The 57,671-nt window shown below is 39.1% G+C and carries 35 protein-coding genes and 1 tRNA gene (2 of these 36 cut by a window edge); 11 read left to right on the top strand and 25 right to left on the bottom strand.

Annotated features, from left to right (window positions below; all coding sequences use genetic code 11):
• The 16 genes from ACE1ET_RS08245 to ACE1ET_RS08170 form a co-directional block, all read right to left on the bottom strand.
• Positions 1–1,398: the 5' portion of an ABC transporter permease gene (locus ACE1ET_RS08245; RefSeq protein ID WP_375727907.1), read on the bottom strand. It extends 957 nt beyond the left edge of the window; 1,398 of the gene's 2,355 nt are visible here — the first part of the coding sequence; its start codon is at positions 1,396–1,398; the stop codon falls past the left edge of the window.
• A 28-nt stretch (positions 1,399–1,426) separates the two neighbouring features.
• Entirely contained in the window at positions 1,427–3,802 is a 2,376-nt protein-coding gene (locus ACE1ET_RS08240) for an ABC transporter permease (RefSeq protein WP_375727906.1), read from the bottom strand.
• Between the two features lie 134 nt (positions 3,803–3,936).
• Positions 3,937–6,261, bottom strand: coding sequence for an ABC transporter permease (locus tag ACE1ET_RS08235; protein WP_375727905.1), 2,325 nt, complete (start codon positions 6,259–6,261; stop codon positions 3,937–3,939).
• A 582-nt stretch (positions 6,262–6,843) separates the two neighbouring features.
• Positions 6,844–9,213, bottom strand: coding sequence for an ABC transporter permease (locus ACE1ET_RS08230; RefSeq protein ID WP_375727904.1), 2,370 nt, complete (start codon positions 9,211–9,213; stop codon positions 6,844–6,846).
• Positions 9,214–9,411: 198 nt separating this feature from the next.
• Complete coding sequence (locus ACE1ET_RS08225; protein WP_375727903.1) at positions 9,412–9,672, bottom strand: hypothetical protein; 261 nt, start codon at positions 9,670–9,672, stop codon at positions 9,412–9,414.
• Entirely contained in the window at positions 9,665–12,028 is a 2,364-nt protein-coding gene (locus ACE1ET_RS08220; protein WP_375727902.1) for an ABC transporter permease, read from the bottom strand. Before ACE1ET_RS08220 ends, ACE1ET_RS08225 begins: the two co-directional genes overlap by 8 nt.
• An 18-nt stretch (positions 12,029–12,046) precedes the next feature.
• Positions 12,047–14,512, bottom strand: coding sequence for an ABC transporter permease (locus ACE1ET_RS08215; protein WP_375727901.1), 2,466 nt, complete (start codon positions 14,510–14,512; stop codon positions 12,047–12,049).
• 132 nt (positions 14,513–14,644) lie between these two features.
• On the bottom strand, positions 14,645–17,044 hold the full coding sequence (locus ACE1ET_RS08210) for an ABC transporter permease (protein ID WP_375727900.1): 2,400 nt from the start codon (positions 17,042–17,044) through the stop codon (positions 14,645–14,647).
• 27 nt (positions 17,045–17,071) lie between these two features.
• The gene (locus tag ACE1ET_RS08205) at positions 17,072–18,616 is read right to left on the bottom strand and encodes a DUF4933 domain-containing protein (RefSeq protein WP_375727899.1); all 1,545 of its coding nucleotides are present in this window, start codon (positions 18,614–18,616) and stop codon (positions 17,072–17,074) included.
• A gap of 7 nt (positions 18,617–18,623) precedes the next feature.
• A complete protein-coding gene (locus ACE1ET_RS08200) occupies positions 18,624–20,195 on the bottom strand; it encodes a DUF4933 domain-containing protein (RefSeq protein ID WP_375720042.1) in 1,572 nt (523 codons plus the stop codon).
• 28 nt (positions 20,196–20,223) lie between these two features.
• A complete protein-coding gene (locus ACE1ET_RS08195; protein ID WP_375727898.1) occupies positions 20,224–22,575 on the bottom strand; it encodes an FtsX-like permease family protein in 2,352 nt (783 codons plus the stop codon).
• A gap of 32 nt (positions 22,576–22,607) precedes the next feature.
• Positions 22,608–24,959: an ABC transporter permease gene (locus ACE1ET_RS08190; RefSeq protein WP_375727897.1), complete on the bottom strand. Its 2,352-nt coding sequence runs from the start codon at positions 24,957–24,959 to the stop codon at positions 22,608–22,610.
• 20 nt (positions 24,960–24,979) lie between these two features.
• Entirely contained in the window at positions 24,980–27,304 is a 2,325-nt protein-coding gene (locus ACE1ET_RS08185; protein ID WP_375727896.1) for an ABC transporter permease, read from the bottom strand.
• Positions 27,305–27,321: 17 nt separating this feature from the next.
• Positions 27,322–29,628, bottom strand: coding sequence for an ABC transporter permease (locus tag ACE1ET_RS08180; protein ID WP_375727895.1), 2,307 nt, complete (start codon positions 29,626–29,628; stop codon positions 27,322–27,324).
• Between the two features lie 95 nt (positions 29,629–29,723).
• Positions 29,724–30,407 (bottom strand): ABC transporter ATP-binding protein, encoded by a 684-nt coding sequence (locus ACE1ET_RS08175; RefSeq protein WP_375727894.1) that lies wholly within the window; start codon positions 30,405–30,407, stop codon positions 29,724–29,726.
• A gap of 101 nt (positions 30,408–30,508) precedes the next feature.
• Positions 30,509–31,207 carry an ABC transporter ATP-binding protein gene (locus tag ACE1ET_RS08170; protein WP_375727893.1) on the bottom strand — a complete coding sequence of 233 codons (699 nt, stop codon included), beginning with the start codon at positions 31,205–31,207 and terminating at the stop codon, positions 30,509–30,511.
• A 421-nt stretch (positions 31,208–31,628) separates the two neighbouring features.
• Here ACE1ET_RS08170 and ACE1ET_RS08165 point away from each other — a divergent pair, with 421 nt between their 5' ends.
• The 8 genes from ACE1ET_RS08165 to ACE1ET_RS08130 all read left to right on the top strand — a co-directional run bounded on the left by ACE1ET_RS08165 (position 31,629) and on the right by ACE1ET_RS08130 (position 41,513).
• Positions 31,629–33,002, top strand: coding sequence for a sigma-54-dependent transcriptional regulator (locus tag ACE1ET_RS08165; RefSeq protein WP_375727892.1), 1,374 nt, complete (start codon positions 31,629–31,631; stop codon positions 33,000–33,002).
• Positions 32,992–34,347: a sensor histidine kinase gene (locus tag ACE1ET_RS08160; RefSeq protein WP_375727891.1), complete on the top strand. Its 1,356-nt coding sequence runs from the start codon at positions 32,992–32,994 to the stop codon at positions 34,345–34,347. Before ACE1ET_RS08165 ends, ACE1ET_RS08160 begins: the two co-directional genes overlap by 11 nt.
• Before the next feature lie 67 nt (positions 34,348–34,414).
• Complete coding sequence (locus ACE1ET_RS08155; RefSeq protein WP_375727890.1) at positions 34,415–35,182, top strand: hypothetical protein; 768 nt, start codon at positions 34,415–34,417, stop codon at positions 35,180–35,182.
• Positions 35,183–35,285: 103 nt separating this feature from the next.
• Positions 35,286–35,825: an RNA polymerase sigma factor gene (locus ACE1ET_RS08150; protein ID WP_375727889.1), complete on the top strand. Its 540-nt coding sequence runs from the start codon at positions 35,286–35,288 to the stop codon at positions 35,823–35,825.
• Positions 35,818–36,558, top strand: a complete 741-nt coding sequence (locus tag ACE1ET_RS08145) for a tetratricopeptide repeat protein (protein WP_375727888.1) — start codon at positions 35,818–35,820, stop codon at positions 36,556–36,558. Before ACE1ET_RS08150 ends, ACE1ET_RS08145 begins: the two co-directional genes overlap by 8 nt.
• Positions 36,555–39,734 (top strand): CHAT domain-containing protein, encoded by a 3,180-nt coding sequence (locus tag ACE1ET_RS08140; protein WP_375727887.1) that lies wholly within the window; start codon positions 36,555–36,557, stop codon positions 39,732–39,734. The genes ACE1ET_RS08145 and ACE1ET_RS08140 overlap by 4 nt, the downstream gene beginning before the upstream one ends.
• A 78-nt stretch (positions 39,735–39,812) precedes the next feature.
• Positions 39,813–40,253 (top strand): hypothetical protein, encoded by a 441-nt coding sequence (locus tag ACE1ET_RS08135; RefSeq protein WP_375727886.1) that lies wholly within the window; start codon positions 39,813–39,815, stop codon positions 40,251–40,253.
• 33 nt (positions 40,254–40,286) lie between these two features.
• Entirely contained in the window at positions 40,287–41,513 is a 1,227-nt protein-coding gene (locus ACE1ET_RS08130; RefSeq protein WP_375727885.1) for a PorV/PorQ family protein, read from the top strand.
• On the opposite strand, the gene dxs is transcribed toward ACE1ET_RS08130, so the two are convergent.
• The 3 genes from dxs to rseP all read right to left on the bottom strand — a co-directional run bounded on the left by dxs (position 41,485) and on the right by rseP (position 45,039).
• Positions 41,485–43,395, bottom strand: a complete 1,911-nt coding sequence (gene dxs, locus ACE1ET_RS08125) for a 1-deoxy-D-xylulose-5-phosphate synthase (RefSeq protein ID WP_375727884.1) — start codon at positions 43,393–43,395, stop codon at positions 41,485–41,487. The genes ACE1ET_RS08130 and dxs overlap by 29 nt on opposite strands.
• A gap of 72 nt (positions 43,396–43,467) precedes the next feature.
• Positions 43,468–43,680, bottom strand: coding sequence for a Sec-independent protein translocase subunit TatA/TatB (locus ACE1ET_RS08120; protein ID WP_375727883.1), 213 nt, complete (start codon positions 43,678–43,680; stop codon positions 43,468–43,470).
• 36 nt (positions 43,681–43,716) lie between these two features.
• A complete protein-coding gene (gene rseP, locus ACE1ET_RS08115) occupies positions 43,717–45,039 on the bottom strand; it encodes an RIP metalloprotease RseP (RefSeq protein ID WP_375727882.1) in 1,323 nt (440 codons plus the stop codon).
• Between the two features lie 327 nt (positions 45,040–45,366).
• Between rseP and ACE1ET_RS08110 the strand changes: the two genes are divergently transcribed.
• The 3 genes from ACE1ET_RS08110 to ACE1ET_RS08100 all read left to right on the top strand — a co-directional run bounded on the left by ACE1ET_RS08110 (position 45,367) and on the right by ACE1ET_RS08100 (position 47,576).
• Positions 45,367–46,737 (top strand): sodium-dependent transporter, encoded by a 1,371-nt coding sequence (locus ACE1ET_RS08110; RefSeq protein ID WP_375727881.1) that lies wholly within the window; start codon positions 45,367–45,369, stop codon positions 46,735–46,737.
• Positions 46,734–47,429, top strand: coding sequence for a queuosine precursor transporter (locus ACE1ET_RS08105; protein WP_375727880.1), 696 nt, complete (start codon positions 46,734–46,736; stop codon positions 47,427–47,429). Before ACE1ET_RS08110 ends, ACE1ET_RS08105 begins: the two co-directional genes overlap by 4 nt.
• Before the next feature lie 73 nt (positions 47,430–47,502).
• Positions 47,503–47,576 (top strand) — tRNA-Met (locus ACE1ET_RS08100).
• A gap of 95 nt (positions 47,577–47,671) precedes the next feature.
• On the opposite strand, the gene ACE1ET_RS08095 is transcribed toward ACE1ET_RS08100, so the two are convergent.
• The 6 genes from ACE1ET_RS08095 to ACE1ET_RS08070 form a co-directional block, all read right to left on the bottom strand.
• Positions 47,672–48,802 carry a hypothetical protein gene (locus tag ACE1ET_RS08095; RefSeq protein ID WP_375727879.1) on the bottom strand — a complete coding sequence of 377 codons (1,131 nt, stop codon included), beginning with the start codon at positions 48,800–48,802 and terminating at the stop codon, positions 47,672–47,674.
• 406 nt (positions 48,803–49,208) lie between these two features.
• Positions 49,209–49,916, bottom strand: a complete 708-nt coding sequence (locus ACE1ET_RS08090) for a M48 family metallopeptidase (protein ID WP_375727878.1) — start codon at positions 49,914–49,916, stop codon at positions 49,209–49,211.
• A gap of 1 nt (position 49,917) precedes the next feature.
• Entirely contained in the window at positions 49,918–53,181 is a 3,264-nt protein-coding gene (locus ACE1ET_RS08085; protein WP_375727877.1) for a type I restriction endonuclease subunit R, read from the bottom strand.
• A 377-nt stretch (positions 53,182–53,558) separates the two neighbouring features.
• The gene (locus ACE1ET_RS08080; RefSeq protein ID WP_375727876.1) at positions 53,559–55,301 is read right to left on the bottom strand and encodes an ATP-binding protein; all 1,743 of its coding nucleotides are present in this window, start codon (positions 55,299–55,301) and stop codon (positions 53,559–53,561) included.
• 6 nt (positions 55,302–55,307) lie between these two features.
• Complete coding sequence (locus tag ACE1ET_RS08075) at positions 55,308–56,597, bottom strand: restriction endonuclease subunit S (protein ID WP_375727875.1); 1,290 nt, start codon at positions 56,595–56,597, stop codon at positions 55,308–55,310.
• A 33-nt stretch (positions 56,598–56,630) separates the two neighbouring features.
• On the bottom strand, positions 56,631–57,671 hold the 3' portion of the coding sequence (locus ACE1ET_RS08070; RefSeq protein WP_375727874.1) for a Fic family protein. 372 nt of this gene lie beyond the right edge of the window; 1,041 of the gene's 1,413 nt are visible here — the last part of the coding sequence; its start codon lies beyond the right edge, outside the window — the gene reads right to left on this strand; it ends in the stop codon at positions 56,631–56,633.

The following is a 57,671-nucleotide window of genomic DNA, read 5'->3' as shown; positions in this document are numbered from 1 at the left end:
GCCTCCTGTTTTCAGCGGCAGGTAAACAATTTTTTGTTTGTCGAATCCGAGGTTAACATTCTGGATAAAATTTAATTGTTTTGAACTGATAATGGTTGCAGCTATTAAAATAATAGATATTGAGAACTGGGCAACGACCAATCCATTTCGTAAAAAACTACTACGAAAGAGCAAAACATTCTTTTTGAGGACATTTACAGGCGTGAAAGAAGCAAGATAAAATGCGGGATAAATGCCTGAAAGAATGGTTGTGAGAATTATAATTGAACCCAAAACAGCAATGTGAGCAAGATTTAGAAAATCAAACGAAAGGCTCTTTCCTGAGAAACTATTGATGGCCGGAAGAATAAGATACAGAACCAGTAACGCAATGACCGTCGCGAGAGAAGTAACAACTAAAGATTTTTTTATAATGGTAAAAATCAGTCCCGATTTTTCTGCTCCTAATATTTTTTTGAGGCCATAAATCTTTAAATCATTTTCCGAAACGGCAGTTGAAAGATTTATAAAGTTGATACAAGCCAGCAGTAAAATAAATAAGCCGATAAAAGTGAATATATACACGTAACGTTTATCGCCAAGCCTTGTATAATCTTCGTCGGCAATGTTTTTCTGAAAATGGATTTCTCTCAGTGGCTGAATTAGTAACCGGTACTGGCTCTCTTTGTCAATGTTGTCGGGGATAAAGGTGTGTATCTTTGAAGCAAGCTGGTCGGGGTTTACATTTTTTGCAACCTCAATATAAGTATACAAACACTGGTTATTCCAGTTTCCCTTTTGCCTATGAAATATATCGTTCCCAAGTTCTTCGGGAATCGCAAGGTCGAAACTGATATGAGAATTATAATCGATGTCTTTTATTACAGCTACTATTTTTACCGCGTGCCTGTTTATCTCAATGTATTTTTCAAGCGGGTCCTCTTCTCCAAAATATTTTTTTGCAGCTTTTTCAGAGACTATCGCAACTTCTTTCTTCGATTTGAAACTCCGGGGGGAACCTTCGATAAACGGAAAAGAAAACATGTCAAAAAAGTCGCTGCTAACCATAGCCATTCCCTCTTCATTCAAATAATTATCTCCGGCTTTAACAACTACGCGCCAGTCCATTTCAAAGTTTGCTGCTTTTTCTACTTCGGGGAGTTTGTTTTTTAAAGCCTCGGCAAGCGGGGGCATTGTGGTTGCCGAATTAGAAAAACCATCCATGTGCGATTCTTCGGCAAGTATCCTGTATATTTGGTCTGCATTTTTGTTAAACGTATCAAATGACAATTCATCTTGTACCCAAAGCATGGCGACCAACACACTCAAAATTCCCAAAGACAATCCGAGGATATTTATGATATTATAGTTTTTATTATTAAGAAAACTACGCCAAAGTTTATAAATATTATTTTTCATGATAGTGGGTTTTCAATAAAAACAAATTTCATTCGTACCTCAATGCCTCCACCGGATTCCTGGTTGCTGCTTTCCAGCTTTGCCAGCTCACAGTCAGCAAAGCAATTCCCAATGCCAAAATTCCGGCGAGTGCAAAGATCCACCAACTCAATGTGGTTTTATAGGCGAAATTTTCGAGCCATTTGTTCATGGCGTAGTATGCAACCGGTGTGGCGATAACAAAAGCAATGATTACCCACTTTACAAAGTCTTTGTTGAGCATAGTCAATATCTCGGAGATTTTGGCGCCGTTAATTTTGCGGATACCGATTTCTTTGATTTTATTTTCAATTGAAATTGCAGCTTGTCCGAAAAGTCCTAAACAGGCGATAAACACGGCCAGCATCGTAAAGAAATTCAGAATTCCGGCAATCTGATTATCCTTTTTGTATAATACTTCATAGTCTTGATTAAGAAAATGATACTCAAATGGTATCCCGGGATTGTTTTCGATCCAGATGTTTTTAACATATTCAATTGTTGTCGGAATATTACTGCTAATTTTGAAAAACAGTGCGCTGAAATAATATTCTGATGCATCATTGTTAAACAAATGAAAGACCTGAGGATTTACTTTTTGATGAAGCGACTTAAAATAAGTATCCTTAATCACACCTACAATTATTCCTGCATTTCCGTAAAGTGAAAATTCAGCGCCTATAGGATTTTCCAATCCCATTAACCGAACAGCCTCTTCGTTTACTATATAATTTTGTTTGTCACTGGAGATTTCTTCTGAAAAATTACGCCCGGCAGCAAATTTAATATCCATCATCTCCATATAGTTGTCATCAATTTGGGTTGTTTCCATGCCCACCGGATGCGGGGTATTTTGGTTTTGCCATTCTCCGTTTTGTTTCCATGAAATACCAACAGTTCCGTTCACCTGCTCGAAAGGAGGACAATCTTTTAAACTGATTTCGGAAATATTTGGATTCTCAGCCAACAACTGTTTGAACACCGGAATCTTTTCATTTATTTTACCCCTTAAATAAGTGTATGCAATTTGGTCGGTTTCGAATCCCAGTTTTTTATGGTTGATATACTGCATCTGTTTGTTTACAACAATGGCTGCTATAATTAGCAAAACAGCGATAACATTCTGGAATACCACCATACTTTTCAAAATACCGGATTTTTGCTTATTGTAACGGTTCATCAATTCGACCGCTTTTACGCCTGAAAACAGAACTGCAGGATAAACGGTGCAAAGTATCAGTGTAAAAAGCAGAATGATCGCTATAGTTCCTTCTAATTCAGCATTAAATATATGTTCTCCAAAAGTCTTTCCAATCATTGCCTGAAAGGGCTGGCGAATGAATTTCAAAACTGCTAATGCTAATATAAACGAAACAATTATCAGCACGGCATTTTCAAAAATATGACTTAGAAAAACTGTTTTACGACTCGCGCCACAGATTTTTGCAACCGAAGTATCTTTCTGTCTTTTTGCATATAATGAAACGGTAAGATTCACGAAGTTTATGCAGGCAAGTACCAAGATTAGTAAAGCAACTGAACCAAAAATATATAAATAGCGATAGTCTCCTGTTTCTCCCAAACGGTTATTAACTGTATAGTCGAGATAGATACTTCCTAATGGTCGAAGTTTAGCAGAAATTTCACCCGATTGCAGTTGAGGCATTCCATTTGACTTTGCGACACTTGTAATTTCTTGTTCAGCAATTGCCGGATCGCTACCCTGAGTTAACAAAATATAAGTACGAAAGTTAGGATCTCCCCATCCTAATCCGCAGAAACGTTCCTGCTCCACCAGCTTTTGTGATAGTACAAAATCGAATTGAATATGAGACTGTGCCGGTAAGTCTTTAATAACTGCCTTTACGGTTACAAACTTTTTTCCTTCAACCTGAATCTCTTTTTCCAATGGGTCCTCATCTCCAAAATAGCGCCTGGCAAACGACTCGGTTATAACGATTCCATTGATCTGATCCAATGCTTTAACGGCGTCGCCATATAATGTCTGGAAGCTAAACATTTGAAATAGCTGAGGATCTGCAGTAATCCCTTTACCCTCGAAATACATATTTTCTTTGTACTTGAACGCAAATTCAGGTGAGTTCCTTAGCCGGGTAGCCAGTTTAATGTTTGAAATCTTGTCTTCAATTACCGGCGCAAGTGGATTGGGTGTTCCTGCCATCGACATCTCACCTTCCTGATTTTTGAAATTAATCTGGTAGATATCGGCATAGTTTGTATTAAACTTGTCGTAGCCTGTTTCGTTGAATATCCAGATAAGTATAATAAAAACAGACACTAAGCCAATTGTTAGCCCTAAGAGATTGAGTATTGTATATAATCTCTGTCTTAATAAACGTCGGATGATAATTTTTAAGTTTTGCATTTTCAGTTAGTTTATCTATTCATATCGAAGTGCTTCGATAGGATTTCTCGTAGCTGCTTTCCAAATCTGCACCCCTACCCCGAAGCTTCGGGGCCCCTAAAGGGGACTTTAACGTCAATTTTTTATTGTTGCTTTTATTCATATCTCAGACTTTCTACGGGATTTTTAGTTGCAGCCTTCCAGGATTGAAACGAAACTGTCAGTAACGCTATGCCCAATGCCAGAAAACCGGATAGGGCAAATATCCACCAACTTAGGTTTGTTTTATAGGCAAAGTTTTCAAGCCATTTGTGGATAAAATACCACGCTATTGGACTTGCAATAACAAATGCCAGTGTTACCCATAGCAATAGGTCTTTGTTCAGGAGGATCATTATTTCAGAAATTTTGGCACCGTTTACTTTTCTCACCCCGATTTCTTTGGTCCGGTTCAGGCTAATAAGGAAAATCTGGCCCAGAATTCCCATACAGGTTAGGATAATGGCCACCAGAGAAAAAAACGTTACAGATTGGGCCAGTTTATCATCTTTTTTATACATCGCTTCAAACTGTAGATCGTAAAATGAAAATTCTATTGGAACGTCCTTTAAAAGCGTTTTCCAAACTTGCTTAATCTGTGCCATTTGCTGGCCTGTATTTCCCGGGGTCAGTCTTAACGAGAGCGAACCGAATCTGTAATCCGGGTCGTAAATTAACATTAGGGGTTGAACTGCAGCGTAAAGCGATGCCACATTAAAATTATCAACAACACCGACGACATCATACCCATCGCTATGGTTGAATTTTTTATTCTCAATTCTTTCCCAACCATAAGCTTTTATGGCGGCTTCGTTCATTATACAGGCTTTCTGTTTGTCACCAGTGAGGAAGTTTCTGCCTTCCTTTAAATGGATATCCATCGTTTGAAGAAAGTCGTCGGAAACGTGGACGCAATTCATTATAAATGGTTTTTGGTCATCCCCACTTCCCATTCTGAGTTTTATCCAGCCCGGATGCCCGTCACTCAGGGTGGCATCGGTAACAAACGGGAGCTTTATCATTGATTCCCGAATCAAATCCTGATGTTCGTATTGGTAGGGTAATTCAAGCCTGACGAGGTGTTTTTCATTGAATCCCAGGTCGTAATTTTTTACATAATTTAGCTGCTTAAAGATCATTATCACGCCTGTTATCAATGCTATTGATACAGCTAACTGAAAGGTCAGCATAACCTGTTTTCCAAACATTTTTCCGGTTTTTTTGCGTGATCCGGATAAGAACTCGGTTATACTGAAACGGGAAATGACGTAAATGGGGGCAAGACTGTTTATGACCACAATACCTGTCAGTAAGCCCAGAAAAACAGGAATTATCTGTGAGAAGTTGATATCTGAAGGAAGTATTTCCCTGCCAAAAAATACTTTTGTATAAGGCATTAAAAGAATGGTAAACAATAAGGCCAATGCCAATGAAATAATTATTCCCATAGAAACTTCAATCAGAGAGTCCAGCAAAAGTTCTTTCCGGCCTGCTCCGCTTGTTTTATTAATTCCAATCTCCCTGAACTTAGCATACTGAACCGAGATGGTATAATTCAGATAATTAATGCTTGACAGGATCAGGATCAGTATAGCAATGGAAAGAAATACGATCAGCATCCTGGAATTTCCTTTGCTGTGTGCATCTTTAGCGCTCAGAGGAGACAAATAGATGTCTGATAAATTCTGAAGAGTCAGGCTATCCGTATTGGCATTATAGTCATCGATAGTAGTATTTAAGGTTTGAGTAAATTCATCCGCATCAGCTGTTGGATTTAACTTAACAATCAGGTTGGTAGGATAGATACATTTTCCATCAGCACATTCCTGTGAAATTTGAAAAGCCTTATTTTCACAGTTCAGAAGTAGTTCGGCCTTAAAACTTGAATTCTCAGGTAAATCTTTTATAACAGCAGAAATCACACCGGTGAACCTTTCATGTTTTATGGTTCTTCCGAGTGGGTTCTGGTCTCCATACATTCTTTTAGCCACAGATTCTGAGATTGCCAACGAATTGATTGTATTAAAGGGCAGATCGGATGAGCGCTGCAATATATCGATGGAGAATATACTGAAAAAGCTGTTCGAAGTACTAATTATTTGATCCACACGTGTATATGCATTGCTTTCAGCATCCTGAATGGTAATAGGAAAGCCGGATGAATATTCCATTGGACATACGGCCTCCACCTGGGAATAATGTTGTGCCAGAGTAGGGTAAAGCTTATAGTCCAGATTAAACCTATTACGATTTACGTCGTATACGCGGTAGATGTTTTTATAGCCTGGAAAATTTGCGTTCACATTGTGTTCTGCATTGTAGTATAAACCGATCAGGATACAGGCGGTAAATCCAATGGAAAACCCACCAATGATCAATATGGAGTATAATTTGTTTTTCAGGAGATTTCTGAAGGCCAGTTTTATTTTAAAGCGTAACATAAGCTCTTCTTTTAAAATGTTGTTTTTTAAAACTCAAACAACGTGCCTTTTGCTTAAGTGGCATTATACCAGGTGTATACAAATTTAATAATAATCCGGAATGTCAAAATTATTAACAAAAGGTGTATGATTATTTGTCAAGTCAGGGTCTCCCTTTAAGAGAGGCCCTGACTATTTTTCCAATTTCTAAACTTTTGTCAGTTTTCGACCCCTACCCCTAAGCTTGGTGGCCCTGAAGGGGATTTATCTTATCTATGGTTCGCTTACTGCCTATTTGTAATTAAAAATCACTGTTGTCCTGTTAAAGCTTCAGAGATTCCTCGCTACACTCGGAATGACAGGCATTTGCTGGCTGTTGGGCTGGAGGATGGGTTGATTTGCGACAGATTCTCAAATCAACCCATCCTCCAGCCCCATGTGAGCCTAAAAGACTGTCATTCTGAGCGTAGTAAAATGAAGCGAAGAATCTTTAAGTTATAATGATTTTTAGCCTGACAACAATGATTAACAATCACGTTCTTCACAAATCCTGTTCAATACTCAATGCCATAAGCCCCTTTAGGGGTTTGGGGTAAAATCTCACTATTCGTATCGCAACGCCTCAACAGGATTTTTTGTTGCTGCCCGCATTGCCAGCCAGCCAATGGTAATGAGTGCAACCGTAAAAACGATGGCTCCCGAAAATATAAAAGGCCATATCCCGGGCGAAATGCGGTATGCAAAATTCTGTAACCATTGCTTCATGGCATAATATGCCAGTGGCCATGCAATGATATTAGCCACAAGAATCCATTTTAAATAGTTTCTGGAAAAAACTAAAATGATATTTGACATGGTGGCTCCCAAAACTTTATGGACACCTATTTCTTTAAAGTGCTGTTCAATGGAGAAGGCCGTAAGTCCATACAATCCAAGGCAGGCAATGAATATGGCCAGAAAGGAGAAGTATTTAAAGAGCGAACCCATACGAAATTCACTGATATAGCTGGAGTTTAGGTCCTGATCAAAGAAATAATACTCCATGGGTTCATTGGGATAAAATCTCCTCCAGGTCTCTTTTACAAATGTCATGCTTTGAGGCAATGAATTAGGTTTCAGTCTTATGGAAACAGATCTGAAATATATGCCTGCTTCTTTGCCTGAAGGAATGCGCATTACGGTTGGTTCAATGGCATGGTGCAATGAATTAAAGTTAAAATCATGTGTGATTCCAATAATTTTTCCCTTACGACCCCAGAATGTTATTTCAGTTCCCAAGGGATTTTCCAATCCCATTTGATGTACTGCAGTTTCATTTAATACATAAGCAGCTGTTTCATCCGACGGATGCTGGTCAGAAAAAAAGCGACCGGCTGCCATGTCAATCTTGTAGGTCGACTGAAAATCATTATCTACGTTCAGAACCCAAACACTGAATTTTCCCTCCTTCCCAGGCCAGTCTATTCCTTCTGTTTTTCCTAATGCGGCTGCATTGAGTGGTTCGGATCTGCATATGCTTTGAATTTTGGTATTCTGAAGCAACGTGTTTTTAAAAGCCTCATAGTTCTTCTGGATATCACCCTTAATTTTTATACACGCTATATTTTCTTTATCGAAACCAAGTTTTGCATTTTGTATAAATTTTAACTGGCTTAGCACAGTAATAGTGCTGATAATAATGATGATGGATAAAGTGAACTGAAAAATGATCAAAGCTTTTCGCAAACTCAGACTTTTGGTTCCTCCATCAAACTTGCCCTTTAATATTTTTACCGGCTGAAAAGAAGACATGAACACCGCAGGGTACAAACCAGAGATGATACCGGTAATTAAAACAGCAGAGACTATTGTGAGCAAAAAACCGGAGTTGGTTACACTTATGATCAGTGATTTGGCTGCAACACTGTTGAGTGTCGGCAACATCAGTTTTACCAGAATCAAAGCGATGCCCAATGCAACGAATGTAAGAATCAGTGTTTCTCCAAAGTATTGAATTACCAGGCGTTTGCGTCCGGCGCCTGCTACTTTCTTTATCCCGATCTCTTTCGCCCGCTTTAAGGAAAGTGCATTGGAAAGGTTGATATAATTCATGCAGGCCATTAATAAAATGATCGCTGCTATGATACTGAAAATGTACACGTATTTTATATCGCCTGTAGAATTAAAGAAACTAACATGTGAGGCGTGGAGGTGAATTTTCTTTAACGGAAGCAGAGAATAGCTCACTCCATCCTCCTTGTAATTCGCCTGCTTGTATGCAGTAATTTTGGAGGCCAGTTCGGTCTCACCTATCTTTCCCTGTACCTGAATATACGTTTCAGGAGACTGGTTTTTCCAGTTATCCCAATTTACGCCATACATTTTTATAAAATCGATTGGTATAAAGAATTCTCTCTTAAAATTGGTGTTTGCAGGAATATTCTTTAAAATCCCGCTTACACGCATCAAGCTCTTCTGACCCAAAAACGTTAATTCAATGCTTTTCCCCAATGGGTCCTGATCTCCAAAATATTTCTGACACATTCGTTGAGTCAGAATAATTGAATTCGGATCATCAAAAACATGTTCCGGGTCACCTTCGATAAACGGGAATGAGAAAATTTTAAAAAACTCAGGATCGATTAACGCAATGTGCTCCGAATATCCATTATTCTGATACTTTAACAAGGGTTTTAACGACTCAGGAAGAGGAGAATAAGAAGTAGCATTGATCACTTCCGGAAACTCACTTTTTGTGCCGGTAGCCAAGCGCTGTGATGTGGCGCCACTCAGGCCTTTATTATCTTTCCGGAATACAATATAAATCTGATCCGCATTTTTGTGAAATGTGTCGAAAGAAAGTTCATCCTGCACCCACATGCTGATGATCAGAAAGCAGGCCAGGCCAATAGCAAGCCCCAGAATATTGATCAGGGAATAACGCTTGTATTTCCATAAACTGCGTATCGTAATGATGAATTCATTTTTAAACATCTGATCAGGGTTTTATTATTGGTTAGTATTGATATGTTTTGTAAACCAAAAAGAATGCCCTTTATGTAATTGTCATAATTATAGGATGTTAGTCTGTTTTGTTTTTTTAAAACCGTCAAGTAATTTGACGTGGATTGTCCAAATATTTGTCAGTGATCCATGAAAAGGAAGTGACACATTACCACAATTATTATGACCTTATTCAGGTTCAAAAGTTATTGTCAGATTTCTGAAATTTCCATCCGATCCGTTTCCAACCCAAAAACCAACCCATCCTGTTTCCCTGTCGGATATTTGATTTACTACAAGCGAAGGTTCGTTAGCATTGTTAACAAAAACCTTTACCAGGGGAAAACGGATAAGAATTGTTGCATGGAACCAGGCATCCGGTTCAGGAACCGGAGAAAGGTTGTTTTCATATAAGTTTTTATTTGATGGGTTTCTGTTGCTTTTATTCATATCTCAGGCTATCTACAGGATTTTTGGTAGCAGCTCTCCACGACTGAAACGACACAGTCAGTATTGCAATCCCCAGCGCCAGTAAACCTGGGAGTGCAAAGATCCACCAGCTTAATATGGTTTTGTAAGCAAAGTTTTCAAGCCAATGGTTAAGTAAATACCAGGCCAGCGGAGCAGCAATTACAAAAGCTACTCCAACCCAAACTGTAAAATTCCTGTTTAGCATAATTACTATTTCAGAAATGGTTGCACCATTTACTTTTCGAACACCAATCTCCTTGTTTTTTTGAGCAGTTGTTATCAGAATCATCCCCAATAACCCCATAATTGATAAAAGAATTGCTAATAAGGAAAAGGCTCCAAGTAATTTGGTTTGATTATTTTCGGTATCGTAGAAGTGGTTTATTTGATCTGTTAAATAATAACTGGTAACCATATTGTCAGGAGCAATTCGTTTTAAAATTGCTTTCATTTTAGCACTGATTGTCGCATCATTTTTCCCATCAGTTTTAATAGCCATCAATCGCATACGCCCATTCTGTTGTTGCAAAATAACCATTGGCTCAATGAGTGAATGCAACGAATGGGCATTGAAATCTTTGACAATTCCCTTCACTAAAAACCCGTTAAATAATTCGCCTGACTTGAGATTATACTGTTTGGCAGCCGATTCGTTGAAAATCATTTCTCTTGGATTTGTTCTAAACTCTCCAAATGGTTCACCTTCTGTAACCTGCATGCCCAGTAAATCAATCATTCCCTGCCCCATGATTAAGCCGTCGAACCGAACAGCTTCTCCATTACTTTTTAGCCGAACGGGCAGGAAGTTGTTGAATGGTGGCACAAAAGATGACCCCGCTGTTTTTATAACACCAGGAACCTTTTCAATTTCATTTTTTATTACGTCGAATTGTGCCATTAAGGATTCAGAATTCAATTCATAAACTACCACATTATCAGGGTTAATAGACTGGAAGTTATTTAATGCATATGTAACCTGTTTTTTGAGGCCTGTCACTCCAATCATAAGAAGCATGAAGATGGCGAAATGTACTGTAAGAAAAGAATTGCTCCATCGATGTTTCGTGTATTTATTGGAAGATTTACCTTTTAACAGTAAATCGGCTGAAATTTTGGATATACTGTTACCAATAAATGCTCCTGAAACAATAGCGGTGAAACTAACCAGTGTAGTAATTATTAGCCAGGTTTTAACTTGCGAAAAGACAGAAACATCAAGTGTTCGGTTTAAAGTGGAGTTGATGAATGGGATTCCGCCCGAAGCAACAAGTGCTGCGGGAATAAGGCTAAGTAAAACAATAATGAACGATTCAGTAATAATTTGGGCACGAACCCCATAACGCGTAGCACCCAAAACCTTTTTCGATCCTATTTCTTTTAATCTTGTAGCAATGCGCGCCCTGGTAAGTAGCATGTAGTTCAAAAGGGCAATTAGCAAAATGAGAGAGGCAATACCAATGTAGTATTTTAACTCTTCTGAATTACCTAAACGAGTGTAATAATTACTTGCAATATCGGCTGATTTCAGATAAATATCAGTAACAGGTTGAAGATCATAAACTGCATCTTTCTTCTTTTCACTGGTGATATATTTCTTGTATTTCTGAAGTGAAGCGACTGTCTGGTCTTTACTAACGTTAGAACTTAAAACGAGGTATGTGAAATAGTTAAACCTGTCCCAACTTTGAAACTGATCAGGTCCATTTTGGTATTCACCAAGCAACCGATTATTCTGTCCCAATAAATCTTCTGTCAAATCGATATTTGCCAAGTAATTGGGCGCAATTGTCGATGTTTTTGGAAATGTTTTGTAAACGCCACATACCGTAAGTGGCACAAACATGTTGTTAATTTTAAACAGCATATGTGCACCAATTGGCGATTGAGATGAAAAATGTTTATTGGCCATTTCTTCCGATATAGCTACTTCGCTTCTGTTAGACGCCGGAAGGCCATACCTCATCTTAATTCCAAGGCATTTAAAAATGGACGGATCGGCATACGAAAAATATTGTTGCAATGAAATGTTGTTTTTATCATCCTTAAATTCAATCTCATAGGATTGATAATACCTGAAGAAATCCTTGATCCCTGGAATATCAGTTTTGGCAACTTCTCCAAGTGGATATGAAACAGCACAATCATTTCCCAAAAGTACACGATATACGTTTTGTTTTTCAGGAATGAACTGGTCGAATGAATATTCGTGAATAGCTAAAACACTCAGTAATATAATACTTCCCAATCCAATTCCTAATCCAGCCACGCTAATGATTGTTTGGATTTTGTTTTTGAGAATGGTTCGAAATGCAATTTTCAGATTAGTTGAGTTCATGACTTTTAATGTTTTAGATTATTCGTACCGAAGCGCTTCTACAGGATTTTTCGTAGCAGCTCTCCACGACTGAAACGACACAGTCAGTATTGCAATTCCGAGCGCCAGGATACCTGCCAGTGCAAAAATCCACCAGCTAAGCTCTGTTTTGTAGGCAAAGTTTTCGAGCCACGAATGCATGGTATACCATGCAATTGGCGAAGCCACGATAAAGGCAACGATGACCCATTTCACAAAGTCTTTATTTAGCATGGCTAATATTTCGTACACTTTAGCACCGTTTACTTTGCGGATTCCAATCTCCTTAATCCGTTGTTTTGACGCAAACAAAGCCAGAGCAAACAATCCCATGGCTGCAACGGCAATAGTGAGCAGCGAAAGAAACAAATACACTTTTCCAAAATTGTTGTCTGTGGTGTAGGCTGCATTAAAGGTATCATCAAGAAACGCATAATGGAATTTTTCTTCAGGGTATAATTGCTCCCACAATGCAGTAATGCCGGCAATGGTTTCGGGCATATCCTGCGGTGAAATCTTAATGAAATAATAACCAACTGTCCTGCTCCACCGAATGCTGTTAAAGAAAACCACAGGTTGAATGGCATCTTTTAAAGACAGGTGATGATGGTCTTTTACAACGCCAATAATCCTGTTGTTACGGTTTTCAGCAAACAACATTTTGTTAATGGCTTCTGATGGTTCCAGGCCAATCTGTTTACATGCCGTTTCATTCAGAATCACTTCATCGCCATCTTCCTGGAAAGTGGTACTGTACATTTTACCTTCCAGAAGTGGGACTGCGAAAAAATCAAAATAATCATAATCGATGTGCGCAACGGCAAATTGTTTTTTATGTTGATCCTGTCCGCTCAGGTAAATATTATTACTGGATCGTTTGTAGTCTTCGCCCGCCTTGATCTCAGCCGTTGTAAAACCGGTAACACCCTGTATCTTTTGCACTTCGTTTCGGAAGGTTTCAAGGTTCATGCGCTCATTGGGTTTCTTGATCATTGTCATGGGGCTGAATGATACCAGTGTTTGTTCCATCTTCATTCCGGTTTCGCTTTGCTGCATAAACAGGAGTTGGCGGTAAATGTTAAGAGTCCCGATAATCAGGAATATGGAAACGATAAATTGAAATACCACCAGCGTTGTTATGGAGAGTGGGGACTTTTTGTTGTTGGGTTGCTTTTTGCCCCTGATTACAGTGGTAATTCTTTTTCCTGAAAAGATAAGCGGATAGACGGATGACAGCAATGTGCCGGAAACAGTTAGCAGCGTACTCCATTTTAGCAACATCCACCAGTTGGTCGGAAGAATGTCAAAACCGAAAATACTGCTCCCGTTTCTCAGAATTAAAAAGCTGAATGTAAAACTGACGGTTCCGGCCAACGCAAAAATTATAAAGGATTCAATGGCTGACCCGTAAAAAAAGTGAAGCTTTTTTGCACCTAATATGGAATGAATATTTTGGGAGCTTCTCATATTTATGGACGAAGCCACAGACAGGTTGATGTAATTCAGTACAGATGTAACGATGAGCAAAATTGCAATTAAAAGAAAGGCAATGACTTTGATATGGCTTCCGTTGGCAAACATTTCGTTTTCTTTTTTTGAGTCCAGATGAATGCTTTTTACTGGTTTGAACTCAAACGTTACTTCCTCATTATTTTCTGCGAAATGACTGATGCAGGGAGAGATGGCTTTAGTATATTTATCTTCTACAGATTGTATCGTACTGCCGTTTTTCAAACGAATATAAGTATAGCCTCTTCGTCCGTTCCACTGGCCCCTTGAATACGGATCACGGTCGGCAAATGAAGCGATATTGCTGTCATCAAGCTGACCGGTTGCGTAGTCGAAGTTTCGCATGTAATACAGCAGCGCTTTTCTTTGAAGGATCAGGTCGAATTTTATATGGCTGTTTTCCGGCACATCATCAAAAACAGAATTAACAATAAACTCCCAGCCTTCATTCAGTTTGAATGTTTTATTAACCGGATCCTGATTGCCAAACAAACGGCTCGCCAGCGATCGGCTAATGGCTGCATAATGAATATCGTTAAAAAGCTGATCGGTATTCTCCCCTGTTAAATGGCGCGGGAAGACTTTAAAAAACATGGAGTCCGTAAAAAACATGTTGATATTTTGCACGCTGGCTTCCGGTGTAAAAACCGTGATGATGTCTTTATCAAGATGTGTTGCTGCCGCAATTACAGGGAGGGCATTCATTAATACCGGACCCACACCATTGTAGTTTCGTGCAGTGTTTTGAATAATATCTCCGTTTGACTTTTGCATCAGTTCCACACGATACATATTACCGGCGTCTTCCCAGAAGCGGTCATAGCTTTTTTCTGATTCTATCCAGGAAAAAATAAACAGAAACACCGTAAATCCGATGGTCAGACCCAGAATTGAAATTCCCGGTGTTAGTTTGTTCTGTTTAAACCGGCGTAAAACGGCTAAAAAGTAAAGCTTCATATCTGTAATAATATATTTGACTTTATTTTATTCGGAGTCTCACTTGAAGTGCGGCCCGGATTATTGTCTTGTTCCGTGTTATGTAACCCTAAATCCCTGATGTTTAAACTTCATCTATCTTCACATTTCTCATTACTCATATCGAAGTGCTTCAACCGGATTTTTCGTTGCTGCCTTCCATGATTGAAATGATACCGTTAGTAATGCAATCCCCAGGGCCAGTAAACCGGCCAGTGCAAAAATCCACCAGCTTACAGGTGTTTGATAAGCAAAGTTTACAAGCCATTTATGCATAGCATACCAGGCGATTGGAGTGGCGAACAGAAAGGCTACGGCTATCCATTTTATAAAACCCGTATTCAGCAAGACAAGTACTTCCGATATTGTGGCACCATTAACCTTACGGATACCGATTTCTTTGGTTCTGCGTTCTATAGAAAACATCGAAATGCCCAAAATTCCAAGTGCTGAGATGATGATAGCGAGAATCGTAAACAACATGCTTATATTTTTCATGAAAATTTCCTGTTGATATTCTTTGGTAAGCATATCATCGAAAAACTGATAGCTGAACTCCCGGTTTCCTTTATATTTTCGGTAAGTGTCCCGAATATATTTTAAGGTTTCAACTTTATTATACGGCGATATTTTAATGTTCATCGTCATAATATTTTGAGGATCATTAGTGAGGATGATGGGCTCGATGGAATGATAAGCTGTTCGGAAGTTGAAATCTTTCACTACTCCTACAATGACGTAATTACCAAGGCGTTGCCCGATAGGATCATCAATACCTAAAGCTTCTTCAGCCTTCTCGTTAATAACAACAGGAAAAGATACAGTTGGTGCATCACTATTATTCTTGTTTGAATTGGATTTTTGCCATTCTTTCCAGTATGCACTAAAGTCCATATCCAGAAAATGTCCTTTTACGATCTGAAGGTTGTAAGTTTTGGCAAAATCTTCATCCACCCAGAACAGGGAAGCATGAAGACTGTCGGTTCTGCCCATCTGGTTCAACGGAAAGGAAGACAGCCACTTGAAATCAATTGGTGCATATACACTTGCACTCACACCAAGAATATTTGGGTTCCTCATCAAGTCATCTTTAAATGCTCCATTACCGTACCACAATCCTGTTGGAACCACAACAATGTTATCGTGATTTATCCCTGTATCCCGCTGCTGAATGAAATTAATTTGCTTGATGAAAACAGTAGTGGAAGAGACAAAAGCAATAGCAAGAACAAACTGAGTGGTTACCAGTATTTTCAGGGTCCGGTTAGGTGATCCTGTTACACTCCCTTTTTGTAAAATACGGTTTGGGTTTAAAGAAGAGAGGACAAATGAAGGATAGAGACCTGCAAGAATGCCCGTTCCCAGAATGAGCAGTAATAAGTTAAAAACCAGTTGGTAGGAAAAAATAAGGTGAATGTTTTTCCCTGTAAACTGGTTAAACGCAGGGAGCAATAACCAAAGTAATATAAACCCCAAAACTGCAGCCGCAAAGGTCTGTAATACTGATTCGCCTATGAACTGTTGTATAAAATGAGCTTTTCCGGCTCCATTTACTTTTTTAATGCCGATTTCAGTGGTACGTTCAGAAGCTCTTGCAACAGACAGCACGGAAAAATTAAATATGGCCATAAACAGTATTAATAATGCCAGTCCTGAAAATAGCCATACATATTTAATGCTGCTCATATTTTGGTCTAATCTATTCCTGTCATAATCAGAATACAGGTGGATATCGGCCAGCGGTTGGAACATGAGTTTATCTGTTAGCCGTGAATACCTGCTCACCTGGTTTGATATTCGCGATAAAAAAGGCTCGTCGATAATCGCATTTTTAGCCAGTTTTATATATGTACGGTTATATCCCTTGTCACGCCAATCGTTACCGAGATGAGCAAAACGAGAATTATTTTCTGATGCCATGTAGTCAAAATTGATGGTGCTGTTATGTGGAATACGGACAACGCCACCAATTTTATAGACATCTGTCCAACTGTATTTATCTGAAATCACAGTACTTCCAATAGCAATTTCATTACCAAATAATCTGTGGGCCAGGGTTTCGGAAATAACAATATTCGAAGGATCGGAGAAGGCAGTTTCGGCATTTCCTTCTATAAAACTGAAACCGGTAAATATTTTAAAGAAATCGCCAACCGACCAGCTCATTTCTGCTTCAATTTTATGATCGCTTCCTTCTAATTGCAAGGGTGATGTTTCGGAACTGTAAGAGATATAGGTAGCATATTCTATTTGAGGAAAGTCGTTTTTTAAGGTTTGAGCCAAAGGACGATAGCTTCCCGGAGTTTTTACAATTTTGTCAGCCTTTTTGGTCAGGGTCAATACCCGGTAGATGCGGCTGTAATCTTCATGAAATTTATCGTAGTTCAGTTCGTTATGAACCCAGAGATAAATAAGCAGACTGGCCATAATTCCTAACATAAAACCACTAAACGTAATGATGGTAAAGGCTGGTTTCTTTTTAAAATTGCGGAATGCTATTTTTAGTTGTTTCATAGGATTAGTACTTACTTTTAAAATTTTTCACCTCACAAGCATTATTATTCGTTCATTCGTATCTGACCCTAAAGTTTTTACAAACTGTTTTAGTTTTACAACTTTTTCATTTGTTTCATCTATTTCTGTTTTTTCCAGATAACTTTTAAAATACTCAGGATATACAAGCATTCCCATGTCACCCTGCGGAGTTGTAAAAGAGGGCCAAAAAGGCCATCCGCCATCAATATCGTTTAAAAACGTTTTAGTTGGTCGGTAAAACTTGGGAGGTGGAGCAAAAGAGCTTTGTGGTTTAGGTGCTACTGTTACTTTATCAGAAATTGGTAAACGGCAGATATCAGCCGTTAGTTTATTGTAAACAGCCTTATAGTTTTCGTGCTCACCACTCTGATTATAATATGTATAACTTATAAATACATATTTTTCAGTCTCCAGAATCGACCGAATCATAATTTTATTCTTTAATCCAAGATTGGTTTGATACCAGTCTTCATCGGTAATTTTATACGAGCCCAAATTAAATACATAAACCGGTATTAGGCGATTAGGCGGAATAAGCCGGAAAATGGTGTCACTAAAACTCTTCCTGAACGAAAACATTCCGTTATATTTCCAGTTTATGATTGACGGAACCGATCGAATTAGGGTACTCGTTATCGGTCGTTTCAGCTTGTTGAACTGAGTAAATTTGCACAAGGTATCTCCCTGCAAATTAAAGGTTGCCAGCATACATCCGTTCTCTGATGCTTTAAGATGGGACGTCACGCCTGCATAAAAACTAGATGAAATTCCCAAAATCTGAGTGGAAGATAATCCTGGAGTACCACTTCGATAACCTTCTTTGCCCGAAGCAATGGTTTCGCCTTTAGTGAATGAACCGTCATCAGTTCTCTCTTCAACTTTGGGAAATTGAAGTGTTGGGCTTGCTGTGCTTAACTCATAACTAAAAAGGGTGACTTTTTCATTCGGATAATCAGTAAATTTGTACAACACCCTGTTCCCTGCAACAGACACATGGTTTCCCCATATGCCACGATAGCTTTCTTTGTTGAAATATCCGAAAAGTTTTTGACCGCTTAATTCGCGTGATCTTATATTACTATTGGCAATAGGTTCGATGTATGCTCCGGTTTTTGAAAATCGATGCACCCCAAAATTGTTATAAAGAATAATATCGTCGTTGGTGAAACCAACATTTCCTCCCATGTGCGGTGAAAAGTACAAAGAATCGTCAGGGATGCTAAGTCGAATGTATTTTACTTCTGTGGCTATTTCACTTAAATTAAATTTTTTAACCGGAATCTTTTGGGTAAAATCAATAACAACGGGTGGATGATCAGGATCAACACCTCGATCTTCTTTAAACCGAAATCCTTTGGGAAGTTTAGCTAAAGAATCTGCCAATAGTTTTTCATGTTCTTCTCTAACTTGCTGCTCGTAAGCCAGTTGTTCTTCTTTGGTACGGATAGTTTGAACCAGTGATTTTTCATCAGTTTTAAGTTTGTTGCGATTGCAACCTGATGTTAATATAAAGACAACAATCAAAAATATAAGATTTTGTATTTTCATCATATCAGGTTTATTTCACGAGCATTAGAATTTGATCCTCATCACCGACTTTTTCGGAAAGTTGTCGTAACCTTTCTTTTTTACTTTCTGTGGCTTTGGATTGTAAAAACAAAGGGGATTTTACATGGGCATTTATTTCAGAACCATTTAACGAGACCATAAATTCTCCATTCCGGCCAACCATAATATTATCCGGCCAAACCGGGAGACCTCCATCAATATCGTTGTAAAGGATGGGTGCATCATAGTCTGTAGGGTCACCTTTAACAATAAATAGCTTCTTCATTTTTTTATTATATATGGCATGATAGAGCTTCAAGCCTTTACTTCTGCGTGCGTTGGGGCAATCGTAGCTGTCTTTTGAAAAGGTTAAGAACAAATAGTCTTTGGCATCGGCAAAATCATAAGGAATAATCTTCCCTTTCAGATTAAAGCCGGGATCTTTACCTTGTAGCATCGTGAGTTTATAATCCTCAAGATTTAAAACATAAACCGGCAGCAAACGATTGGGAGGAATCAATTGAAAAACCGTATCGTTGAAATTCGTGCGATAAAACAGATTTCCGTTTTTTTCGTACCAGGTTCCTCCATCGGTTCCTCTGCCTACCGTTTTTGTATAGTTTTCAACGCGTTCATTTTTGGTAAAAGACGTAATCAGATCTCCTGTTTTGCTGTTTCTTACTACTAACATAGCCATTCCACCGGAGCGGTGTACGTAAACATTGCGGTCAGTTGTAAAAAGTCCCGAACTGCTATATAAAGAATATGCTGTCCGGCTCATTGCTCCATGGCTGGCAAACCGAGGAGGTTGTGGTGTTCTGCCGAAGTTAAAATCTACCGAGACTTTTCCGGCTCCCCTAATTTTATCAGGCTCCTCAATATCGTATTCCAAATCTTTTAATGGTTTATCATCGGAACAGTTGTATTCCATGATATAGCTTTGCCCCGTAGTAGTATTGAGATAGTGATAAAACAGATCATCTCCCCGGGCCCACAAATCAGTTCCTCCGCCTATCTTCATGTAATTACTCCATAGAGTGTGAACACGGTCCTGCTTTTCATCGTAGGAAAGGCCACTCATTTGATTTTTTACGATGGTTCGGATAAAGCGGCCATCTTTAGAGAAAAGAAATATGCCATACAAATTGGTGGCAACAATGTATTTGTCCATCATGTAATATTTGTATTTCATATTGGTAAGTAATGTGGAATCGGGAACCGGTTCCATCCGGATATATTCAATGGAAGATGCTACATCGGAAAGGCTGAATTCTTTAATGCTGTCTAGACTGTTGGCGATATCTATTACAAGAGGAGGATAATTGGGGTCAACATCTCTTTCTTCCTTAAACTGAAATCCTTTTGGCAGTTTTGCCAGGGAATCGGCTAATTCTTTCTCCTGCTGTTTTCGTTGCTCTGCTTCGTATACCTTTTGTTCCTCTTCGGTACGGATGGTTTGTGCCAGCGCCTTTTCGTTTACTTTAAGTTTATTCCGGTTACAGGAGACCGTTATACTCAGAACCATTATAATCAGCAAAAGGCTTGATAAATTCTGCATAACGGTATACCAATATCTTTTCATAATCAGGGTATTTTATTTTGCTGCTTTTTTATTCATATCTCAGACTATCTACGGGATTTCTTGTCGCTGCCTTCCAGCTTTGCCAACTTACAGTTAATAATGCAATCCCTACTGCGAGCAACCCGGGCAGGACAAAAATCCACCAACTGAGGTCTGTTTTATAAGCAAAATTTTCGAGCCATTTATGCATGGCATACCATAGAATTGGAAGGGCAATACAAAATGCAACCAAAATCCATTTGATATATTTTGTATTGAGCAGGACCATCACTTCTGTGATCCTGGCGCCATTAACCTTTCGGATGCCAATTTCTTTGGTGCGTTGTTGAATGGAATAGAGCGAAAACGCAAACAGTCCCATAATTGCGATAATGATGGTTAGTACTATAAAGAGTTTGGTGACAGAAAGAAGCTGTTCTTCTGATTGATAGGCGGCATTTAATTCTTTGTCCAGGAAAACCGGATCAATACTGGTATGGTAAACAGATTTTGAAATGCTCTTTAGTTGCGATGCGACAGCTGCGGTGTTCTTCTGATTATACCTGACCAGTAAAAACCGGTAATTGGTCGCTTCATCCGAATTCACAAAAAATGCAAAATTACCAACCGGGTTGTAAAGCGACTCATAGTTAATATCGTTAATGACCCCATTAACATGAAAGGGAACTTTTGATTCATTAGGTTCTTCGTCTTTTTTAAAACTCCCTGCTTGGATCTCATCTTGGGTATAATTTTTTGCCAGTTTATTATACAGTGTCCTGTTAATAAAGAAATTTGTACCGGTACTTACATTAAATGTATCAATTGTTTTGATGCCAAGGACAGGTAGTGCATCCGGATTTATCATTGCAAATTTCACAGAATAATTATCTTCAGATGTTCCGAGATTGGTATCCTGCAGCCGAAAACCCGGATAATGCATGGCACTTCCAACAGCCAGAATACCGGATACTGACTTTGCCTTTTCTTTAAATACACGAATATTGGTAGTCGTTCCAACCGGAGCCCTGAAAATCATGACATTTTCAGGAGAATAACCCAGATCTTTTGTATGAATGAAATTGATCTGTTTGTTCAGGAGCATTCCAAATCCGGCAATTCCAATGACCACAATAAACTGAAATACAATAAGTGGGATTACCTTTTTATTGGCTCCGTTTTTACGTTGTCGCACAGGTCTGCCTGAAGTCGTAAATATTGAAACCAAAATGACCAGAAGTGCCAGCAGAAGTAAAAATATCCAGAATGTCGCTGTAAAGGTATGAGGTACCCAGCCATTGAAGTAGTGATGACCGATTTCTGATTTGAAGAGTTGAATAACTGATAAAGTGATCACAACAGCAGGAGTGACCAGTAGGAGAACTTCCGACAGCAGGTTCTTTATTTGCGATAATCTGCCGCTACCCAGAAAATGTAATATTTGTGTTCTCTTTTCCTGGAATTGCGAGCGGGCAATATTGGTAATAAGAAAATTAAGGACGACAGTTATGAATAATAATATTCCGACAATCAACAGCGTGTTAAGCTGTGATCTTTTTACGGCAGGGGATATATCCCGTATCAGATCACGGTTAAAATGAATGTCGGTAAGATGTTGAAGTTTCATTGAAAATGCCTCAATCGGTGGCCCGTGAGCATCTTTCAGCTGTGGAGCCACCATTTCAGGTAATTGATTTTCAAATTCAGCAACAGAAATACCTGGAGCCAGGGTCAAATAGACGTAAGCACCATATAACTTTGATCTTTCAAGATGAGAAATGGTCTGTTCGTAAAATCCTTTCTTAGAGTGTATCAGATCATATTTCAGATGTGAGTTCTGGATGTTTTTATCCAGAATTCCAACAATAGTAACTGTTCTGTTCTCTGTTGTCCTTCCGTTAAGATATGTAATATCTATTGTTTTTCCAATTGGATCTGTCTTGCCAAAAAGAGTTTCAGCTGTTGGCTCACTAATTAAAGTGGTATTGGGATGTTCCAGATCCGCAGGATTACCTTCTTTTAACGGGATATTAAAATATGAAATGAAGCAGGTATCAGCATAAACCGGGTTGGAAATTCTGAAAGTCTTTTTATTTACTGTTACGTCGAATCCCTCATCGTTTTTATAAAATACAGTTGACCTTTCAACAGTAGGATTTTCGCGTAATACCTTATCGAATGTCGCAAAAGTACAAGCCCAGGTTGAACCCTCTTTGAGCCCTGTGATAATTCTGTAACTCCGGTCCCTGGACTGCACATTTTTATCGAATGAATAGTGGTGATAAATAAACAGAAGAATTAAAACTGAGACAGTAAATGCAATAGATAACCCGACAATATTGATAACTGCAAGCGTTTTATTGTGAAGTAAGGTACGTAATGCCAGTTTAATACTTTTCATGATTAAAATGTAATGTACGACGTTTTTATTGTTTATTCATACCTCAGTGCCTCAACCGGATTCCTCGTAGCAGCTTTCCAACTCTGCCAGCTTACAGTGAGTAAAGCAATACCCAGTGCCAGTAATCCGGCCAGGGCAAATATCCACCAGCTTAAAGTGGTTTTGTATGCAAAATTTTCGAGCCATTTATTCATGACGTACCATGCAATGGGTGTGGCAATGACAAAGGCAATAACCACCCATTTTACAAAGTCTTTGTTAAGCATGGCCAGTATTTCTGAAATTTTTGCGCCGTTGACTTTACGGATACCGATTTCCTTGGTGCGGCTATTAAGCAGCAAAAGCGTTATGCCGAACAATCCTAAAGTGGAAATCAGAATTGAAATCCCCGTGAAAAGCATCAGTATATTTATGGTCTGCTGAACATTGCCGTACATGCTGTTTATCCGCTTGTCTAAAAAGAAATAGTTGAACGGTGTATTGGGAATGACCTTTTCCCAAATCTTCTCTAGTTGCTTCAGTGTTTGTGAAATGTTATCCGGTCGAAGTGCGATCGACAGGGTATAAAAATTGGATTGAAACTCCTTGGAGATGATGAGCGGAGGAATTTTTTCATAGATAGAAGAAATATGGAAATCTTTTACGACCCCAACGACCTCATGATTCTCACCTCTGAAGATCGTTTTACCCACAGGATTTTGCCATCCCAATTGTTTAGCTAATGTTTCGTTAATTATAAATGATTTCGTATCAAAATCCTTGCCTGCTCTAAAATTACGCCCGTCGAGAAGTTTGACATGATAGGTATCAAAAAAATGGTCATCAACATGCAGGGCGTTATACATCTCCCATTGATCTGTCCCTTCGGGTTTATAACCATTTTGTGTTGCCTCAAGTCCCGGTATCCCGAAACTGGCAGAGGCATTCATAACACCTGGTAGTTTTTGAAACTCTGCGATTAATGTTTCTCCTTTTTCCCCGATTTCGCCATTCATTACATTAATGATGTTTTCAGCCTTAAAGCCCAGATCCTTGCGCAGTGCAAAATTCAATTGTTTATAGACAACAAGTATTGATGCAATGAGCCCAATTGAAATACAAAACTGAAAAGCTGAAACATATGCTATTTTTCTTTTTCTGAATGGCGACGAATATAAATTCGTTTGTGGCTGACCTCTCAACACCCTTCTGAACCCGATATAAAGAATCAATCCGGATACAATACTAATTAACAACACTATAAGGATTAGCTCCCAAAGGCTTTTATGTAATTGTGAAACCATAAAAACATCTCCAAAAAGCTTTTCAATCCCCTGTTGTGAAAGTACCAGGATAAAAGTTGCAATTATACCTGCCGAAAAGAACATGAGTAGTGACTCAACGAGAAACTGCCTTAAAATTCCATATTTCCCGATTCCCAGATATTTTTTGACTCCAAACTCCTTTGAACGGAGTGCCAGTGTACCACTGCTTATGAAAAGGTAATTGATGATTGCGATCAGTAGAACCAGAAGTCCAATACCCAAAAGACTTATGACGTTGGTATAGGATTTATTTGGGAATGGATCCCAATCGACATTAGAGTGAAGGTGGATCCGGGCGATTGGTTCCATCTCAAATTCAGTAAAGAAGCTACTACCTTCATTGGCTTTGTTGACCTTTTCCCAAAGGAAGTCGGGTAATTTTCTTTTGACTTCGACTAATTGATTCGCCTGGTGTAATTTAATAAAAGTTGTGGCAGACATACCTCCATTCCAGGATATAAACGTTCCGGGAGCCTTGATTTGTGACGCAATGGGGAAAACCACGTCAAAAGGAATATGTGAATTCAATGGAGGATCAGTAGCAATTCCGCTGACAACATACGATTTATTATTACAAATGATGGTGTTTCCAACCGGATCTTCGTTGCCAAACAACCTATGGGAAACACTTTCTGTCAATACAATACTTTTTAGATCAGTTAATACTGAACCTGGTTCTCCCATTTGAAGTTTAAATGAAAAGAACTGGAAAAAATTGGCATCAGCATAAAGTGATTTACTTATGGAAATACTCTTTTCTCCAAATTTGAGCAACCGCCCCTGACGACTTAGTTTTAACCGGGCAAAATCTTCTATTTCAGGGAACACTGCTTTCATATCTGGCCCAACAGGAACTCTTACCAAAGGAGAAACTTCCTTCTCTTTAGGGCTGGTTGATATCTCACTGACCCGGAATATCCGGTCCTTGTCAGCATGAAACTGATCAAATGAAAACTCAAAGCCCACATAAAGGAACAATGTGATTGAGCAAGCGAATCCAAGGATTAACCCAAATAAATTGATGAGTGAATAATATTTGAATTTGATGAGGTTCCGGATGATTGATTTAAAAAGGTTCATTTCTATTCTGATTTACTCAATTATTCATATCTCAATGCTTCTACGGGATTTCTGGTTGCAGCCTTCCAACTCTGCCAGCTTACCGTGATCAACGCAATTACCAGTGCCAGTAATCCGGCCAACGCAAATATCCACCAGCTTAAAGTGGTTTTGTATGCAAAATTCTCGAGCCACTTATTCATGACGTACCATGCAATGGGTGTGGCAATGACAAAGGCAATAAACACCCATTTTACAAAGTCTTTGTTAAGCATAGCCAGTATCTCTGAAATTTTAGCACCATTTACTTTACGGATACCAATTTCCTTTATCCGGTTTTCTACCATATTTAAAACCAGTCCCAGCAAACCAAGGCAACATAAAAACAGGGCCAGACCGGCTATGATACTGATGGAATCTGCCAGCTTTTGTTCTTTGTTGTACTGCTGCGCAATTATATCGTCATAAAACTGGTAATTAAAAGGGTATGCCGGGAAAAATTTCTTCCATGTTTTTTCAATTGAAGCAATGGTTTGTGGAATATTTGTACCGTCAATCCGAAGGGAAGCATTTGAAATATAATTACCCAACGGACTGAATTTTACACCGTCAATCTCCTGATGCATCGACTGACTGTTGAAATCAGCAATGAGCCCTACGATTTCATAATCGTGAATCTTTTTATGAATTGGGTTCTCGTAACCGCATTCTCTGGCAAGTTTTTCGGTTACAATACAAACCTTTTTGTCACCATGTAAAAAATTTCTGCCGGCAATCAGTTTCAGATCTAATACTGTAAAAAAGGATGTATCGCAATCAATGTCATTGTATTTTACATCATGGCCATTAATTTCCTGGTCGCTGTAAGAATGAATTCCCATTGGAACGCCATCCGATAACGTCAGATTCACAACTCCCGGGATACGTTGCAATTCAGCAGCATACGTTTTTATTGTTTGTGGATTATCTATGGAATAGTGCAAATTCTGTTTGATAAGATAGCTGGTCTCGAACCCCGGATTTTTATTTTTCATGAAATTTATTTGTCTGAAAATCATCGAGACAGAAGCAATAAGGGCAATTGCAGCTGCAAACTGAAACACTAACAAAATTCTTGAAAAAGAGCTTAAGCGCATTCTGCCGGACAGCTTTTTCTGTAACAGGCTGACAGGATTAATACCTGAAAATAACCAGGCCGGGTATAATCCAATCGTAAAAAACAGAACCAATAATACACCCATAAAGGGAAGCATATACGATACGTGCGTCAGGATGTTCAACTGTATTTCAGAACCAACAAGCTGGTTAAAAAATGGCAGCAATAAAAGCGATAAAACAATGGCAATGCCAAAAGATAGCATAATCACCAAACCACCTGAAACAGTGTAATACCTGAACATGTTTTTTCGATGTGCCCCGTTTACTTTAAGAATGCTCACCATTTTCGATTCAGCATTCAGATTCGACAAGCTCAGATTGACATAGTTTATACCAGCGATAAGTATTACGATTAACGTAATGGATAACAACAGGCTAAAAAGAGGGTGATTAAAATGGTTGAAGTGTTCATCCCTGAAATCTGTGTTGGAAAAAATATCGGCGAGGGGTTGCATCTCAATATTGGGCGTAAAACTGTACCATGGAAACCGGTAAGTTGATTTTATCTGAGCGGTCACACTGGAAGGATCTGCATTTTTATTCAGTAAAACATAATAACTAAAGAGTTTAACCTTCCAGCTTCCGTTCTGGTTGCCAAAATTTCCTCCGCTCCAGGGCAATTTATCTGTATAAAGTGATACTATGGCATCTGATTTAAAATGCGATTTTGCCTTAATATCCTCAAAAACTCCGGAAACATAAGCCGTTGTAACCATATTTAGCCTTACCGGCTTCCCCATTGGATTTTCCTCTCCAAACAGTTTTTCAGCCAGTGATTCGGATAAGACAATTTTATTGGGAGCATCAATCAAATGTTGCATTGACCCTGTCATGATATTATAATCGAAGAGATCAAAAAAAGTTGAATCCGCGATAACCAGGTGACGAATACGTTGAACAACACCATCTTCTGTTGATAGCATAGACCCAAAAATGTTAACCCGGCAGGCTTTATCAACGCCGCTTACTGTTGTATTAAGGGTGTTATAATACTGATCATCGAGCCTGACCTGCTTTTTAGGTGTATTGACCAGCCGGTAAATTCGGTCATAGTTTGTCTGATATTTATCCGAACTTTTTTCATACGCATAATAGGCCGAAGTCAGAATCACCAGGGCCAGACATAACGATAGGCTGACGACAGAAAATACCATAAAGCGTTTTTGCCTTAAAAGGGATCGTATGACCAGTTTTATTAGATTGCTCATTTCTAATTCAGTTATAATTATTCATACCTCAATGCCTCAACCGGATTTTTGGTTGCCGCCTTCCACGACCGGAACGACACGGTTATTAAAGCAATTCCTAATGCCATTACTCCGGCCAACGCAAATATCCACCAGCTCAGCGCTGTTTTGTATGCAAACTTCTCGAGCCATTTGTTCATGACATACCATGCAATGGGTGTGGCAATGACAAAAGCAATGACCACCCATTTTACAAAGCTTTTGTTGAGCATAACTAAAATCTCTGAAATCTCTGCTCCGTTTACTTTACGGATACCAATTTCTTTTATTCGTTTGGTTGTTGCATCTTCAATCAATCCTATTAAACCAAGGCAGGAAATTATTATCGCAATAATGGTAAACAGATTGATGGCTTTGGCCTGGTTTTCTTCTCTTTCATACATGCGTTGTATCCAGTCGTCATAAAACTGATATGATATTGGAATTTCAGGACTGAATTTTTTATAGGTATTTTTTATAAAGTCCATAGTACTGCCAATGTCACCACTTATTTTAATATTTAAATGATTTGCATATATACCGGGTTCTTTTGTAAGAATGAGGTTGCCAATATCGGTGTAGAGATTTTCGTAATTAAAATCTTTGACAACTCCAACCACCTTACGCCCAAATAATTTTTTATCAGAAATATTGTTCCATCCCAATGCTTTAAAAAGGTGTTCATTAATTAGCTGTGTATTATGATCAATATCTGAATCAATAAAATTTCTGCCTTGAACAATTTTGATGTTAAACATTGGGATAAAATCCTGATCAATGCTAAACTGTTTGCTGTTAATTTGTTTCTGCTCACCATTCACATCAAACGATCCGCTTGTACTTCCGGTGAGGTCCATTGGACTACCTGTTGAAGACGAAATTGCAGAAATACTATGAAAACTGGATAATTCATTTTTAAAAGATTCCCTGTCCTGTGGTGGCATTCCTGTAATACGCAGTTTCAGGATCTTCTCCTGATCAAACCCCAGATCCTTATTTTTTATAAATTCCAGTTGTTTGTGTATAACCAGAAGAGACATGATAAGGGCACATGTAATCACAAACTGAAAAGCCATTACCAACCCCTTTCGGTTATCGATTGAAAATTTTGTTTTAGACAGGTTTTTTAATGGTGTAGTTCTGGATAAAACCGTAGCAGGATAGATCCCTGCAATAATACCTGTGAGTAAAAACAGCAGGACACCAGAAAAAATCACCCTCGGTTGGGAAATAAGTATGTTAAAATCGAGGTGTATATTAATGAACGATGCAAACAGGGGTGCCAGAATAATAGCCAGAATTACAGCTATAATCATGGATAGCAATGTTGTAAAGAGGGATTCGGATAAAATCTGCCGGAATATATTCGTTTTGCTGGCTCCGGAAGTTCTTTTAATTCCGATTTCTTTCATCCTTTCCAGACCACCTGAAACAGTCATATTCACATAATTAAAAATGGTCATAAAAAGAATGACTAATGAAATAACAGAAAGCAGGTAAATCATGCTTTTGTTGGCATGATTTAAACCATCATTTTGGGTCTCTGTGTCAAAATAAACCTGTTGAAAAGACTGGATGGATAGTTTTTCATCTTTAAAGGCCTGCCATCGCTCCAGTTTGTTTTTAATCAGCTCATTAACGTTTTCAGGATTTGAACCGGGAGATAACATAATAAGTGCTTTATACATTACATGTTGCTCCTGGTTATACCCGATGTAGTGTCTGCCTATTCTCATTTCAGAACTAACCAGGGCCTCAAAGCCGAACGAACTATTGGAGGGTAAATCATTTACAACGCCGACAATTGTTAAAGGCGCCTGATCGCCGATATCTATCGTTTTTCCAATTGGATTTTCCAATCCGTATAGTTTTTCACTCAAAGTTTTTGTAAGAATTATATTTTCTTTTACCGATAGTGTTGGGTCTTTTGACTGGTAGATAAACCGGAACGAAAACATATTAATAAAATCGTCATCCGTACTTATGACTTTCATGTTTTGTCGTTCTCCAGCCTTTTTATACGTGATATCTCCAACATTGTAGAGGCAAATCTTTTGTACTTCAGGAATGGTTTCTTTTACATCATTTCGTAACGTTTGCGGTACCTGTGCATTATTGTTTATCTGTTTAATTCTGTAAATACGGTCAATATTCCTGAAACTTTTGTCTGTGTTGACTTCCTGAATTACAAATGAGACGATGATAAAGACCACAGCCATGCTTATGGCATAACCTCCAATATTTATGATAGAATACACCTTTTTACGTTGTAACGTACGAAGGAATATTTTCAGAGTGTTTCTCATATCTAGCTTACACCGTATTTGAATTGAATAAATCTGTCTTGTTTTAACAAATTGACTTTATTTGTAATGTTATTCCATAGCAGTATTTTATAGTATTATTTTAATACTTTCTCATCGCTTTGTACCATCCCGTCAGCAATTCTGATAATGCGTTTCCCATAGTTAGCAAAGTCTTCGTTATGGGTCACCTGGATGATGGTAATGCCATCTTCTTCGTTCAGTTTTTTAAGCAATTCCATAATCTGTCTTCCCTGTTCGGAATGCAGGTTTCCAGTCGGTTCATCGGCAAGAAGCAGTTTGGGCTTTCCAACAATGGCACGTGCAATGCCTACCAGTTGTTGCTGTCCACCCGAAAGTTGTTGTGGAAACAGATCTTTTTTAGCCACCATGTTGAACCGGTCCAGCATATCGGCTACCATGGCCTTCCGTTCTTTGGCTTTCACACCTTTATAAATCAGCGGTGTTTCAATGTTTTCGTAAACGGTCATCTCGTCAATCAGGTGAAAGGCCTGAAAGATGAAGCCCACATAATTCCGGTGAAATTCAACTTTCTTTTTTTCTTTCAGAGTATGTGCCGGTTGATCCAGAAAGAAATACTCGCCCTCGTTGGGTTCATCCAGCATGCCGATTATATTTAACAGTGTCGATTTGCCTGCTCCACTGGGGCCCATAATGGTTAAAAATTCACCTTCGTTAATGGTCAATGAGACGTCTTTCAACACAAATGTGCGTTGAAACTTGTTGTCGTAGTACTTGTAAAGCTTGTTAAGTTGTATCATTTTATTAAAGTTAATTTTTATGTATCCATGAAAATTTAAAATTCAATTTTAGAATTTCATGGAAAAAACTTTTTCGAAGGCATGAAATCGTTAAATGCTCTTTACAGTAACACATCGCCCAGTTGTTTTTTAACTTCTTCGGTTATGATTTGTCCGTCGAACAGGTTTACTACGCGGTGGGCAAATTCAGAATCGTGCAGCGAGTGCGTAACCATGACTATGGTTGTACCTTCCCTGTTAAGTTCTGTGAGCAGGTTCATTACTTCCAGTCCGTTTTTAGAGTCGAGGTTACCGGTAGGCTCATCAGCAAGGATTAATTTGGGGTTTGCGACTACTGCACGGGCTATGGCCACACGTTGTTGCTGACCACCGGATAACTGTTGTGGAAAATGTTTGGCCCGGTGCGAGATTTTCATCCGTTCCAGCACTTTCTCCACCATTTCTTTGCGTTCCCGAACCTTAAGTTTCAGGTAAATAAGGGGTAGTTCCACATTTTCATACACATTAAGTTCGTCAATCAGGTTAAAACTCTGAAATACAAACCCGATATTCCCCTTTCGCAACTGTGTCCGGTTACGTTCTTTCAGCTTACCAACTTCTTCTCCATCGAAAAAATATTCTCCTTCACTTGGGTTATCCAGTAAGCCGATGATGTTCAATAAGGTTGATTTTCCACATCCGGACGGACCCATCACGGCAACAAATTCTCCCTTGTCCACGTGAAAATTTACTTCATTCAGTGCCAGGGTTTCAATATCTTCGGTCCTGAATATTTTTGAAAGGTTTTTCGTTTTGATCATGTCTTTTTTGTTTGGGCTTTTATAAATATGATGTTGTTTATATGTTCCAGTATTGTTTAATAATTCCATTTTAATGCCGGCATTAATGCAACGCAGGTATTGTGAATTGCATATTCCTTTGCCAAAGCTATGCCATTGTACTAAGTTGCACATAAATAGCGTATTATAAAAATAATTTTAGAAGTTCTGTCAAAATAATTTACAGGTTGTGCCAATAATTTTTACATCTGGCATCAGAATACATCATATGAAGGCGATAAAAATTTTAAATTTTATGTATAATATTTAGACATGTGTGTAAATTATTTTTACACCTGAAAAATAAAATGTAATTTTAAGATCCTGATATAATGAGTCTTATGAAGCCGTTAAGTTTTGGAGTGATTTTAGCATTTGCAGCAGTATTAACCGCTTAAGAATTATGACCACTTTAAAAAAAGCAAACATATTAATTGTCGACGATAACAAAAGTATTCTGCGCGCAATTGAACTGTTGCTGAAGGGCCAGTGCAACCTTGTAACTTCACTTACTTCGCCAAACCTTTTACTGAGTGAACTGCAACGGCAATCCTATGATGTTTTGCTGCTGGACATGAATTTTACAGCCGGTATTAACACCGGTAACGAAGGCATTTACTGGTTGCAACGGGTTTTGGAAATCAATCCGGCCATCAGTATAGTTATGATTACTGCTTATGGAGATGTAGAACTGGCCGTAAAGGCCATCCGGATGGGAGCAACTGATTTTGTGCTTAAACCCTGGGAAAATGAGAAAATGCTGGCTACGGTTGAGTCAGCATATAAGCTGAACCAGTCGAAAAATGAAGTCAACAAACTGACCAGGAGACAGGATCAGTTGGTGGAGGAACTGAATAAAAGCCGTAAGGAACTTATTGGCAGCTCTCCGGCCTGGCAAAGAATCCTCAATCTGGTTGAAAAAGTAGCCGGAACAAGCGCCAATGTGCTGATTACGGGAGAAAATGGTACAGGTAAGGAATTGATTGCCAGGGAAATTCATAGGTTATCCGGCCGTAGGGATAAGATTATGGTAACGGTTGACATGGGTTCGGTTCCGGAGACACTCTTTGAGAGCGAACTTTTCGGGCATAAAAAGGGATCGTTTACAGATGCCCATGCTGACAGGACAGGTAAAATTGAAACGGCTAATGAAGGAACTCTTTTCCTTGATGAAATTGGCAATCTCCCGGTTGCCATGCAGGCCAAATTATTGTCTGTGCTACAGAACAGAAAGGTGACAAAAATTGGTGACAACAAACCAGTTGAAATAGATATCCGCTTGATTTGTGCTACCAACTGCAACCTAAGCCAGATGGTTATTGGTGGAATGTTCAGGGAAGATCTTTTGTATCGGATCAATACCATACAAATAGAATTACCACCTCTCAGGGAACGTTTAACAGATATTCCGCTGCTTGCAGAATTCTTTTTGTCAAAATATGTCCGCAAATACAGTAAGCCGGAACTTCGCCTGACATCGGCGGCTACTGACAAACTGATAAGGTATTCATGGCCGGGCAATGTAAGGGAATTGCAGCATGCTGTTGAACGGGCTGTTATTCTGTGTGATAAACCCGAAATTGCACCCGGCGATTTTATGTTTAAATCAGAGGAACTGAACCGGAGTGTGGATTATGAAGGAACACTGGAAGAAATGGAAAGGACACTCATTCAACGTGCCATAGATGCACAGAACGGTAATATGACTGCCGTGGCCGGTCAGTTGGGAATAACACGGCAAACGCTGTATAACAAAATTAAACGGTATGGCTTATAGGCGGTTCAACCTGATTCTGAACTTACGAATATTAATTTTGATCCTTTTAACGGTTGCAACCGGATATACTATTGGAGCGGGATTGTCATGGATGACCAGTATTGCGCTGTTATTGCTGGACATAATTAGTGTTTTGGCTTTGATCCGGTTTCTCAACACAACCAATAAGCAGATCAGTTATTTTATTCAGGCCGTAAAAAATGATGATACTACGCTGAGGTTTCCTCCCGAAACAGGTAATAAAATTATCAATGAATTGCACGAAGCACTGAATGAACTCAACATTATTCTTCAGCAAACGAAACAGGAAAGCCGGATCAAAGAGCGCTATTTCAGCGAAATCCTGCAAAATATAGCCACAGGGGTGATGGTGATTAACGAAAGAGGTTTTATTACCGAGGTCAACACAGCCATACTCGAACTACTGGGGCTCCAAACCCTGACTCATATGTCTCAGTTAAGCCGGGTTGATCCGAAGTTCAAATCCGAAATTGATCAGCTTGATAACCATCAGAAACAGGTGCTGACATTAAACGGGAAAAATGATAAGACTCAGGTCATTGCACGTTGTTCGGTGATTAATTTAAAACATGAGAATATTAAGCTGATCACGATTCAGGATATTCGTGGTGAACTGGAACGGAAGGAAATTGATTCCTGGGTGAAGCTGATACGCGTATTGAGTCACGAAATTATGAATACGCTGGCACCCGTAACATCCATTGCCCAAACCCTAAAGGGCATCTGGAAGGAAAAGATAAAAACTGATGCATCGTTTTCAAAGGACGACGATATTGAGAGCACCATTGGCGGATTAGATGTGATAGGTGAAAGGGGCGAGGCACTGATCCGTTTTGTCCAATCGTACCGGATCCTTACAAAAGCTCCGCAACCCAAACTTGCACCGGTGGAAATAAACAGCTTTTCTGACCGCATCAAGATACTGATCTCTCCTTTGAAGGAGGATTTTAAGGGTGAGATCAGATATAACACCCAACATGAAGAGTTTACCTTTATTGCCGATGAGCAGATGGTTGTACAGGTAGTTATCAACCTTGTAAAAAACGCCATAGAAGCCCTTGGATCCATTCCCGATCCTGTGATAGAAATAGCTTGTGAAAAAGCAAATAATGCCATAGAAATTTCCGTTTCGGACAACGGAGACGGTATACCAGAAGATATTCTGGACGAAATTTTTATTCCGTTTTTTACGACCAAAGAAAACGGATCCGGTATTGGCTTAAGCCTTTCGCGCCAAATTATGCGATTACATGGCGGAACATTAAAAGTAAGTTCCTCACCCGAAACCGGCACCAGGTTTACAATGGTTATTCCGGAACGTTAAAACAAATATTCCCGATTATCTGATGACATTTTGATATCTGTTCGATGTACTGATAAAGAACACGAATATGAGATTGAAACACATTGGTTTGTTTATTTTGATCGGCATGTTGCTCGCCTGCAAAAAACAACAGAGTGAGCTGGATATTTTTAAAAATGTAAAATCCACCTGTGAAGATATTACCGGTGTGAAAGGTTTATACTGGGACTTATCCAATGGCGTTGCTCGCGGTGATATTCCCGGTGGTGTGCCGGTCATTGAGAATCCGGATCCAAACAGATTTACGTATACCGAATGGCCCTTACTGAGCGTTGAGTTTCCGGTTGGCTACAGGGCCGAAAAGCTCGGGGACGGAAATCCAAATCTGATAGGTGTAGATGTGATCCGAAATGATAACCTTGTGGTATGGCGGTATTACAACGATATATTTTCAGGTCAGCTAACTACAACAGATGTATTAAGGGCAGAGATCAATAACTTTTTAAATGGTTTCGGTTTCAGCGCTGATCAGATACAGATTGATTGCACCAATGGTCCTAAGACCCAACCGATCACATCGAGTTTATTTACTGGCTTCGAAAGCCGGCTGATCCAGGTTGGCGATATGACAGCCCAGTTTACCGCAAATGTTACCTATGCATCTGATCTCAATACATCGTTCTATCATGCACAGGTGAGCTTTGCGCCAACAGGAGAATATGAGTCGGTGGTTATGTCAACCTTCCTGCCGATACACTGGCAGTTATTTGTGACAGATAAAGAATTTGTTGATTCTGACGGGGACGGTGTTGTTGACCAGAACGATAATTTTCCGTTCGATCCTAAACGGCAGTAGTTAGAGGTTATGGATGAGGAATAATTTAGAATGATTTAAGATTGGGAAAAACAATTGCGTTGACATATCTGTTTAATGGTTTATAAACAGAAAGTTATCTGCGATGTCTTCCCGGGAACTAATAGAAGGATTTAAAAATAATGAGACCCACACGTTAAACAGGATTTACAGGAGTCAGTATATAAAACTGGAACGGTTTGTTCTGTCAAATAACGGGAACAGGGATCAGGCGAAGGACGTATTTCAGGAAGCGTTTGTAGTGTTGTGGAGAAATATCAGGGAAGATACGTTTGTCCCGCAAAATATCTCGGAGATAAACGGATATCTGTACCGCATAGCGAAAAATAAATGGCTGGATTATTTGCGGTCAGCAGAATATAAGAAGAGAACGATCTTTGAAAGCCAGCACGATGTGACAGAGGAGACAGCAGCCGATAATGAACATAAGTTCAGGATGGTGGAGCAGGGATTAAAAAAACTGGGGGAAAAATGCAGGGACATTTTAAGCCGGTTTTATTTCAGAAAGCAGAGTATGGCTGATATAGCTGATGCTTTTGGTTGGACAGAAGCTTCTGCCCGCAACAATAAATATCGCTGCATTCAACAGCTGAGAGAAAATTTGAATGGAATAGAAGATGAATAAGCCCCATAACATATCACAAGCAGAATTTGAAAGACTGGAAAGTTATATCCTGAACCGGATGGATCAGGATGAAAAAACAAAACTGGAAGCAGAATTACAGCATGACCCGGTTTTAATGGAGAAATATACAGAGATCAGGCAGTTGATGGAATGCATTGAAGAGGTAGAAATCCGGGAAAAAATGGATCAGTTTCATGAGGAAATTGAAAGGAATCAAAAGAACGGCAGGACGAAAAAATTATTTTTGTTCAGCAGGGCATTTGCGGTAGCAGCTTCAGTTATAATTCTGCTGGTCCTTTTGGTTTATCTGTTCATGAGGCCTGACAGGAACCAACGCTTGTATGCCGGTTTTTATCAGCCTGATCCGGGTTTGGTAACAGCAATGAGCAGCAGTTCTGATTATGAATTCGACCGTGCGATGGTCGATTTTAAAATTGGCAATTATAAGGCTGCCATTAAGCGATGGGAACCACTTTTAGAAAGCAGGCCCGAAAGCGATACGCTGAATTATTTTATAGGTTCGGCATATCTGGCAGAAAACGATGCTGCTTCTGCAATTCCAAAGTTTAAGAAAGTTGCACAAAACCCGAAAAGTGATTTCAGAAATGATGCCAACTGGTACCTGGCCCTGGCTTACCTGTTGAATGATGAGAATGATAAAGCAAAAGAAATACTCAAACAGACCAGTCACCCCCGAAAAGATGAATTGTTACGAAAAATCGGGAATGAATGAAATACCTGGTGGTAATATCCATTTTACTGATCTCAACAGTGGTTTTTTGCAATGTTGATGAACAGTTGTCTGAATTGCAAAAAGCGGTATCGGACAAGGATTACCACACCGCCCGCCAGTTGTTTCAGGAAGATACAAGTGCGTTAATTGCAGAGCAAAATTTTCTTGATCTGAGTTATTTTATTTCCTATGCCGGATATATAGCCGATTATTTTAAGGAAGACGGGCGAAAAACCGTAGAAAACATGCGGGATTTTATCCTGGATCATTCCGAAAACCAACGCGATAAACGACAGGCCTGGCTCGAAATACATACATACTACAGAAATAAAGGGAAGCTACAGGAAGCTTATGATGCGAATACAAAAGCACTTGAAATTAGCAGACGGATAGAGAATATTGAGCACCGGGAGTTGGCTATGATTGAACAGAATCTTGGTGTTATTGCCTCTGAAATGAACCAGCTTTCGCTGGCTAAGTCTCATATATTAAAGGCCGCAAATGATTTTGAAAAGGATCCGAAAACAGATGAGTCCGACCAACTGAATATACTGAACAGTCTGGGGGCCACATACTGGTACGAGGCGCAGTACGATTCCGTGGCGTATTACTGGTTAAAGGCTTTGACATTTATCGACAGCATGTCGCCGTCTCTTACCAACCAGTATTACTACAAGTCGATGTTGGAGGGGAACCTGTCGGCGTTATACGATGTGATGGGAAAGACGCAGGAAAGCATCAACATTGCAAAACGTTCCATTGATGATATTCAGTATTTTACCGTTCACGCAAAAGATGATCCGAGATGGAACCGCGCACTCTTATCGCTGCTTTACTCTGCCAATAATCTGGCAACGGTGTACTACGGTGTCGGGAATTATGCGGGATCTCTGAAATTGCATGAATTTATTTACAATGAAAAGATCGGATATTATCCACCGGATCACCCCGAAATATTTTTTACGGCCATACAGATTGGCATTTCGTATTATGCGTTACACCGTTTTTCGGAGGCGGGAACATGGCTGATGAAAGGGATAAACGGGTATAAAAAATACGGCGATACCTATCATAAAAATCTGGCTGATGCGTACAGCACACTGGCACTGATTCACGAGGCAGAAAAAAACTTTCCTGATGCGAAAAAGTATTACAGGCTGGCCGAAAGATATTATAATGAAACTTACGGCGAAAAGTTTGATTTTGTATATCTGAACTTTTTGAAAAATGCTACCGAGTTTTACGCGCTTCATGATGATCATGAGCTGGCAGTGGAATTGTCTCAAAAGGGACTGAATTATGTTTCGAAAGCCTATGGTAAAAATTCGCTGATTGGTTTCCGGCAAATGTTGAATCTAGGGACAGTATATTTTAATATTAATGAATTCAGTAAAGCTAAAGAAACAGCAGAACAGAGTCTTGCTATCCTTGATAAATTAAGGGTGAATGCTGAATCAGGTTTAGATTCGGTAAAGATTGATCTGGATAAACCCGGAGCAATAGTACTTAAAGAAAAATCGGTGTATCAGCTGGCCAGGAACAGGACAGTCGCATTTCTGGACAGTATGCTGCAGGAACTGAATCGTGCACTTTTGATTCTTGAAAAGAGAAAAACAGTGTATTCTGATCCGGATAATGTTCAGGTCATGCTTTCTCAGAACCAGGCAACAATAGAATTCATCAAAAAAATCCTGCTGGAATTATATGAGAAAACGGGAGATGAAAACTATATTAATCAACTGCTGAAGTTGCAGGAGGAAACCGTTTACACCAAAATCAGGGCACATTTAAATCAGCTTGCAGGTATCGGGTTCTATGGTGTTCCTGATTCTGTTTTGGAACAGGAGCGAAAACTAAAAACAGCGATTAATGATCTCGTTAACGATGATGGCAACCTGACGGAATACCTCACAGAAATGGATAAATGGGATGCATTCCGGAATATGCTTAAAAAACGGTATCCTGAGTATTACAGATTGCGGTATGCAGGAATCACGGAAGATGAATTGCAACCTGCTGTATCAGGTCAGGTGGTCAGGTATATGTTTGTTGATTCCACATTGCTGGCCATCGTTTTTCACGGTGGGAAAAAGTCGGTTTTTAAGTTGAATTTCGATCCGGGACTTGTTACTGAACTTGTTCAGGTTTGGAATGATCCGTTTGAGAGCGGTAGAATTTCATATACGTTATATCAACAGCTATGGCAACCTTTCGACAGTCTGCTGAATCACGGGAGCGTGATAATAATTCCTGACGGTATGTTATATAATCTCAGTTTTGATTTGCTGACACGACAACCGATAACCGATTTCACTCAGTACCGGAAGATGAGCCTGTTGTCAAACTATTATTTGTCATATCACTATAGTCTGTGGTTTTCAAGTTATCACGGTTCCAAAAAGTTTAAATCCAGCTATGCCGGTTTTGTGCCCGGATTTTCGGATCAGATGAAAGAAGATTATATGACGTCTGTGACCGATTCCACAAAGATTGATAGGGCTTACCTGCATCTGTTACCACAACCTTTTACGGTGGCACTATCCGGCAAGATCAGTAAATTGTTCAACGGGAACAGTTTTCCCTATGAACAGTCCACCGTTAGGGAATTCAGGGAGAAAGCCTCTGGTAACAAGATTATTCATATCGGTACACATGCTGAATCAAATAATGTCAGCCCTGTTTATTCGCGCCTGATTTTTGCAAAGGATAAAGATCCGGGTCTACAGGAAAATTCCCTGTTTGCATATGAGATTTATGGTACCGATATGAATTCCAACCTCACGCTTCTTACAGCATGTGAAACAGGCAAACCACAATACAAACCCGGAGAAGGGATGGTCTCTTTGGCACATGCTTTTCTCTATGCCGGGTCGGAGAGTCTGTTGATCAGTCTCTGGAAACAGGATGAAAAAACAGGTATGGATATAACGGATTACTTTGTTAAAAGCCTGGCAAAAGGATTACCGAAAGACAGGGCTTTGAGAGAAGCCAAACTAAAATACCTTGAAAAAACGAATAACAGAACACTTTCACCGCAATACTGGGCTGGTCTGGTAATTATAGGTAATTCGGAACCTGTTGCCGGATTAAAATCGTATCATCAGTTGCTTTGGGGAGTACTGGGCAGTGCAATTGCTATTTTACTTATTCTTCTTATCTGGTACCGGCATAAATAAAATTAATAGTGAAACACACTTTTTTCTGATGACATTTTGAATCTCATCCGATGGATATATAAATAAAACCCAGGAGAGATGAAAAGAGCAGTGAAAATTCTTATAATGTTATCAGTATTTGCCACGATAATTGCTTGTACAGAAGTGGATCCTACAGAAAGCAATGAATTTACAGTTCCCTTTGAAGAAGTGATTCCGGTTATTGATAATGGAGATGGCACATATAATGTTTCCAATCCCAGCTTTCAGGCGGGATTTGAAGCGCAGGATGACGCCTTAAAATATGAGCTTCGTATTATCAGGCAGGATGGAACATCCGGTGATCCTTTTTACAGAACAGCTGATCAACTAGTGAAAAAAGACGGAGACCTATACTACGCTGTCATTATAGGAAGCATAACCATTGGTTTAGGTGTAAGTGAAGCAAAAAAGGATGAGATGGTTGCTGACTTTCAGGAGCTATTGGATAAAGCAAAAGTTAACTACAAAGCACTGAGTATAAAAGTGATTAATGAATAAGTCACAAGGTATAATCATTTAAAATGAAAATTTATGGTTAACAGGTTACTTACGGGAATACTGTTCATGTTATGCGTTTTACCGGAATCCGAGGCGCAGTACAAATATTATATACCCACCGACTACAACGGTATTTTTTACGGTCAACCCACCAGTACCAGGGCAACAGCAATGGGATTGACTACCATAACTCAGGGTGGTGTAGAAAATGTGGTATATAATCCGGCATCTCTTGGGGTGATCCAAAATCGCACAGAATTATACTACAGTTATGCAAAAGGAAACCAGGTAAGAATTGGTTCAAGCAACCGTTTTGAAGGCCTGGCTTACAGAATCAATGACAAAATCGTAGCGGGTTTCAGCCGGATGAGGTACGTGGAAAAAAATTCTCCCTGGACCACCATTATAGGTTGGTATGAGGATTCTCAGGAAAAAAGAACCCAGGCCATGTATACACTTAGTGGTTCGTATTCACCGTATGAAAACCTTCAGGTGGGTGCTTCAGGCAACTGGCTGATCGGAAAGTCGGTTACAGATGTCACCACGAACAAGGTGTTTATTATCTCCGTAGGTTCAATATACGATATGGAGACGGATTGGATCAGGCATGAACAGCTTAGCAATCAACGCATTCGCTTTGCACTGAGTTTTGTCAATTTGCTTATGAAAAACCGTATCGAAGAACGGTATCAGGATTACCTGCATTACAGGGACATGCCCATTCACTTGACTTTGGGTTCATCGTATAATGGAACTCTGCCTTTTAATTATTCATTTCTGAAGGGATTTACCGACTTCTTTAACGACATGCCCGAAACAGTCGATCTCAGTTTTCATGTGCAAATCAGGGAAACACTACGCGGACCCAAAAAAACAGTGGTCAACGGAAATTATGAAAGCAATACATCCATTGGTCTGGGAGCAGAAGCTTTGTTTATGGATTTCTTTGTGTTCCGGCTTGGATACTTTTACGAAACACGTCCTGATCAGGGGCCTGCAGAAGGAGGCGGCTACTGGATGACGGATGACAAAAGAGGTATGACCTTTGGATATGGATTTAAAGTTCCGGTGTATGAATTGACAAAACAAAAAGTTCCGGTGAATGCAGATATAGATTTTGTAACGTTCAGGGTTTTAAATGAATTGGGTACAACCACAACGGTACCGGCAATATTTTCAAAGAATAACTTTCTGTTTTCCTTTGGCGTCAAACTAACTTGGGTGAACAAGCCTACAGCGGATTTGCTGTCAGCTCCTTAATGGCTTTCTTAATACCTTTTGTATCGTAGCCACAAATATGATGAAGCTCGGCAACAGAACCATGTTCAATAAATTTATCGGGAACCCCAAGCAGTTTGATCCTTGGGGCATAGCCGCTTCTGGCATTAAACTCCAGTATGGCTGAACCGAAACCACCTGTTATCGTACCATCTTCGAGTGTGATAACTTTATTAAAGTTCTGCATAATTTCATGCAGCAGTTTCTCGTCCAGTGGTTTTACAAATCTCATGTTATACACAGCAACTGAAATTCCTTCTTTTTCAAGTTTTTCAGCCAGGAATTTGGCCTTAATGCCAAGCGGGCCCATGGATAGTATGGCAACATCATGCCCTTTTTTGATGCATTCACCTGTACCAATCTTAATAGCCTTCATGGGTTTTTCCCAGTCCGCATTTATACCTTTACCACGTGGATAACGTATGGCAAAGGGACCTTCATGATTCAAGGCTGTAAACATCAGATTACGCAGTTCCATCTCATCCAGTGGAGATGAAACGATGAGATTCGGGACACACCTCAAATAAGCCAGATCAAACACTCCGTGGTGTGTTGCACCGTCTTCGCCAACCAAACCTCCGCGATCCAAACAAAAGACCACATGCAGTTTTTGCAACGCTACATCGTGAATCAGCTGGTCGTAAGCACGCTGCATAAAGGTGGAGTATATATTGCAAAACGGCACAAAGCCTTCTTTTGCCATTCCGGCAGAAAAGGTTACAGCATGTTGTTCTGCTATGCCCACATCAAAAACCCGGTTGGGCATTTCTTTCATCATAATGTCCAGCGATGATCCGGTGGTCATGGCAGGTGTTATTCCCACAATTCGTTTATCCTCCCGTGCAAGTTCAAGGATGGTTTTCCCGAATACATCCTGAAACTTCGGAGGCAGACCTTCATTTGAATCTACAATGCGCAGGCCGGTATTTTTATCGAACATTCCCGGTGCATGCCATTCAGTCTGAGAATTTTCTGCCGGTTCAAATCCTTTACCTTTCTTCGTTTTGATATGAAGAACTTTAGGACCTCTAATATTTTTCAGGTCTCTGAGTACTTCTTCCAGGTGCAGCACATCGTGACCATCTACCGGTCCAAAATATCGGATGTTAAACCCTTCGAATATGTTTCCCTGGCGTGCCAGAAGGGCTTTTATAGTATTATTGACCCTGACAATAATTTTGCGTCCTTCATCACCTACAACGTTCATTTTTGAAAGCGCCTTCAGCATTTCTGAACGCATTTTATTGTAGGTTTTTGAAGTGGAGATATCCAGGAGATATTCGGTTATTCCGCCAACGTTAGGCGAAATAGCCATCTCATTATCGTTAAGAATAATGAGCAGGTTGTTGGGGTTCACGGTAGCATTATTGAGTGCTTCGTAAGCCATGCCACCGGTAAGCGCACCATCACCAATTACAGCAATTACCTGTCGTTTATCGCCTTTTTTCCCCGATGCAATAGCCATTCCCAGGGCAGCAGAAATGGACGTGGAGGAGTGGCCAACACCAAAGGTATCGTATTCACTCTCAAAAATATTAGGGAAGCCACTAATGCCGCCAAGCTTGCGGTTGGTATGAAATTGTTCTCTTCTGCCGGTTAATATTTTATGTCCGTAAGCCTGATGTCCTACATCCCAGACAATACGGTCGTCCGGCGTATTAAACACATAATGAAGGGCAACGGTAAGTTCTACAGTTCCAAGGCTGGCACCGAAGTGGCCGGGGTTACACGAAACAACATCAATGATGTACTGACGGAGTTCATCACACACCTCAGGTAAATCTGCCTTATCCATCTTCCTTAAATCAGATGGAAAGTTGATTTTCTTCAAATGCCTGTAGCCTCCGGTCATTATACGTTTCAATTAAAAAAATTTCCTGACCGGTTAAGAATCAGGAAAAGGTTTCCCCAAAGGGAGTATTGTTTGGTTAATAGATTACTTTTTTTCTTTTTCTTCGGGCTTTCCGTCTTCTTTATTCATTTCTGAATCCATTTCAGATTTAGCCTTTTTGAATTCGTTCATTCCTTTGCCCAGTCCACGCATAAGTTCCGGAATTTTTCGTCCTCCGAAAAGCAGTAACAAAACAACTGCGATCAGCAGGATTTCAGGTATTCCGGGTGTGGATATAAGAAACATTGAAGTATTCATATGAATTATGAGTTTAATCAAACAAATTTAACCAATTTATTTAAACAGCCCTATGACATCGTTCATATTTGCATAAATAAGCAGGGAGAATATAATCACCATTCCGGCAATCTGAGCATACTCTAAGAACTTCTCACTTGGCGTTCTTCCTGTAACCATTTCGTAAAGCAAAATCACTACATGTCCGCCGTCAAGTGCAGGGATCGGCAATAAATTCATTATGGCCAATATGATAGACAGAAAAGCTGTCAAAGTCCAGAATGAATACCAGTCCCATACAGGGGGGAATATGGATCCTATTTTAATAAATCCGCCAAGTTGCTTGTAGGCTTTTGTTTCCGGCGCAAAGATCAGTTTAAACTGTTTCAGATAATCAGTTATGGACTGCACACCTTTATTAATACCTGCCGGAATTGATTCCAGAAATGTAAATTTTTCGGTGGAAAAATCATAAAATTCACTTGGATGATGCGCATAAATGCCCAGTTTCCCTTCATCAGTCAGTGTAACATTAAACGTTTTTTGAACTCCATCGCGGTCAACCGTAATGCCAACGGTCTTTCCGGCATATTTCGACAGGGAATCTGTGAACATATCGTAGAATTCCAGCGGATGTCCGTTAAAAGCCACCAGTTTGTCCTCTTCTTTCAGTCCGGCCTTTTCTGCCGGTGCATCATCTACAAATTTTGCGATTACAAATGGTGTGCGCAGATCGAACAGCGGTGTTTTATCTTCACCGATAAGCTTCGCAAAATTCTCATCGCTGATAGGAACTTTAAGGGTTTTACCGTCACGGTCCACCGTTACATATTTGGCATGATCCAAAATTATTGTCGGAACAATTTTGCTGAAGCTTGGTACTTCTTCACCATCAACATTAACGATTTTATCGCCATCGCGAAAGCCCATATCATAGGCAGTCTGGTTCACTGAAACACCATACTTCATATTCTGTGTAGGCAGGTATTGTTCGCCCCAGGTCCAGAGCACCATGGTGTAGATAAAGAATGCCAGCAGTACATTAAACAGAACACCGCCGATCATGATCAGAAGTCTCTGCCAAGACGGTTTGCTTCTGAATTCATAGGGTTGTGGTGGTTGTTTCATCTGTTCTTTATCCATGGATTCATCTATCATCCCTGCTATTTTCACATAACCACCCAACGGAAGCCATCCGATACCATATTCAGTTTCGCCTATTTTCTTTTTCCAGATGGCGAACCACGGATCAAAAAACAAACGGAATTTTTCCACACGGGTTTTAAAAATCCGTGCGAACAGGAAATGGCCAAATTCGTGAATCATAACCAAAATAGAAAGACTGGCAATGAGTTGGAGAGCTTGAATTAATATCGTCATTTAGTGTTCAAATTTTAAAAATCAGACAAATGTAAGACATTTTATCGAATAACAGTTTTTACCCAATAAAACCAAACAATTATTAACATGTTCATTACCTGATTGAAAACCGTTCATATTTGTTTCTGGTTTTGGGATTTAATATGTGGTATTTTTTAAGAAAATAGGTGTATTGAGTGCAACATTATTTGGTTTTTATGGGGTTCGTTCAATAAAACAGGGTCAAAATATAAAGAATACCCTTAAAAATGAACGATAAATATGATGTTTTAAGATAATTATGCAATTTTGCAACCGGAACGTAAGGTAAAATAAATTTCATATAACATGTCTGACAAAGGGAAGTCCCCACGCGATTTATTTGGAAGTAAACTGGGTGTGATTGCTGCGGCAGCAGGTTCTGCTGTCGGTTTAGGTAACATCTGGAAATTTCCGTACGAAGCCGGACAAAACGGAGGTGGCGCATTTTTACTGGTCTATATCGGATTTATACTGGCCATAGGATTACCGATTATGATTTCGGAGTTTGTGATCGGACGGAAATCCAGGGCAAATGCAGCCGGTGCATTTAAGAAGCTGGCTCCCGGGAAACCATGGTTCGTGGTAGGATGGATGGGCGTGGCAGCTGCATTTATGATTCTGGCGTTTTATGGTGTGGTAGCCGGCTGGACTCTGGAGTATATTAAGGAGGCCATAACCAATTCTTTTGACGGACAGTCAACGCAACAACTCACAGACAACTTTAATGCCTTTATGACTAATCCTGTACGCCCCATTATATGGCAGGTGATTTTTATGCTGCTGACGGGTGGCATCATTTTAGGAGGTGTTAAAAACGGGATAGAAAAATATACTAAAATACTGATGCCTCTACTGTTGATCATCATTATTGTGATGGGCATCAAATCCTTATCGCTGCCGGGCGGTGGAGATGGGCTGAAGTTTCTGTTCTCATTTCAGTTTGAAAAGATAAACTCATCTGTGCTGATTGAAGCTTTGGGACAGGCCTTTTTCTCACTAAGTCTGGGAATGGGCGCTATCATCACTTACGGTTCATACGTTGACGGGCGATCAAATCTGACCCGTACGGCACTACAGGTGACCTTTGTGGATACTCTGATTGCGGTTCTTGCCGGTGTGGCTATTTTTCCTGCCGTATTTGCATTCGGCATTGAGCCATCGTTCGGAGAGGGACTTGTTTTTGTGGCGCTTCCAAGTATTTTTGAACAGATGAGCGGAGGATATTTCTGGGGCATTCTGTTTTTTGTTTTGTTGGCCGTCGCAGCACTGACCTCAACCATTTCGTTGCTGGAGGTTATTGTAGCTTATTTGTCAGAGGAATTTAAGATAAAACGTAAAACTGCCACGATAACAGGAACCCTTATTGTTTCATTCCTGGGTGCATTGTGTTCGTTATCTCTGGGTGCCGGAAGTGATATACATATTTTTGGTCAAAACTTTTTTGGCTTACTTAATTTTACCGCATCAAATGTGTTATTGCCTCTTGGTGGTATGCTGATTGCCCTTTTTCTGGGCTGGCAGATTAAGCGTAACGATACCTACGAAGAGCTTTCCAACGGAGGAACTATTAAACTACGACTGTTCCGGGTTTTCCTCGTGATTATTAAATTTATTGCGCCAATCGCCATCGCCATGGTATTTCTGCATGAGATTGGATTGTTAAAGTTGAATGCATGAACGAACTGCTGTTTTTCGGTTTTGTCCTTATTTTAATGGGCGTGAACCTTTACGCGTTTCGCAAAGGTATTACCTACATGTATATTCTGATTGCGGTTTATACCCTTATGATGAATATTTTTGTGGTGAAACAGTTTAACCTGTTTGGTCTGGCTGTTACCGGTGGAAATGCGTTATACGGTGCCATCTTTTTACTGACTGACCTGCTATCAGAACATCATGGCGAAAAGCAGGCTGTAAAATCGGTGAAGATTGGATTTGGTGTCATGCTGCTGTTTGTGCTGTTTACACAGGTTTTAATATTGTTTGAACCGAACAGTTTTGACTACGCCGATGAAAGTGTCAGAACACTTTTTGCTGTTACACCGCGTATTTTAGCCGGATCGCTGCTGGCCTATTTTATTGCACAGCGCCTGGATATCTTTTTTTACAAGAAACTAAAGGAACTGACCAAAGGGAAATACCTTTTTATTCGCAACAATGGATCAACCATGTTGTCACAGCTTATCGATACACTGATCTTCACTTCAGTTGGCCTAACGGCATTCTCATTTTTGCCGTTTGGTGGTGTGATAACGCCCGACATTTTCTGGCAGAATGTGCTGTTCACCTATATCATCAAACTGATTGTGGCAGCGCTTGATACCCCTTTTCTTTACTTTAGTTACAGGTTAAAACCAACAAGGAATTAAACGCAGGCGTTATTTTTAATTAAAAGGGTTTTGTATTAAAAACATTTATACTATTTTTGCCCCGCAAAATTATGGCGAGATAGCTCAGTTGGTTAGAGCGCATGATTCATAATCATGAGGTCCCGAGTTCAACCCTCGGTCTCGCTACTGAAAAGGATGCAGTTACAATAATAAGTTGTAACTGCTTTTTATTTATACATACAGGATACATACAATTCATATTATTTATTTGTTTTGAATTTTTACCAAAAGACCTTATTTACACTCTTTTGTTCGTGTTCAGTTAATGTTTTATAAAGTTCATTTCTTTCTTCATCGCGAAGTAAATCATCAGGTGCTTTGATTAATGGATCAAACCAGTTTATCTTATTTTCTACCCAAATCGAAAAATCATTTTCCTCATTTGGAGGGCTTACATTCAACTTGTGCATTTTGCTATATTCCCGCATAGTTATTGAAATTTTCCAGCAAATTACCTGATTAATAAAACCTTTGAAACGCAAAATTTCCAGGTTCCTCGATTGTTTTAATTCCTCTTCTTGTTTCCTGATTTCTTCATATTTCTTTCGTTGGATCTCTCTTTGGATACGTTCCTCTTTTTCTTTTAAGGTTTTATATTCAAGATATGTAACAATATCTAAGATTCTATCTTCCAGGAGAATTTTTCCGTCAATCCATTCTTTTTGAGTATAGTAATTGCCTAAAATGACAGCTAATTTTCCTGCAGGGATAAATTCTCTACTCGGATAATCATTTGGATCATTGTATACTATTTTCATTTTTTCTTTTATGGATAACTTAATGTCTTCTCCATACATACGGATAAATACATTGTTGTACTGACTAATGATCTCATGATTTCTTTTTAAAAGAATTTTAAGTAGAGCATTAAATAGTACATAAGCTCTGTTTATATTTTTCTTAGAGACGCGTACATTAAATTCATTATTACCTGATTCATACATGCCTTTATATAAATAACATTGACCCAAAGAAGCTTTAGAGCTTAAAATCCGGGGGTGAGGATTAGTTAGTTTTGATGACACCTTAATATAACTTGATAACTTATCAATTAATTCTTGTTTTATCTTCTTTTTGATCATGGATGTTTCATTGGAATATACTTTATTCCCTTCTTTCAGACCTAGTATAATAGGTTTATCAAAAGTTCTTGTTGATAATTTTGTCTTTGTTACACAATAGCCATGTTTTATTTTTGACCAATAACCAACGGGAGGTAAAGGGATATCAAATTCTTTGCAACGTTTACGAATTATGTAATCCGAAATATTTAACCTATTAGCAAACTTATTAATGGGCTCCTCCCAGACTTTTGTGTAAAGTTCTTCTCGAGTAAATTCAATTTGTTTCATTTTTTAGTTTAAAGTTATGGTAAAATAAAAGAGGCCGCCTTTTTGGACAGCCTCATAATTTATGTTAGTAAAATGTTTTTTGGCGGGTGGAACGTATTCTCCTATAAAGGTTTTCTTTGCTCAATCCTGTTTGTCTGTTTTAGCCCACCCACGTTCCACACCGGCTTAGCCTTAGTTATAATTTTTTTTATAATTGTCTTCATAGTTTTCCAATTTATTTTAAGGTTAATATATAGTTTCCCAATGCTTCTAAAAGCACATATAATCGAAATTAATAATGAAATTAATTCCGCCCAGGGTGGAAGAATTTTCAGACTCACTAAAAGAACAAAGATATGTAGAAATCATCGTTATGACTGATTACAAAAATATAGAATTACAGTATCAATACAAAGTTTGGTTTAGATTACACCATCAGTTTTTCCAGCTCATCTTTCGTTTTTCTCCAATTGGGAGATAGTTTATTCAGGAGCTCATAAAATGCTGCACTGTGATTGAGATGTGCTAAATGGCATAATTCATGAATAATCACATATTCAATACATTTTTTTGGAGTTTTGATCAACTCAGTATTTAAAAGAATTTCACCTTTGGGGCTGCAACTTCCCCAGCGTTTATCCATCCATCTGTGTCTTAAAGTCGGTGTTCCTTTAAAAAAAGATTTTGAAAGTGGCACAAGTTCATCAAATAATTTATTAAAATGCTGTTCCGCTTTAGATTTAAACCATGCCTTTAATATAGTTTCAACATGCACTTTATTTTCTTTATCCTTTGTATAAACAATTATGCTACCGCCATGAAGTTTAACAGACTCTTTGTTTTCACTTATGAGTTTCAAACGGTATTGCTTGCCTAGATACAAATGTGTTTCGCCACTTACGAATTTTCTGGGAGGTGTTATTGGGTGAAATGATAAAAAAAAGTCCTGCTGTTTTAATATCCAGGCAGCCTTGTTGTAAACTTTCCCGGAAACTTTGTTTTTACTTGTGCCATTTGGTGCAATTACATGAACAGATTTATCAGGATATACTTTTATGCCTAAAGTTTTACGATTAGCAAAGTCTAAATAGTATTCGATAGTAGAATTACCGTATTTAATCTGTTCCTTAAACATACTACTTGTATTTATGTATGGCAATTTTCATACACTCTTCAATCAGATGATCGATTTCATCCCAATTGGGGCCAATATCATATTTTTGAAGGAGATCGTAAATCACGTCACTTAGCTCAATATTGATCTTTCCTCTTATATCAACATTTCTGTGAAAGTCAACAATCTTTTTGTTATTGAGGTAAATATTGTTTTTAACGACCCGGTCAATGGCTAACCCCATTTCAATATGAAAAGGTGTTTTTAAAAGTTCCAAATTGTTGTAAACAGATTTACTGTAATTGTAAAAAGCTAAAGCCACCTCATTTTTTTCTAGTTGTTCCGGTGCATCTTCCCGACGTCCTTTTAAAAAATCATCTTCAAATTTTTGTGCTCTTTTTAGATATTCGGCTTCACTAATTCTTTTTTGATGGTATGCTTCAATGGTCTGTTTGATGAGGTCTGCGAACCGGGTATAAAAAATCGGATCATCCTGCATTTTAACGTTGATGGCTTTAATTGTCCGGCTGGCAATATGATCAGCCTGTGCTGCTTTACCAATTATCTTTTCTACTTCAGCTTCCCGTTCTTCCTTATTAAAGATATCAACAAGATCGGTTATTTTTAAAATTTCCCCATCCGTTGAAAGATGTTTGTTGATTAACTTTTGCACCTGTGGCTCATATTCCCTGTAGGATATATCATCGTTGTACCTTCGTTTAACATCAACCCGAAGCTTTAAAAAGAACTTTGCATCCTGCTTGTAGTTTTTAATTTTAACTTCTTCTGTACTATTAACATAATGAACAGATGAAAGTGCCAGTTTAAGCATTCGTGCAAAAACAGAAAGTTTATCATAAAACTTATTTCTAATATCCTCCGCAGAAAGTAGTTCTTCGTATGCCGTGGCTTCCAGATTTTTCCCTTTCAGGCTTTTGAAGATATCCCAAATCTCGGCATGCGCCTGGGGTAACTTTTTAATTTCATCATCAATACTGGTTAAGGTTCCCGCCAGATCTTCTTTGTCAAATCCTTCAAGACCGGAATATGTATCTAATGCGTTATCAAGATTTTCCAGATTGCCGTAATAGTCTATGATGTAGCCATAATCTTTCCCCGGATATACACGGTTTACCCTGGCAATTGCCTGCAAAAGGGTATGTTCTTTAAGGCTGCGGCACAGATATAAAACCGTATTGTTAGGTGCATCAAAACCGGTTAGAAGTTTCGCAACCACAATTAATATTTCAGGATGGTCACGTTTTTTAAACTGATTAATAATACTTTTTTCAAAGGTTTTCAGATCGCCATATTTATCTTCCATGGCTTTGAAATAGGTATCTTCTCTCTGTTTTTCTTCGTTGTCGTCATAGTATGAATCTTCCATTCCCTCCCGCTGATCAGAGCGTGTCACTACCACTTCGGAAGAAATCTTCCCGATTTCGTCGAGATAGTGCTTATACAACAAGGCTGTTTTTATGGAAGGTGCCACCAATTGTCCTTTGGGTTTGTATGCTGTATCGCTTGACTGGAAGAAACCGGTATAATGCTCGCTGATATCCCAGGCTCGTGCATAAATGATCTGATCAGCCTTGTTAAGCTCGTTTATAGTATTGAATTTGCGTTTTAGCGCAGCTTTACCGTAATCGCTCAAGGGTTCAGATACTTTATCGAAGAATGTGTTTAACGGTTTTTCATTGATGGACATCAGGTTGTGCCGGCCTTCGTACAACAGGGGAACAACCGCACTGTCTTCAACAGCGTCAGTTACGGTGTAGGGTTTACCAATATATCCGCCGAATTTTCTGGCAGTGTTTTTTTCTTTTTTCATTAAAGGCGTGCCGGTAAATGCTATAAAACAGGCATTTGGGAATACCCTTTGCATACTCACACTAAAGCTGCCATATTGTGTGCGGTGGCCTTCGTCGATCAGAATAAATATATCTGGTGACGCAAAAGGTTCTTTACATTGTTTTACGGCTGCCTCAAACTTGTTTATAATCGTAGTTATAATGGCATCATCATTTTCGCTGATTAACCCTGACAGATGTGTTCCTGTTTTGGCCTGGCGAACTTCTTTCTGACATTTTTTAAATGTATCAGAAAGCTGGTCGTCCAAATCAATACGGTCAGTCACCAATAATATTTTGGGGTTTAAAATGTGCTTGTTGGATGCAAGTAACTGTGCCAGCATTACCATGGTTAAGGATTTCCCGCTACCCTGGGTATGCCAGATGACACCACCTGTACGTTTTCCTGCGTTATTAAACCGGGAAACTCTTTTAATGGTTTCATTCACCACAAAATACTGCTGATACCGGGCTATTTTTTTTACTCCATCATCGAACACGGTAAAGTTGCGGATCAGATCGAGCATTCTTACAGGTGTACACAGGCTGTAAAGCAATTCGTCCTGTTTGGTACATTTACGGGGTTCGTCGATCGATTGCTCATCAATACGGTCAAAATATTGACGGACATACCTGAATCTGTCTGAAAACAATTTGTTTTTATTTTCTTCAGTAAGTGGTGTGTTTTTTAGTCTGTTCAGTGCATTCCAATAGTTTGCTTCGGCGGTTTTTGAAGAAAACAGTTCTTTCCATTTAGACCAGAACTCCTTACTTGTTCCGGTAGTTGCATAGCTGGCATCATTGGTTGCCAGGCTTAATACCAGACCGGAGTAAACATAAAGTGAACGTATGCCATTTTTACTAAAATTTCGTGTGTGTTGTTCAATGGCCAGTTCTACCGGGGTTTTGGTACCGGTTAAAGAAGGGCTTTTGCATTCAACAATACACATGGGGATCCCGTTCACAAACAACACCAGATCGGGACGATAGGTATCGGTTCTGCCGTCACGAACCACGCTGAATTCTTCGGTAACATGAAAGGCATTGTTCTCAGGGTTTTGCCAGTCGATGTATTGCAAGGAATGACTTTTCTTGTCTCCATCTACCGTTTGCTCAAATGCCTTTCCCAGTGTGATTAAATCATAAAAAGCTGCATTGGCCGTCATAATGCCCTCATGAACCGGTAACTCTTTTACGGCAAGTATCGCTGAGCTGATATTGGCTTCAGAGAATTCGTATTCCTTCCCTTTGCGGGTAAAACTGTTTATTTTTTGCAGTTGAGTAAACAGTACTTCTTCAAATATCACCACCGAGTTTTTGCCCTTACGCCATTTCATGGCCTGATGTGGAGTGACATATTCATAACCCATATTGATGAGCAACTGAAGTGCCGGAATCTGAGAAATATGATCTTCGAGAAACGATGGGGTTGTCATAGTAATTCACTGTTTTATTGGTTGTTCAGAATACCGATAGGTGTAAATTTCTTTAAATTTCTTTCCTTTGCATTGCAAATATTGTATATTTGTCACGCTCATTCTTCCATATTAGGAGAACAGAGTTTCGAGGCTCGATGCATCACGATATGTACCGGGCCTTGCGTTTTAATTAGAACTCAAAATTTATTGTGATTAAATAATCACCAGGGCGTGTAAAAATTTTTACACAACTTTTAAAAATATTTTTGGTCCTTTTCATTACTTTCTCAAAACAGTAGTTATCAACAATTTGCAAAGGGTTATTAACAGTTTTTCGTTTGATTTTTATAAAAAACATCGTTTTCTGGCCCTTTTTCTGGCCCCTTTTTGGCCCTTTAATCTTCAAATTCCCCATTGTCATGTAATTGTTTCATCCCAATATCAAGTGCTTTTGATAATAACTCCATTCCTTTCAGGTAGTTTTCACCAATTTTATAGTAGGTTCCTTTACCTTGTCCATGTTGACTTAACTGATTGTTTTCTACCAGTTTTTTTACCAGAATCCGCACTTGTTTTCGTGATAAGCGACCCTGGAATAAATCCACAAAATCCTGCATTTTTGCGTCTTCAAATTTTCTAAGATGCTGTAGGATCAACATAAAAGCCTGATTATTATCCCAGTCTGTTTTGCTGTATTTACCTTTTTCATCAGCGAATTCGTAATAGGTTTTCGACAAAACATAATATGTACCACTTGTTCGACCTCTTTTTTCTATTAAATCTCTTTCAAGTAATTTGGTGATCACATTCTTGTCAAATGGGAAGTTCTTATTACCTTTTTTTATTTGACTCAGATGAATAACTTCCTGAACAGATAGCTTTTTATCGTCATTCAGCTCAGCCTGTATAGACTCAATAAACAGTGCAAATGCTTTGTCTTCTATTGTTGAGAAAAGATGAAGTTCAACCTGAAAATCATCAGATTTAGAATAGTCCGGATCGCCCTTGCCTTCCTTTAGTGTTTGGTAAAATATTTTATCTACTCCTTGTCCTGAACGTTCAACAATACCTGTTTTTTGCAATACATCTGTTAATAATCTGTTTCTTGGGGTACTTGAAATTGTCAGCAAGTTTTGAAGTGAAACGCCTAAAGGAAATCCTCCGGGGCTTACAATATCTAATCGTGACGGATATTGTTTAATTATCGTTTCACTCGATAACCCATAGTTACGGTGTGCAACCGCATTGTTAATTGCCTCTCTAATTACTTCTTTGTTAAAATAGGGGATATCGAAAATAAAGGGGCCATCCTGAATAGGGATTGAACCGTTACGTAAATTAATTGTATCCCAGAGCTGATCTGTTTCTAAGAAATACGGGCCGGAAAATATATGCCGTTGGTCAAAAACAATTTTCGATTCATCTTTTCTGTATTCTAAACGGATGGCAGACTGGGGAATCTTATTTTTAATAATTTCTTTCTTCCCAACCAGAATGACTGCAGCATTTGTGACTTTCCCGTCTGCCACTAAATCAAGATCGTTAAGCATTTGCTCTTTGCTTAATGTCAGAAACTGCGGATTATTTTGCTTTTTTGCATATGCCTCCCGTAATCGATTTATTGCCTCATTGTCCAGATCATTTATGGTTATTCCATCGCAAATTTTTTGTGAAAAGTCTGGTTCTTGTTCCTGTAGTATTTTAAGATATTGTTGGTCCGACATCGGTTTTAATTCTTCACCGACACGCATTAAGGCAACATCTTCGAACTTAAAAACTTTTCCTGCAGGTCGTGAAGGTACCTTTAGCACCACAACACGTTTTCCGTCTTCATCAAATAATTCTTCAGTTGAAACGCGAATTGCAGTATCATTGTAGATACTGCTTTCCAGATTACCCAGTGAATCCAGACTTTGTTGTGTTCCAACAACTTCGTGTGGAGTATTTTCTTTTATCCCAAACACAAGGCATCCGCCACCTTCATTTGCCAGGGCAGTAACGTAACCTAATATACATCTTCTGCGTTTTTTAGGTTCGGGTTTGCTGCCGCCGTTGTATGAAAAATTTCCGCCTTTGGCTTCTTTAAATTCCACCCTGTCTTCTGACTCTTTTAAATGAATGATTTCGGTTATATTCATGGTTAATCATTTTACTTTCACTCTGACTTCTCCGGTTAACAGCTTTTGCATTAAACCTTTTTTTTGTGCCTGCAATTGTGCCAGGTAAGCTTCCTGTTTTTTTATTTCATTATCGGCAGTAGTTAATACTTTGGCAATGGCCTGTTGTTCTTCAATTTCAGGTATTGTCATCTTCAGTGAAAAGAAATCATTAAGGGCTATATTTAATAAACCATGAGCCCTTCCTCCTTCCTGTGCAATTTTCATTAAGTTACGGACCATTAAACCTGCCTCGAAAAAATTTACTAAGAAATCTGAGTCAACGTTGTTTTTTAAATTAAAGCAAATATATAATGTTGTTACAACTGCTTTGTCAAGATTATCAAGCCTTTTAAATGCACCCATTGGATAACCATTTGAGTAGCTTTTATTATAGGCAAATTGTCCTCTCTTAATCAGGTAATAACCTGAAAGAGTATCGCTGGCTACACGTTTTTTAAAGAAGTCTTCCTGCTTTACAAATCCTCTTTGTGCTGAAATGGTTACGACATTGTCATTGAGTTCTCCATTCTTTGTTGTTAGCCTATTTGCAATATCTTTCAATTGAACTTCCTTCCATTCTCCACTAAATCCCTTTAACCTTGTTTTGCCTGAAAGCAACTGTTGCATTAAACCTTTTTTACGTAGTTTAAGTTGCGCAATCAGATTTTGGGTGTGTTCGATGGCTTTATCCCATGTGGAAAATATTTCGGCTATTTTGCGTTGCTCAGGAAGAGGAGGGATGGGAATTGATAAACTTAAAATGTCATTCCTAGATAATCCAGGAATCATATTCCCACTTGATAAAGCTTTAAGCCTACTTTGCTTGGTAAAAAGGTAATAATAACAAAATGGTTTATTAATCATATTTGAATCAATAGCCATTAACTGGCGCCCCAATATAACTTTAGGTAATTTTAAAATAAACAAAGTACCTACCCCAGAACCTTTTACTGTGATTATTACATCACCATAATTAGCGAATTTGTTAAGTTGCGAAGAAAACTTTTTTACTTCTGACATTTTAGAAGTAACATCAGTTGGACCTGTGAAGTATGGAGTTTCGTGACTGTTGTCTGAATATTGATCAGTATCCAAATGTTGCCCTGAGATTAGGTGAATTACTTCTTTTAATTTATCTACCTCCCAATCCTCCGGAATCCAGCCGATTATAGTTTTTTTATACCCTTTGTTCGAACCTTTTTCTGCAGACAATCCTTCCCTGTTTTTGCTAGGCTCTTTCTCCTTAAGGTTTTTATTTTCTGTGCTTCGTTCCATAACTTGTATGCATTTCAAACTCAGGGATTTGGTTTACTGGTCCGTTTTTTTGTTAAGGTTTTTTCTGTTGTATTGCAGATGCTCATATAAGGTTTGTCCCCAGGCCTTAACAATCATGTTAATTTCTTCGTCGCTTACCGGTTTATGCAGCAACCGCTGTATTTCTATGTTTTTTTGTAGCTTTATATCCGGGCTGAAAACCGGATAGGATAGCTTGTAATTGTATTTATCGAAATCAACGGTCAACCGGTACATACACCCAAACGGGTTTAATCCCCCTTTTTTATAGGCTCCAAAAGCTGCTTCAAAATAGGCTTCGGCTTTTGAAAGAGCCTTATCGTTTTTATGCACGGTATATATTTGTTGTAAAGCGTTTAAGCTTAGTAACTCTGAAAACGTGCGAAATGGTCCTTTACCATCCAGCATAAAACTTACGGAATGACCGGGCTTACTGTAAAAATCATTAAACTTAACCGTTACGGCTGCCAGTTTTTCAAACAAAGTAAAACACCAGCTTTCCATGCATTGTCCAAACACGGTTTCGGTTAATTCCAGTTTTATTTCGTTATCCTCATCTTCGGCATCAACTTCCTGTTTTAACAAGGCCAGTTGTTTATCCAGATCATCGTCTTCGTCAATATTCTCTCCTCTGGCTCCTTTTAACATCAGTTCAAGGGAATGATTCACCAGAGCGGTGACATAATCGAAAAAGAAACCCAGGTTACCGGCATCAGCTTGTTGAAGCGCTGCAAAGTAGTTCTCTTTGTCTTCCGTTTTTACAATAGCCGGCGGATAACCATGTTTCATTAAAATAAAATTCATCAGCAGTCTGGCCAGACGTCCGTTACCATCGTCAAAAGGATGGATGCGAATGAACCGGTAATGAAATTCAATAGCCAGGAGAACCGGATTCATATCTGATTTTGCAGATTCGTTTTTGTACCATTCCATCAGGTCCGCCATTTTGGACGGTGTTTCCTCCGGCGTTGCAAAATAGAACATTTCACCTGTTTGGGTCAATACGTGGTTGGGTACTGTTTTGTATTTACCCAGGGTGATCATTCTTTTTGTTGG

It is taken from the genome of Quyinboa mangrovi (genome assembly GCF_042219825.1).
GTDB lineage: Bacteria > Bacteroidota > Bacteroidia > Bacteroidales > UBA5342 > JBHJHP01.
The sequence above is the reverse complement of the archived record's forward strand: the minus strand, read 5'-3'. Positions and strand labels throughout refer to the sequence as shown.

What these genes read in the sequence shown, in the direction of transcription:
- ACE1ET_RS08240 (WP_375727906.1), bottom strand. Translation starts at nt 3,802, where the DNA reads ATGCAAAACTTAAAAATTATCATCCGACGTTTATTAAGACAGAGATTA.
- ACE1ET_RS08235 (WP_375727905.1), bottom strand. Translation starts at nt 6,261, where the DNA reads ATGTTACGCTTTAAAATAAAACTGGCCTTCAGAAATCTCCTGAAAAAC.
- ACE1ET_RS08230 (WP_375727904.1), bottom strand. Translation starts at nt 9,213, where the DNA reads ATGTTTAAAAATGAATTCATCATTACGATACGCAGTTTATGGAAATAC.
- ACE1ET_RS08225 (WP_375727903.1), bottom strand. Translation starts at nt 9,672, where the DNA reads ATGAATAAAAGCAACAGAAACCCATCAAATAAAAACTTATATGAAAAC.
- ACE1ET_RS08220 (WP_375727902.1), bottom strand. Translation starts at nt 12,028, where the DNA reads ATGAACTCAACTAATCTGAAAATTGCATTTCGAACCATTCTCAAAAAC.
- ACE1ET_RS08215 (WP_375727901.1), bottom strand. Translation starts at nt 14,512, where the DNA reads ATGAAGCTTTACTTTTTAGCCGTTTTACGCCGGTTTAAACAGAACAAA.
- ACE1ET_RS08210 (WP_375727900.1), bottom strand. Translation starts at nt 17,044, where the DNA reads ATGAAACAACTAAAAATAGCATTCCGCAATTTTAAAAAGAAACCAGCC.
- ACE1ET_RS08205 (WP_375727899.1), bottom strand. Translation starts at nt 18,616, where the DNA reads ATGATGAAAATACAAAATCTTATATTTTTGATTGTTGTCTTTATATTA.
- ACE1ET_RS08200 (WP_375720042.1), bottom strand. Translation starts at nt 20,195, where the DNA reads ATGAAAAGATATTGGTATACCGTTATGCAGAATTTATCAAGCCTTTTG.
- ACE1ET_RS08195 (WP_375727898.1), bottom strand. Translation starts at nt 22,575, where the DNA reads ATGAAAAGTATTAAACTGGCATTACGTACCTTACTTCACAATAAAACG.
- ACE1ET_RS08190 (WP_375727897.1), bottom strand. Translation starts at nt 24,959, where the DNA reads ATGAACCTTTTTAAATCAATCATCCGGAACCTCATCAAATTCAAATAT.
- ACE1ET_RS08185 (WP_375727896.1), bottom strand. Translation starts at nt 27,304, where the DNA reads ATGAGCAATCTAATAAAACTGGTCATACGATCCCTTTTAAGGCAAAAA.
- ACE1ET_RS08180 (WP_375727895.1), bottom strand. Translation starts at nt 29,628, where the DNA reads ATGAGAAACACTCTGAAAATATTCCTTCGTACGTTACAACGTAAAAAG.
- ACE1ET_RS08175 (WP_375727894.1), bottom strand. Translation starts at nt 30,407, where the DNA reads ATGATACAACTTAACAAGCTTTACAAGTACTACGACAACAAGTTTCAA.
- ACE1ET_RS08170 (WP_375727893.1), bottom strand. Translation starts at nt 31,207, where the DNA reads ATGATCAAAACGAAAAACCTTTCAAAAATATTCAGGACCGAAGATATT.
- ACE1ET_RS08165 (WP_375727892.1), top strand. Translation starts at nt 31,629, where the DNA reads ATGACCACTTTAAAAAAAGCAAACATATTAATTGTCGACGATAACAAA.
- ACE1ET_RS08160 (WP_375727891.1), top strand. Translation starts at nt 32,992, where the DNA reads ATGGCTTATAGGCGGTTCAACCTGATTCTGAACTTACGAATATTAATT.
- ACE1ET_RS08155 (WP_375727890.1), top strand. Translation starts at nt 34,415, where the DNA reads ATGAGATTGAAACACATTGGTTTGTTTATTTTGATCGGCATGTTGCTC.
- ACE1ET_RS08150 (WP_375727889.1), top strand. Translation starts at nt 35,286, where the DNA reads ATGTCTTCCCGGGAACTAATAGAAGGATTTAAAAATAATGAGACCCAC.
- ACE1ET_RS08145 (WP_375727888.1), top strand. Translation starts at nt 35,818, where the DNA reads ATGAATAAGCCCCATAACATATCACAAGCAGAATTTGAAAGACTGGAA.
- ACE1ET_RS08140 (WP_375727887.1), top strand. Translation starts at nt 36,555, where the DNA reads ATGAAATACCTGGTGGTAATATCCATTTTACTGATCTCAACAGTGGTT.
- ACE1ET_RS08135 (WP_375727886.1), top strand. Translation starts at nt 39,813, where the DNA reads ATGAAAAGAGCAGTGAAAATTCTTATAATGTTATCAGTATTTGCCACG.
- ACE1ET_RS08130 (WP_375727885.1), top strand. Translation starts at nt 40,287, where the DNA reads ATGGTTAACAGGTTACTTACGGGAATACTGTTCATGTTATGCGTTTTA.
- ACE1ET_RS08120 (WP_375727883.1), bottom strand. Translation starts at nt 43,680, where the DNA reads ATGAATACTTCAATGTTTCTTATATCCACACCCGGAATACCTGAAATC.
- rseP (WP_375727882.1), bottom strand. Translation starts at nt 45,039, where the DNA reads ATGACGATATTAATTCAAGCTCTCCAACTCATTGCCAGTCTTTCTATT.
- ACE1ET_RS08110 (WP_375727881.1), top strand. Translation starts at nt 45,367, where the DNA reads ATGTCTGACAAAGGGAAGTCCCCACGCGATTTATTTGGAAGTAAACTG.
- ACE1ET_RS08105 (WP_375727880.1), top strand. Translation starts at nt 46,734, where the DNA reads ATGAACGAACTGCTGTTTTTCGGTTTTGTCCTTATTTTAATGGGCGTG.
- ACE1ET_RS08095 (WP_375727879.1), bottom strand. Translation starts at nt 48,802, where the DNA reads ATGAAACAAATTGAATTTACTCGAGAAGAACTTTACACAAAAGTCTGG.
- ACE1ET_RS08090 (WP_375727878.1), bottom strand. Translation starts at nt 49,916, where the DNA reads ATGTTTAAGGAACAGATTAAATACGGTAATTCTACTATCGAATACTAT.
- ACE1ET_RS08085 (WP_375727877.1), bottom strand. Translation starts at nt 53,181, where the DNA reads ATGACAACCCCATCGTTTCTCGAAGATCATATTTCTCAGATTCCGGCA.
- ACE1ET_RS08080 (WP_375727876.1), bottom strand. Translation starts at nt 55,301, where the DNA reads ATGAATATAACCGAAATCATTCATTTAAAAGAGTCAGAAGACAGGGTG.
- ACE1ET_RS08075 (WP_375727875.1), bottom strand. Translation starts at nt 56,597, where the DNA reads ATGGAACGAAGCACAGAAAATAAAAACCTTAAGGAGAAAGAGCCTAGC.